Raw genomic sequence first — 56,810 nt, 5'->3', positions numbered from 1 at the left:
GGCGCCAGATAGCGGATCGCGCCTTCGTCGATTTCAACCAGACCGGGGGCGTTGACGGCGCGGCGAAACCGCATCTGGCGCCGCGCATTGACCAGCCAGACCGCGCCCAGGGACAGAACCGCAAGCCCTATGAATTGAAAGAAATATCCGCCGCGCAGAAACAGCCAGACGGCAAAGCCGACGGTGGCCGCGGCGGCTGCGACCTCGCGCCAGGGGCGGAATTTCTCGACCAGTTCGGGACGGATGAGGGGGCGGTTCATGGCAGGGCACGGGGCAGCGGGCGGGGCAGGGCGCGCGCCATGTCGCGATGCGGAATGCCCGCATCGTCATAGACCGGGCCAAAGGCGGCAAAGCCCAGCTTTTCGTAAAAACCGATGGCATGGGTCTGGGCGCCCAGTTTCGCACGGGTCAGGCCGGGGTGGCGGGCGGCCTCGTCCAGCGCGGCGCGGATCAGCGCGGCGCCAAGACCGGTGCGACGTGCGGATTGCAGAACTGCGACACGGCCGATCTTGGCGGTGTCGCCGTCGATCAGGATCCGCGCGGTCGCGACGGCTTCGCCACCCTGCCGGGCCAGCAGATGGATCGCGCCATCGTCCAGCCCGTCCCATTCCAGTGCCTCGGGGACGTTTTGTTCGATGACGAACACCTGATGGCGGATGGCGCGGCAGGCGTTCAGGTCGCGCGTAATCTCGATCATGCGAAATACCGCTCAAGAATGGTGGTGTAGATGCGGGCAAGCTGGCGGACCTCGTCTGCCGGCACGCGCTCGTCGATTTCATGCATGAAGCGGCCGACCAGACCGAATTCCAGCACCGGGCAGTGATCCTTGACGAAACGCGCGTCCGAGGTGCCGCCGGTCGTGGACAGGACGGGCTGGACGCCGGTTTCATCGGTCACGACGGCGCGGACCAGATCGACGAAGGGGCCGGGTTCGGTCAGGAAGGATTCGCCCGAGATGCTGATATCTACCGCCAGTTCGACGCCTGTTTCCGCAGCGATGCGGGCGGCGCGGGCCTGAATGTCGCGGCTCAGGCTGTCGCCCGTATGCAGGTCGTTGAACCGGATGTTCAGGGTTGCGCTGGCCCGTTCCGGCACGACATTCGTCGCCGGATTGCCGCAGTCGATGGTCGTGACCTGCACGCCCGAAGGGTCGAAATGCGCGGTCCCCTGATCCAGCGGCGTCGCGGTCAGGTCGTTCAGCAGGCGGATCAGCGCATGCAGCGGGTTTCTGACCTTGTGCGGATAGGCGACATGACCCTGCACGCCCTTGGCCGCGATGCGGATGTTCATGGAACCGCGCCGCCCGATCTTCATCATCTCGCCCATCGTCGTGGGGTTCGATGGCTCGCCGACGATGCAGACATCCATATGTTCGCCATTTTCCGCCATCCAGTCCAGAATGGCGCGGGTGCCGTCGCGGCTTGGCCCTTCCTCATCGCCGGTGATCGCCATGACGATGGCGCCGTCCGGGGGCAGGCGGTCGGCCATTTCGATCGCGGCGGCGGTAAAGGCCGCGACGCCCGATTTCATGTCGGTCGCGCCGCGCCCCCAGATCACGCCATCCACCTCGACCCCGGAAAATGGCGGGTGGGTCCAACTGGCCGGTTCGCCGGTCGGCACGACATCGGTATGCCCGTTGAAGCCAAAGCTGCGGCCCGCATCCTTTGGCCCGCGCCGGGCAAACAGGTTGGGCGTGCCGTTGCGGTCGGTGCGGTGCAGTTCGAACCCCGCATCAGAAAGCAGCCCGGCCAGCAGTTCCAGCGCGCCGCCTTCCTCGGGGGTGACCGAGGGGCAGCGGATCAGGCGGGCGGTCAGGTCGGCGGCGTCGATTTTCATCAGGTTCCTCGGGGCATCATGGCCCGGTTCGGGGCCGTGTCATCGGGCGGTTCGTCATCAGGCGGTTGGGGCAACAGATAATGCGGCTTTGCGCCGATTCCCATCAAAGCTGACCGAATGCCCGGCGAACAGGCAAGCCGCATAATGGTGGCGACATATTCATGCGTTGGAATGGTTGTCTGCGCATTATAGTTGCGCTGCACCTGCGAAGGCGCTAGGAGTCGCTGCGTTGCCGCAAAGGATGAGCGCCATGACCGCCGTGATCGACAAACCCGCACAGACGCCCGCACAGACCTCCGCTGAAACCCTTGCCGCGACCCGGGCGGTGCTGCCCGAGTTGAACGGGTTGCAGCAGCGCGCGACCGAGGCCCTGCGTGCGCTGGTCGCACCGGCGGGCAAGCCCGAGGCTGCCCTGCTCGAGGAATATCAGCATGCCGCACATGCGCTGTCTTGGCTGGTGACCTATGTCGAATCGCTGCGCCAACTGTCGGCCTGGGCCGCGCGTTTGCAGGAATCGGGCCAGTTAGGCCGGATCGAGACGCTGATCCTGCAGATCGGTTTCGCCGAATATCTGACCCAGATCGCCGGCGGCATCCCGATGAGCCAGACCGAATTCGCCCGACTGTCGGATCTGGGCGTCGACTGGCAGCCCTCGGACGCTGCGCGCGAGTTGATGCGCGGCAACACGCCCGCCGCCCGCCGCGAACTGGTCGCGCTGATGCAGGACAACCACGGCCGCGCGACCTTTGGCGCCAGCGGGCTGGACGAGGATCTGGAAATGATCTGCGACCAGTTCCACCGCTATGCCGAGGATCGCGTCATCCCGAACGCCCATGAATGGCACCTGAAAGACCAGTTGATCCCGATGGAAATCATCGAGGAACTGGCCGAACTGGGCGTTTTCGGCCTGACCATCCCCGAGGAATTCGGCGGGCTTGGCCTATCCAAGGCATCCATGGTCGTCGTGACCGAGGAACTTTCGCGCGGCTATATCGGTGTCGGCTCGCTTGGCACGCGGTCCGAAATCGCCGCCGAACTGATCCTGTGCGGCGGGACCGAGGAACAGAAGGCCAAATGGCTGCCCGGCCTTGCCTCGGGTGAAATCCTGTCGACGGCGGTGTTCACCGAACCGAATACCGGGTCCGATCTGGGCAGCCTGCGCACCCGCGCGGTGCGCGAGGGCGACGATTGGGTCGTGACCGGCAACAAGACCTCGATCACCCATGCGCAGCGCACCCATGTCATGACGCTTCTGGCCCGCACCGATCCCGCGACCAGTGATTACAAGGGCTTGTCGATGTTCCTGGCCGAAAAGACGCCGGGCACCGACGATGATCCCTTCCCGACCCCCGGCATGACCGGCGGCGAGATCGAGGTGCTGGGCTATCGCGGCATGAAGGAATACGAACTGGGCTTTGACGGCTTCCGCGTGCGTGGTGAAAACCTGCTCGGGGGCGAGCCGGGCAAGGGCTTCAAGCAGCTGATGGAGACCTTCGAATCCGCCCGCATCCAGACCGCCGCCCGCGCCGTCGGCGTGGCGCAATCGGCCTGCGAGATCGGCATGAAATACGCCATCGACCGCAAGCAGTTCGGCAAGTCGCTGATCGAGTTCCCCCGCGTCGCCGACAAGCTGGCGATGATGGCCGTCGAGATCATGATCGCCCGTCAGCTGACCTACTTCAGCGCATGGGAAAAGGACCACGGTCGCCGCTGCGATGTCGAGGCGGGCATGGCCAAGTTGTTGGGCGCGCGAGTCGCCTGGTCCTCGGCCGACAATGCCTTGCAAATTCACGGCGGAAACGGCTTTGCGCTGGAATATGCGATCAGCCGGGTGTTGTGCGATGCACGCATTCTGAATATTTTTGAGGGTGCAGCAGAGATTCAGGCCCAGGTTATTGCCAGAAGGCTGTTGGGCTGACTGGATTTTTCCCCGCCACAATGGGATTGTGCAGCCCAACCGGCCCCGGCCGGACCAGAATTAACCAATGGAGCTGTTCATGAAACGCATTCTCGCTTTGACGGTCGCGGCGGTCGCGACCCTTGGCCTGACGGCCTGCGGCGAGCCGAAGACCCCCGCCGACGCCCTGTCCGAGGGTGGCATTCCGATGGGCGATTACGTCCTGGTCGGGATTGGACAGGACGCGGCGCCGGGCCGCAACATCCTGCTGACGCTGCGCCCCGGCAACGTCTCGGGGTCGGGGCCTTGCAACAGCTATCGCGGCACGCTGTCGACGAAGTTCCCCCAGATGCGCATCCAGGAGATGACCCGGACGGACATGGGCTGCAAGCTCAGCCTGGAAACCCGTCTGGAGCAGCGCTATTTCGAGGCGCTGACGCAGGCGAATACCGCGGTCTGGGAAGGCGGCGTGCTGAAGCTGGTCGGTTCGACCTATCTGACCTTGAACCGGGCCGTCCCGCGACACTTGGCGCCAGCGCGCGCCAGCCCGAGATGGTGGCGCAGCCCGTCAACGCGATGGTTCCTGACGCCCCGCTGTAAGACCTGTCAGCCGCGCGACCAGCCTTTCCCTGGCCGGGGGCAGGGGGCGCGCGGCATGAACCTCGGCGATCTGGGCGCGCAGGAAATGGCCGGTGATGGCCAATGCGTCGGTCAGCCCGCCGTTGCCCGTTCCGCCCAGAACGGAAGGCAGGGGCAACAGGCGCGCGGCCCATTCCCCCGCGCCTTCGGCACTGACCGCGCGGCCCGTGCGCGGGCTGACATAGGCCAGCCCGTGACGCTGGCCGGTGACGGCACAGCTGGACAGATCAAGGCCGAATCCCAATTCGTCCAGCAGCGCGATTTCCCACAACAGATAGGACATGGCCCAGCCTTCACCCTGCCAGCCATCAGACTGATCGGGGCCGTGGTCCATCAGGTCCAGCAGCGCCTCGGTCGCGTCGGACAGGCGCGGATGCGGGTCGCGTTCGGGCAGGGAAAAGCCAAGCAGCGCCGTCACCGCATTCAGCCCGATCAGCGCCAGACCATCGGACAGCAGGCCGGGACGGGCGCGGGCGGGTTCGGCCTGAAAGGTGCCAAGCTGGTCCTCCAGCCGGGCACGCCAGCGCAGGGAAATGCGGTTGCCGGGTTGCAGCATGGCCGCGCGCCGGGCGCTGGCGCCGCCCGGAACGATGCCGGAAATCAGCCCGATGTCCCGCGTCATCACCGTCAGGATGACGGCGTTTTCGCCGTGTTTGCGCCCTGACAGGACGGTGGCCTCACCCGTCCATTCCATCGCTTTGCTCGGGCAGGGTGGCGCCGCCGGTCGCGTCCAGCGGCAGGAAGGGATTCGAGGCGATTTCCCAGACATGGCCGTCGGGATCGGCGAAATAGCCCGAATAGCCGCCCCAGAAAACCTCCTCGGGGCGTTTCAGCGAGGCGGCGCCGGCGGTCAATGCGGCGTCGAAAACGGCATCGACCTGCGCCTTGTCGGGGCAGTTCTGGGCCAGCGTCATTGCCCCGGTGCCCAGTTCCGCGCCCGCGCGCCCCTGATCCCCGGCCAGCGCATCGCGTCCGAACAGCGCCAGAATCGCGCCGTTCATCTGGTAAAAGCTGATCTCGGGCGTCGAGCTGCCATGCGGCTGCCAGCCCCAATCGCGGTAAAAGGCGCGGGCGCGGTCCAGATCCGTGACGCCCGGGGTGATCAGGGTGACACGTTGGCGGGGCAGATGCGCGGGCGGATCCGGGGGCAGGGTCATGGCTGGTCCCTTTCATGGGCGGTCGAACTGTCGCCCGCGCGCGTGATCTGCAGATAGCGGGCGCGGGGGCCGAAGCTGTCGAACAATTCAGGCCCGGTCCCGGTCAGGAATGATTGTGCGGGCAGGGCGATGATTTCATCATAAAGCGCCGCCCGCCGGTCAGAGTCCAGATGGGCCGCGACCTCGTCCAGCAGCAGGACCGGGTTTTCGGCGGACAGCGCGCGGGCATTGGCAAGGATCAGCGAAATCAGCAGCGCCTTTTGCTCCCCGGTCGAGGACAGCGCGGCAGGCATGTCCTGCGGCCCCCAATGCGCCCCCAGATCGGCGCGATGCGGCCCCGACAGGCTGCGCCCCGCCGCCATGTCGCGCCCGCGCGTCGCGGCCAGACGGTCGGCGATGCTGGCCGGGTCGGCATCATCGGCGAACCCCTCGCCGGGCAGCAGGGTCAGGGTCGCTGCGGGAAAGGCCGTGGTCGCGCCCTGTTGCGATTGCGTGATGCGGGCGATGGCGTCCAGCCGGTTGCGGGTCAGCGCCGCGCCCGATGCGGCCATCTGGCTTTCCAGCGCGCGATACCAACCCGCGTCCCCGACCTGATCGCGCAGCAGGCGGTTCCTTTCGCGCATCGCCTTTTCATAGGTCAGCGCGTCTTCGGCATGGCCGGGGGCAAAGCTCAGCGTGATGCGGTCCAGAAAGCGGCGGCGGATTTCGGGCGCGTCGGTCCACAGCCGGTCCATCGCGGGCACCAGCCAGATCACCCGCATCATCCGGCCAAGGGCGACCTGCGGGCCGGGCTTGTCGTCGATCAGGACCTCGCGCGGGGTGCCGGGCGCGGCGCCGGTCTGGACCTGATGTTCGCCGATCTGCGCGCGGATGCGCCAGCCCGCGCCCGGACCCTGCCGGGCCTGATCGCCGGGCGGGGCCTGACGCAACCCGCGACCGGGCGACAGCATCGAGACGGCTTCCAGAATATTCGTCTTGCCCGCACCATTCGCGCCGTAAATGGCAAGCGGGCGCGAATCGGGATCAAGATCCAGTCGCGCCCAACTGCGGAATTGTGCCAGAATCAGCCGGGAAAGCGTCACACGCGCATCGGCATGACGACATAGACGGCGGTGGTGTCGCCACCTTCGCGGATCAGCGCCGCATCGCCCGAACCGTTGAACAGAAAGACCGCGTTTTCGCGTTCGATCTGGTTGGCGATTTCATGCAGGTATTTGGCGTTGAAGCCGATTTCCAGCGGCTCGTCGGCATAGGCCACGGCCAGTTCCTCGTCTGCGGCGCCCGCGTCGGGGGCGTTGACGGACAGGACCAGCCGGTCCTCGTCCAAGGCCAGTTTCACGGCACGCGAGCGTTCGCTGCTGACGGTCGCGACACGGTCCACCGCCTTGGCGAAATCGCCCGCGTCCACTTCCAGCTTGCGGCTGTTGCCCGAGGGGATGACGCGCGAATAATCGGGGAAGGTGCCGTCAATGACCTTGGATGTCAGGGTGATCGTCGGCGTGGCGAACCGCACCTTGGTTTCGCTGACGGAAACCGCGATCTGTGCCTCGTCATCGTCCAGCAGTTTGCGCAATTCGTTCACCGTCTTGCGCGGCACGATCACGCCCGGCATGTCGGCCGCCGCGTCGGGCAGGGGGGCGTCGATGCGGGCCAGACGGTGGCCGTCGGTCGCGACGCAACGCAGCGCCAGCCCGTCTTCGGTCTGGGCGACATGCATATAGACGCCGTTCAGATAGTAACGGGTTTCTTCGTTGGATATCGCGAATTTCGACTTGTCGAACAGCCGGCGCAGCGCGGGCGCGGGGGCCGAGAAATTCGCGGAATATTCGGTCGTCGACATGATCGGGAAATCTTCGCGCGGCAGGGTCGCCAGGCTGAAGTTCGACCGTCCCGCCTGCACCGTCAGCCGTTCCGAGGCCGCTTCGGTGCTGATCTGGACCAGCGCGCCATCGGGCAGCTTGCGGGCGATATCGTTCAGCATCGAGGCCGAAACCGTCGTGGCGCCGGGACGTTCGACCTGCGCGGGGGCGCGGTCCACGACCTCGGTGTCCAGATCGGTGGCGCGAAAGCTGACGCCCTCGGGTGTGGCCTCGATCAACACATTGGCCAGAATCGGGATGGTGTTGCGCCGTTCGACCACCGATTGCGCCTGCGCGACGGCTTTGACCAGAACGGCACGCTCGATCGAGAATTTCATGGTCGGTCCCCTGTCCCTTTGCCCCGGATCGCGGGGTATTTCAGTGGAGGGCAATTTCAATGGAATCGGGGCGCCGGTCAAGGCGCCCCGGTGATTGAATTCTCAGGCTTCCAGCAGGCGGCGCAGCATGTCGAGATCTTCGGCGATGCTGCGGTCGGTGCCGCGCAGCTCCTCGATCTTGCGGACGCCGTGCATGATCGTGGTGTGATCGCGCCCGCCAAAGCGGCGCCCGATTTCCGGCAGGCTGCGCGAGGTCATCTGTTTGGACAGATACATCGCGATCTGGCGCGGGCGGGCGACGGTGCGCACGCGTTTCGGGCCGATCATGTCCGACAGGCGGATGTTGTAATGTTCGGCGACCTTGCGCTGGATTTCCTCGATCGTCAGCTTGCGGTCGGATGAGCGCAGGATATCGGCCAGACATTCCTGGGTCATGTCCAGCGAAATTTCGCGGCCCATCAGGCTGGCAAAGGCGAACAGCCGTTGCAGCGCGCCTTCCAGAACGCGCACGTTCGAGGTGATGCGCGCGGCCAGAAACTCCAGCACGCCCGGCGCCATGACCAGATCGGGATGGGTGGCGCGGAACTGTTCGGTCTTGGATTGCAGGATCGACAGGCGCAATTCGTAATCCGTGGGGTGCAGATCGACGATCAGCCCGCAGGACAGGCGCGAACGGATGCGTTCCTCCATATCCTTGATTTCGCCCGGCGCGCGGTCGGCGGAAATCACGATCTGCTTGCCCTGATCGACCAAGGCATTGAAGGTATGAAAGAATTCTTCCTGCGTCGAATCCTTGCCGGCGATGAACTGGACGTCATCGACCATCAGGGTCGATACGGTGCGGAACATTTCCTTGAAATCCATGATGGTGCGTTCGCGCAGCGCCTGAACGAAACGATACATGAACTGTTCGGCCGACAGATACAGCACCCGCGCCTCGGGCTGGCGGATCTGTATTTCGCGGGCGATGGCATGCATCAGGTGGGTCTTGCCCAGACCGACGCCGCCATACAGGAACAGCGGGTTGAAGGTCACGGGGCCGCCTTCGGCGACGCGACGGGCGGCGGCATGGGCCAGCTCGTTCGGTTTGCCGACGACAAAATTGTCAAAGGTAAAGCGGCTGTCCAGCGGCGCGGCCAGATCATCGTCGCCGCGGCCGGTCATGCGCAGGGTCACCGGCACGGGCTGGTGGCGGGGCGCGGGGGCGGTGCGGATGCGCGCGGTCTTTTGCGTGGTCAGATCAAAACTGACGCGCTGCGCGGGATGGCCCACGATATCCAGCGCCTTCAGGATGTCGTTGCTGTAATGGCGTGACACCCAATCCGACAGGAATCGCGTCGGGCAGGCGATGACCGCCGTGCCGTCGTCGATGCCCGTCAGGTCGAGGGGGGCAATCCAGGTTGCGAAATTGTCCGCCCCGACGATCCGCTCAAGTTCCTCACGCGCCTGCCCCCAGATTTTTTTCATCTATATTCTCTATAAGTCTGATCGCTTCCCCAACCCGCCGGGCAAACCGGCGGTGCGATGCAACCTCGCGTTTTGGGCAGATGTCACATGCCGAAATCGGCCCAGCACCTTCCGCAGGGGGAAGGATGTCAGGGCCGCAAGCGGCCGTGTGTCAAACTACAGACAGGAAGCACGGACCAATGGCAGTCGGTCAAATCAGCTTCACGACCGGGTTCGCTGTTTGGCGAATCCCGGCCTGTCCCGCTGGACCGGCTGGCAGAGCCGGTGTGGCCGGACGATGTCCCCCAGGTGCGAAGGTGAATCGCAGGGATGAAGCTACCCCCAACGCCAAGGGCGGGGCAACCGATCTTCACGCTTGACATGAATTTGGCGCCGCGAATCTGACAGTGACGTGGCATTTTGCCGACAGCCTGAATTTTTCTGCGGAAAACAGGCGCTTGCCTCTTGTCAACTTCCCCTTGCGTCTAGCGATGGGTCGCAGATGCGACCAAAAAGGGCGCATCCGAAAGATGCACTCTGCGGGCCGTTTCCGGCCGATTCATGAAAATTGCGACGGTTTTCCGACAGCGTCAGGTGACGTTGCGGCACCGCCTGCAAAAGTCGCGCTCAGGCGTTGCCGACGGCTTTCACGCGGGCCGACAGGCGCGAGATCTTGCGGGCGACGGTGTTCTTGTGAACGACGCCTTTGGTGACGCCGCGCATCAGTTCGGGCTGAGCGGCTTTCAGCGCATCGCGGGCGGCATCGGCATTGCCCGAGGCGATCGCTTCTTCGACCTTGCGCAGGAAGGTGCGGATGCGCGAACGGCGTGCCTTGTTGACGGCGGTCTTGCGCTCGATCTGGCGGGCGCGTTTCTGGGACTGGGGCGAGTTGGCCATGGGTGCGGTCCTGTTCAATCTTAAAAAACGAACAGCGCAAACCCAATGGCGCCGTCCAGATCAGGACGGTTCTTTTCACGCCTTAAGCGGGCCCACGCGCATGTCAGGCCCGGCCTATACAGGGGACCGGGCGCAAAGCCAAGCGGGATCTATTTGTCGCGGAATTGCGGTTCGCGTTTTTCCAGAAAGGCGTTCATGCCTTCCTTCTGGTCGGCGGTGGCGAACAGCCCGGCAAAGGAGCGGCGTTCGAACAGGATGCCTTCGCGCAGCGTCGTGTCATAGGCGCGGTTGACGCATTCCTTGCCGACCATCACGGAAATCAGCGATTTTTCCGCGATCTTGCGGGCGGCGGCCAGCGCCTCGGGCAGCAGCTTGGCGGCGGGCACGACGCGGCTGACAAGGCCCGCGCGCTCGGCCTCGGCCGCGTCCATGAAGCGGCCGGTCAGGATCATGTCCATCGCCTTGGCCTTGCCCACGGCATTGGGCAGGCGCTGCGTGCCGCCGATGCCGGGGATCACGCCCAGGTTGATTTCGGGCTGGCCGAATTTCGCGCTGTCCGAACAGATGATGAAATCGCAGGCCAGCGCCAGCTCGCAGCCGCCGCCAAGCGCATAGCCCGATACGGCGGCGATGATCGGCTTGCGGGTGTTGGTGATCGGCTCGATTTCCGTGCCGAACATATTCGACACCAGCACGTCGTCATAGTTCATCGCCGCCATTTCCGTGATGTCGGCACCTGCGGCAAAGGCCTTTTCGCTGCCGGTCAGGACGATGCAGCGGACCTTGTCGTTCTGGTCGGCCTCTTGCAGGGCCTGACCCAGTTCCGACAGCAACTGCTGGTTCAGCGCATTCAGCGCCTCGGGGCGGTTCAGGCGGATCAGGGCGACGTAATCGTCAATCTCAACGATCAGGGTCTGGTATGCCATTGCGACATTGCCTTTCCAGGTGTCTGCCGCAGGGCTGCGGCGGGATAAATCGCGGCTCTCCTATCAAATCCCGGCGCGGCTGGCCAGTGCGCTGCGGTGCAGCGGGATCAGTGCTGGCAGGTCGCGCAGAAATAGCTGGAGCGGCCCGATTGCGTGATCCGCCGGATGCTGCCGGTGCAGCCCGGCGTCGGGCAGGGGGCGCCGTCGCGGTCATAGACGCGGAAAGCGTGCTGGAAATAGCCCAGTTCCCCGGTCGCCTGCCGGTGGTCGCGCAGGGACGACCCGCCCGCGGCAATCGCCTCGGTCAGCACGTCGCGGATATGGGCGGTCAGCGATTCGATCTGCGCGCGCCCGATCCGCCCCCGGCCCGGCGCGGGTCGATGCCCGCGCGGTGCAGCGCCTCTGACACATAGATATTGCCCAGCCCCGCGACGGTGCGCTGGTCCAGCAGCAAGGCCTTGATCGGGGCGGCGCGGTCTTTCAGCGCATGGGCCAGCCGGTCGGCGTCGAAATCATCGGACAGGGGTTCCGGCCCCAGACCGGCGAACAGCGCGGCTTCGGCCCCCGGCGCGATCAGATCGACCATGCCGAATCGCCGCGCGTCATTATAGGTGATGGTCGTGCCCTGATCGTTCACCAGCACGACATGGTCGTGGCGCGGCAGGATCGCGGGGTCGCGGTGATGATCGGCCGTTGCCGCGCCTTCGATCAGGATGCGGCCCGACATGCCCAGATGGATCAGCAGGGTGCCGCGATCATGCAGGTCGGCCAGCAGATATTTCGACCGCCGGCGCAGCGCCGTGATCTGCGCGCCGGTCAGCACCTGCACCAGATCGGGCGGCAGCGGGCGGCGCAGATCGGGGCGGCGGGCCTCGGCCCGCGCGATGCCGCGCCCTTCCAGATGCGGCAACAGGCCACGGCGGACGGTTTCGACCTCTGGCAGTTCTGGCATTTTCCCCTCATCCGTCGCATGGTGCGCCCGCGCCGACATAACTGGGCGCGAAACAGGCGAACGGCAAGCATATGAACGACTCGAACCGCAAGGAAACCCATTTCGGCTTTCAGACCGTCGCCGAGGAAGACAAGGCCGGACTGGTCCATGGCGTCTTTTCCCGCGTCGCCTCGCGCTATGACGTGATGAACGATCTGATGAGCGTGGGTGTCCATCGGCTGTGGAAAAATGCGCTGATGGACTGGCTGGTGCCGCAGAACGGCCAGCGCCTGCTGGATGTGGCGGGGGGCACGGGCGACATCGCGTTTCGTTTCCTGAACCGCGCGCCGGGGGCCAGTGTCACGGTCTGCGACATGACCGAATCGATGCTGGTCGAGGGCCGCGAGAGGGCCGAGGCCGGAACCTTCGCCGACCGCCTGTCATGGGTCACGGGCGATGCGATGGCACTGCCCTTTCCCGATCATTCGTTCGACCGCTACACGATCAGCTTCGGCATCCGCAACGTCACCCGCATCCCGGCGGCGCTGGCCGAGGCGTATCGCGTTCTGCGTCCCGGCGGGCGGCTGATGGTGCTGGAATTCAGCCAGATCCCGGTGCCCATGATGCAATGGCTGTATGACCGCTATTCCTTCAACGTCATTCCGGTGATGGGGCAGGTCGTGGCGAATGACCGCGACAGCTATCAGTATCTGGTCGAATCGATCCGCAAATTCCCCGATCAGGAAACATTCGCCCAGATGATCCGCGATGCCGGTTTCGAACGGGTGCAATGGCGCAACCTCTCGATGGGGATTGCCGCGCTGCATTCGGGCTGGAAACTGTAGATGCGCGGGCCGCACAACATCTGGCGCCTGATCCGCACCGGCGCGACATTCGAACGCACGGGCGCCATGGGTGTCGCGCTGGACGCGGTCGAGGCGCCGCCGCGCCTGCGCATCGCTGCCCGCGTGCTGGGCTGGCCGTTTCGCTGGCTGGGCTACAAGGGCGATCCCGCCCTGCCGCCGGTGACGCGCGCCATCACCGCGCTTGGGCCGGCCTATATCAAATTCGGCCAGATCCTGTCGACGCGGCCCGATGTCGTCGGCACCGAACTGGCCGATCAGCTGCGCATGCTGCAAGACCGCCTGCCGCCGTTTCCGACCGATATCGCCGCCCGCACCATCGAGGCCGAAACCGGCCAGCCTGTCGCTGCGCTGTTCAGCGAGTTTTCCGAACCCGTCGCGGCCGCGTCCATCGCGCAGGTCCATCGCGCGCGCCGCGCCGACAACGGGCGCGAGGTTGCGGTCAAGGTCCTGCGCCCGAATATCGAAAGCGCCTTTCGCCGCGATATCGACGCGTTCCACTTTGCCGCCTCGATGATCGAAACGCTGGTGCCGGGCACCCGCCGCCTGCGGCCGCGCGATGTCGTGGCGCATTTCGAATCGGTGGTGAATGGCGAACTGGACCTGCGCCTAGAGGCGGCGTCGGCATCGCAATTCGCGGAAAACACCGTGGGCGACGATGGCATGGACGTGCCTCGCCCGGCGTGGGGCATGACCGGCCGCCGCGTCCTGACCTGTGACTGGGCCGAGGGGTTGCCGATGGGCGATGTCGCGGGCCTGAAGGCAGCGGGGCTGGACACGGACGAACTGGGGCGCCGCGTCCTGCAGCTTTTCCTGCAGCATGCCCTGCGCGACGGCTATTTTCACGGCGACATGCATCAGGGCAACCTGAAGGTCGCGCCGAACGGCAATGTCATCATCTATGATTTCGGCATCATGGGCGAAATCGACGCCTATACCCGCCGGATCTATGCCGAAATCCTGATGGGCTTCATCCGCCGCGATTACGATCAGGTCGCCCGCGTTCATTTCGAGGCGGGCTATGTCCCCGCCGACCGCGACCGCGCCGAATTCGCCCGCGCGCTGCGTGCCGTGGGCGAGCCGATCTTTGGCGCCGATGCCAGCCAGATTTCCATGGCGAACCTGCTGGCCTATCTGTTCGAGGTGACAGAGCGTTTCGGCATGGCGACAAGGACCGAACTGATCCTGCTGCAGCGCACGATGGTCGTGGTCGAGGGCGTGGCCCGGTCGCTGAATCCCCAGATCAACATGTGGGAGGTCGCGCGCCCTGTCGTCGAAAGCTATATCCGCGACAATCTGGGGCCGAAATCGCTGGCGCGCGACGGTTTGCGGGTGGTGCAGACCATCGGCCGCTATGCGCCCCTGATGCCCGATGCGGTCGAACGGATGCTGGGCCAGCTTCTGCGCGAGGATCAGGACAAGCCCGCCGATCCCGTCGATGGCCGGGGCTGGCTGGTCCCGATGCTGGCGGGGGGCGGGATCGCGGTCCTGGCCTTTGTGCTGGGGGCGTGGCTGTCCTGACGGTTTCCGGCTTTCACGGCCCGCTTTGTCGGGGTGGCGTCGGGGTGGGCGCTTTGTCACATCTGCAACGCTGCCGTCCGACAGGGCTTTGGGGGGTTGAGTGCATTATTCCTTTCCCCTAACGGTTCAGGGATGAAAATTCTCTACCTTGGCGATGTGATGGGGCGTGCCGGACGGCGCGCGATAATCGAAGGGCTGGCCGCGCTGAAACAGCGGCTGCGCGTCGATTTTACCATCGTGAACGGCGAAAATGCCAGCGGGGGCATGGGTTTGACCGGGCCTCATGCGAAACTGCTGCTGGATGCGGGGGCCGATTGCGTGACGCTTGGCGATCATGCTTTCGATCAGAAAGACATGCTGTCCTTTATCGAAACCGAACCGCGCATCATCCGCCCGCTGAATTTCTCGCGCGAGGCGCCGGGGCACGGGGCGCGGGTGTTTCAGGCGACGCAGGGCCGCAAGGTGCTGGTCGCGCAGGTGCTGGGTCAGGTGTTCATGAAACGGCCCTTTGACGATCCGTTTTCCGCCATCGACACGGTGCTGCGCGCCCATCCGCCCGGCGGCATGGTGCAGGCCGCCGTCGTCGATATCCATGCCGAGGCGACCAGCGAGAAAATGGCCATGGGCCATTATTGCGACGGCCGCGCCAGTCTGGTCGTCGGCACCCATACCCATGTGCCGACCGCCGATCACCAGATCCTGCCGCGCGGCACGGGCTATCTGACCGATGCCGGGATGTGCGGCGATTACGACAGCATCATCGGCATGGAAAAGGCCGAACCCATGCGGCGTTTCCTGACCGGGATGAGCCGCGACCGCTTTACCCCGGCCGAGGGCGAGGCGACGCTTTCGGGCGTGCTGGTCACCACCAATGACCGCACCGGCTTTGCCACGGCGATCCAGCCGGTCCGGCAGGGCGGGCGGCTGTCGCAGGCCCCGGCCGATGCGGGTGCGGGCTGAGAGCCCCGGTGGTGACAAGGCGGGCGCCCTCCGCCGGAACAAGGGGCGGCTTGGCGAGGCAACCGGGATAAGCTCAGCATGTTCGGAATCGAACTGACAGGCATGACGGCGACCATTGCGGCGCTGCTCATCATGACGATCACCTTCATCATGTTCGTGCTGGAAAAATACCCGCCCGAGGTGGTGGCGATCATTTCGGCGGCGATCATGCTGGCGCTTGGGCTGATGCCGTTCGACGGTGCGCTGAATGCCCTGTCGAATTCCGCGCCCTGGACCATCGCCTTCATGTTCGTGATCATGGGCGGGCTGATGCGCACGGGTGCGCTGGAACTGATGTCGCAACTGGTGTCCGCCCATGCCGACACACATCCAAAGGCGACGATCATCGCGATGTTCGGTTTCATCATCGTCGTCGCCTCGATCATGAACAACACGCCGGTCGTGGCGGTGATGATCCCCATCGTCATCCAGGTCGCGGTCAAGGCCAGGATCGCGCCGTCCAAGCTGTTGATGCCGCTGAGCTATTTCACCATCATGGGCGGCATGCTGTCGCTGATCGGGACCTCGACCAACCTGCTGGTCGATGGCGTGGTGCGCAATACCGGGATGCAGCCCTTCGGCATTTTCGAAATCTTTCCGGTGGGCGTCGCGGTTCTGGCGGCGGGGATCGGCTTCTTTGCGCTGGTCGGCGGCCGGCTGCTGCCGGATCGCACCTCGATGGCGGGGTTTCTGGGCACCCGCCGCGAGATGAAATATTTCACCGAGGTCGCCATTCCCGAAGACAGCGGGCTGATCGGCAAGCCGGTGAACGAGGTGCCGCAGTTCAAGCGCGACGCCATCCGGGTGATCGACGTGCTGCGCGGCGATGCGTCGCTGCGGCGCAATATGGCCGAGGTCGTGCTGGAGGCAGGCGACCGCGTCGTCCTGCGCACCGAAATGGCCGACCTGCTGGAGATGCAGGGCAACAAGAACCTGCGTCTGGTCGACAAACTGAGTTCGGTCGAGACGGAAACGGTCGAGGTGCTGATTTCGCCGGGCGCGCGTCTGGTCGGGCGCAGGCTGGGCGACATGCGCCTGCGCCGCCGCTATGGGGTCTATGTTCTGGCCGCGCATCGCCGCAGCCAGAACATCGGTCGCCAGCTGGATGATCTGGTGGTGCGCGTCGGCGATACGCTGTTGCTGGAGGGTGCGCCCGAAGACATCCAGCGTCTGGCCGTCGACATGGATCTGGTCGATGTCTCGCGCCCGACGGCCAAGGCATTCCGCCGCAACAAGGCGCCGATTGCCATTGCCTCGCTGCTGGCGGTCGTGCTGCTGGCCGCGCTGGATGTGGCGCCGATCATGGCGCTGGCCTTTATGGCGGTCGCGGTCCTGCTGGTCACGCGCTGCGTCGATGCCGAAGAGGCATTCACCTTTGTCGATGCGCGGCTTCTGGCGATGATCTTTGCCATGCTGGCCATCGGCGAGGCGCTGGACCATACCGGCACGGTCAAGTTCATCGTCGATGGTATCTCGCCCTTTTTGCAGGGGCTGCCGCCGGTGGTGACGCTGGTCTGTGTCTATTTCCTTGGGCTGGCGCTGACCGAGGTTCTGTCGAACAATGCCGTTGCCGTCATCCTGACCCCCATCGCCATCGCCACGGCCCATCAACTGGGCCATGACCCGCGCGCCTATTGCGTGGCGGTGATGTTTTCGGCCTCGGTCGCCTTTGCGACGCCGATCGGCTATCAGACGCATATGATGGTCTACGGGCCGGGCGGCTATAAATTCAGCGACTTCGTCAAGGTCGGCGTGCCGCTGGATATCGTGACCGGGCTGGCGGCCTGTCTGGCGATCCCGATCTTTTTCCCGCTGTGATGCCTTGCGGATCCGACCGCAGGCGGTCGGTTCCGGTTGCGTCCCGCGATGGTTGGGTCATGGGGGGCGGGCCACGCTGGCGTCGTCGCCTTGCGACGCGGCGCGGGTTGTGCCGGGCTGATGCCTTTGGCGCCGCCTGACCGCCGTTGCATGCTGACTGCCGTTGCATGCTGCCGTCGTCGTGGGATTTCGGTCAGTCCTGAAAACCCGATCTGACGGCGGCTTCGGCCAGGACCGCAAGTTCCTTGCGGTTGCGTCCCGCGGTGGTGATCGGCGGGTGCAGCGTCACGGTGACGCAGCCCTGGCGGGCTTGGGCGAGGATGGCGAGCAGATGCGGGCCCAGTGCCATGTCGCCCACCAGCCGTAAAGCGCGGGTCGCGTCCCTGGGGGCGTGATAGCGCACCGAAACCGGCTGGATCGCCAGCGCATCGGGCAGGGCGGGATCGAGGAAGCCCTGAAACAGCGTCGCCTTGAAGGGCAGGACGCGGGTGCCGTCGCTGCTGGTGCCTTCGGGAAAGAACAGCAGGCGGTGCCCGGCGCGGGTCCGTTCGGCGAATTCGGCGGCCTGCTGGCGGGCGAGTTTCGGGTCGCGGGTCACGAAATGCGTATCGGTCACGCGGGTCAGGATATTGATGCCCGGCCAGCCCGCGACCTCGGCCTTGGACACGAAGAACACCGGCATGGCCGCGTTCAGGACGAAGATGTCGAGGCCGGTCGAGTGGTTCGCGACGGCGGCCCCGGCGCCGCGCAAGGGCTGGCCGATGCGGCGCCAGCGCAGCCCCATGATCCACAGGCAGATGCGGCAGACGCCTTGCACCCAGGGGCCGGTGACGGGGCGGCGGGGGCCTGCGAACAGCCGCTCGATCAGGCGCAGGGGCAGGATCAGCAGGACGCCCGCCAGCAGGACCGCGATGATCGCCCCGCCGCGCAGCAGGACCAGCAGCCAGCCGGTCGGGGTCGGGCGCGGCGGTTCGGGCTGATCGTCGCTGCGCCAGGTCGGACCGGAATTGCGAGGGCCGGGCTGGGTCATCTGGCGCGGCGGCGGTCTTCGTAAAAGCTGCGGTGCTTGGCCGACATGCGTGCCGTGTCGATCATGACCAGCACATCGGTCGTGTTGAAGGCATGGTCCAGAAACGCGCCTTCGCCGATCGTGCAGCCAAGGCGCAGATAGGCCTTGATCAGCGGCGGCATGGCCAGCATGGCCTGCCTGCGGTCCAGCGCATCGGCGGGCAGCAGGTTCATGTCCTGATAGCCCGAGGGCAGGGCGCAGGGCCGCATATCCGCCGGGGCAAGGTGGTTGTGGTGCAGCCAGCCGAGGGGCTGGGCCAGCGCCTGCGCATCCGTGCCATGAAACGAGGCGACGCCGAACAGGATTTCCGCGCCCGTATCCAGCACATAATCAGCCAGCGCGTTCCAGATCAGAAAGACGCCCGAGCCGCCGCGATATTCGGCATCGACGCAGGACCGGCCCAGTTCCAGCAGCTTGCGCCCCGACTGGCGCAGCCGCGTCAGGTCATATTCGCTGTCGGAATAGAACCGGCCAAAGCCTTCGGCCCGATCCTGCGGCAGCAGGCGATAGACGCCCACGACGTGATCCAGATCGCCGTCCGAGCGGCGGCGGTCGATCAGGACCAGATGGTCGGCGACCGGGTCCATTTCATCGCGTTCCAGCCGCTTGCCGTGATCGACCAGCCCGCCGTCACCGCCCAGCTCCTCGACAAAGACGCGATAGCGCAGCCTTTGCGCGGCCAGCAGATCCGCCTCGGAGAGGGCGATGCGGGTTTCGAAATATGAGGTGTCGGGAGTCATCGGTTCTTCGCGCAGCCTTCTGCTCGGGTCGCTTCGTCAATAGGTAGGCGGTCGCGGATTTGCAACCATGCCACTTGGCACGTCAGGGTTCGTTAATGGTTATTGACTAAACCAAAGGTTGAATTACCCTAAGTTGGTCAAGATCAGGAATTGATATCGACAAGGATGAGCGCAACCGATTTGCCATCGATCACCTGTTTGCCCGCATTGGCAAAATTCACGGTGAACCGGTCGCCGATCCGCGACTGGACCTGACCCACGCCCCAATCCGGGGCGGTGGGGTGACGGACCAGCATGCCGGGGGCAAGGATCTCATTCATGACGTGTCTCTTTCCTGCAAACGAAGGGCAGTGTTAGTGATGGATGATGTGACAATGACAACCGGACTGGATTGGCTCCGCGCGGGACAGACAGCCTCGCAGCGGCTTTCCGCGCTGGTCGGCTCGCGCCTGTGCCATGATCTGATCTCGCCATTGGGGGCCATCGGCAACGGGGTCGAGTTGCTGCAGATCTCGGGCCAGTTCGGCGGTATTGCCAGCAGCCCCGAACTGCAGCTGATCAGCGAAAGCGTCGAGGCGGCGCGCAGCCGGATCAGCTGGTTCCGCGTGGCCTTTGGCCATGCGGCGGCGGATCAGCGTTTCGCGGCCTCGGCGCTGGCGGATCTGTTGAAGGGGGCGGACCGCAGCGGGCGCATCCGCATCCATCTGGACGCCGGCGGCGACCTGCCCCGGACCGAGGTGCGGCTGATCCTGCTGGCCCTGATGTGTCTGGAAACCGCGCTGCCCTCGGGGTGGCCGCGTGCTGGTCTGCCGGGGCGTCACCGGCTGGCGGCTGGTGGCCGAGGCCGAACGCGTCGAGGTCGATCCCGCCCTGTGGTCGCGGCTTGATGGCCGTCAGGCGGATGGCTTGCCCGACCCTGCGCCATCCGAGGTGCATTTCGCCCTGCTGGCGCTGTGCGCACAGGAACAGCAACGCCCCCTGACATGGGAAATGGACGAAAAAGGCGGAGAAATTTCGTTCTGAAGGAACGGGTTGCGCGACATTCCTGATGTGATGCCGCAACAGGGCTTGCCAACGTTCCGGTGGGGGATGCCACAATGTCATCTGCGGCATCCCCGATTGCCCGGCCCCTGCCAGTCGTCCCGCCTTGGCCAGTCGCTTGGCCCCTGCCAATCGCCTAGTCTCTGACCGTGCCGTCGCCGGTAACCAGATATTTGAAGCTGGTCAGTTGTTCGGCGCCGACCGGGCCGCGGGCATGCATCCTGCCGGTGGCGATGCCGATTTCCGCGCCCATGCCGAATTCCCCGCCATCCGCGAACTGGGTCGAGGCGTTGCGCATCAGGATCGCGCTGTCCAGACGGTTGAAGAACCGCGCGGCAGTGGCGTCGTTTTCGGTCAGGATCGCCTCGGTATGGCCCGAGCCATGGGTGCGGATATGGTCGATCGCGCCATCGACGCCATCGACCAGCCGGGCGGCGATGATGCTGTCCAGAAACTCCTGCCCGAAATCTTCCGGCGTCGCGGGGACGGTACCGGGGATATCGGCCAGCTTGCCCTCGGCCCGGACCTCGACCCCCGCATCCAGCAGGTCCTGCACCAGCACCGCGCCGTGTCTGGCGTAAAAGGCGCGGTCGATCAGCAGGCATTCGGCGGCGCCGCAGATGCCGGTGCGCCGGGTTTTCGCGTTCACGACGACGCGCCGCGCCTTGTCCAGATCGGCGTCGGCATCGGCATAGACATGGCAGATGCCTTCCAGATGGGCAAAGACCGGGACGCGCGCCTCGGCCTGAACGCGGCCGACCAGACCCTTGCCGCCGCGCGGAATGATGACGTCGATCAGCCCCTGCGCGCGCAGCGTCGCGCCCACCGCCTCGCGGTCGCGGGTCGGGATCATCTGCACCGCGGTTTCGGGCAGGCCCGCCTGACGCAGGCCCTGCACCAGACATTCATGGATCGCGGCCGAGGAGTGCAGGCTTTCCGAACCGCCCTGCAGGATCACCGCATTTCCCGATTTCAGCGCCAGCGCGGCGGCATCGGCGGTGACGTTCGGGCGGCTTTCATAGATCACGCCGATCACGCCCAAGGGCGTCGCGACGCGCTGGATATGCAAGCCGTTCGGGCGGTCCCATTCGGCCAGAACCCGGCCCACGGGATCGGGCTGTTCGGCGACGGCGCGCAGCCCATCCTCGATGGCGCGGATGCGGTCGGGGTCCAGCACCAACCGGTCGATCATCGCTGGCGACAGGCCCTTTTCCTGCGCAAAGGCCACGTCCTTGGCATTGGCGTCCAGGATCCGGTCCTGGGCCGCCACAAGGGCATGGGCCGCGCCGATCAGCGCGGCATGTTTGCGTTCCGCACTGGCCTCGGCCAGTGCGGCGGCGGCCAGACGGGCGTCCTGACCAAGCCGGGCGATCAGCGCATCGGCGTCCTGAAGGTCCTTCATCGCCATTCCTGTCGTTGCGAATGTCCTGTGCATCCAGATAGACAGTTTTGCGCCCGAGCGTTAGGGGGCATGGCGATAAATCCCCTGCAACGCCCCCCAGGAAACACCCCGCCCGTCAGGCCACGGGATAGGGACGGCGCGACACCATGCGGTGATACAGGCAGGCCGTCAGGCACAGCAGGACCGCCCCGGCCAGAATGGGCATGGCCAGAAAGCTCCAGCCCGCGCCGGTCAGGATGACGACAATCGGATTGGCGCCTGCGGGGGGATGCACCGTTGCGGTGAACTGCATCACCGCGATGGCCAGACCGACGCCGACCGCCAGAGCCAGCACCCCGGTTCCCAGGGTGTTCAGCACGATCAGCCCGACCAGCGCCGACAGGAAATGCCCGCCGATGACATTGCGCGGCCGCGCCAGCAGGCTGGCGGGCAGGGCGAACAGCAGCACGCAGCTTGACCCGAAAGGCGCGATCAGCAGCGCCAGCTGCATCGCATCGGTCACTGCGGCCATGATGCCGATCGCAATGAATCCCCCCACGCCCGAAATCAGCGCAGGCAGGGCATTGCGGAGCGTGTGATCCTTGAATGCGGCCAGAGGTGCTGCGGCCCGCGTGGTGTCTGTCGTGGTATTCATGGCGAAATGCCCTTTCATCACCGTGCAAGGGGGCGGTCGGCGCCAGCATCAGGCTGGCGACATGCGGAAGGGCCCGCGCCGGCGTGGCGCGGACCCGGTTTCAGCACCTGAGATCAGGCGTCGAGCTTTTCGTACTTCGCGGCCTCTTCCGAACCGCCGGTGGCATTGCCCTTGGAATAGGAATGGGCGCCGACACCGGCCAGACCACCGCCCTGCACGATCAGATATTCGTCGCGGATCGGACGGCCCTCGAAATGGCATTCGAGGATTTCGCGCGTGCCCGCCGCATAGCGCGTCTGCGCCGACAGCGAGGTGCCCGAGATATGCGGGGTCATGCCGTTATGCGGCATCGTCCGCCACGGGTGGTCATTCGGCGCGGGCTGCGGAAACCAGACATCGCCCGCGTAACCGGCCAGACGACCCGATTCCAGCGCGCGCACGATGGCGTCGCGGTCGCACAGCTTGCCGCGCGCGGTATTGACCAGATAGGCGCCGCGCTTGAACAGCTTCAGCGTCTCGTCATTGATCATATGTTCGGTTTCGGGATGCAGCGGGCAGTTCAGCGTGACCACGTCGCAGGCGCCATACATGTCTTCGCGCGTGGCGTGCCAGGTCAGGTTCAGTTCCTTTTCCACGGCTTCGGGCAGGCGGTGGCGGTCGGTGTAATGCAGGTGCATATCGAACGGCGCCAGCAGGCGCAGCACGCGCAGGCCGATGCGGCCGGCGGCGACAGTGCCGACATGCATGCCTTCGACGTCATAGGACCGCGCCACGCAATCGGCGATGTTCCAGCCGCCGTTCCGCGCCCAGTCATGCGAGGGGATGTAGTTGCGCACAAGCCCCAGCACCATCATCACGACATGTTCGGCGACCGAGTTCGAGTTGCAATAGGTCACCTCGGCCACGGTGATGTTGTTGTCGATGGCGGCTTGCAGGTCGACGTGGTCCGAACCGATCCCGGCGGTCAGCGCCAGTTTCAGCTTGGGCGCCTTGGCGATACGTTCGGCGGTCAGATAGGCGGGCCAGAAGGGTTGCGAGATGATGACCTCGGCGTCATGCGGATGCTTTTCCAGCTCGCTGTCGGGGCCGTCCTTGGACGAGGTCACGACCAGCTCATGCCCCTGGCTTTCCAGATATTTGCGCAGGCCCAATTCGCCCGAAACGGAACCCAGCAGGGCGCCGGGGGTGAAGTCGATGGCCATCGGCGAGGGCAGGGTCTGGCCGTCGGGGTATTTGTCGATCTCGGGCAGATCGTCGCGCGCGTAAGAGGTCGGGTAACCGTCGATCGGATCGTCGTAGAGAACGCAAACAACCTTGGCCATGGTCTTCCTTTCGGGTTCATGAGGCATGGAGGGGCCGCCCCCGCAGACCGCCCTTGGCGCGCAGGTCGCAAATGCCGCAGCCCCGGTTTGCCGCCCCTTGGGACAGACGCCGGATGGTCCGGGCGATATGCTGCTTTCCTCCCGATGCCTCGTGGTTTCACGAGGTGTCTTGTGACAAGTGACAGCCTGCATGCCGTCGCACACGCTGGCAAATCGGAGTTTTTCACCAATCCATGCAGGTTTTCGATCATGCCGCGATGCAGAGCGGGCAAGCGGCTGTTTTGGGGCGCTTTGTCCCGGATTTCACCATGCCGGTGCCGCGCCGCGACAGGCGGTTTTCTGTTCGTGGGGGGATGATCCGGTGGTTCCGGCGGTGCGAATCCTGCGTCAGCCGACCAGACGCGGGGCTTCGTTGCCCGACAGGATCTTGTCGAAGATGCTGTCCCGGGTGACCCGTTCGGCGCAATCCTGCAAGGCGCGGGCCATGGGCGCCTGCGGCATGCGTTCGGCCAGCACCAGCCCGATTTCATGGCTGTGGCGGGGATGGGCCAGCGGGATCAGCCGCAGGTCGCGCGACGGGCCAAAGACCAGCGCAAAGGTGTTCGGCACGATCGCGCACCACCTGCCTTTGCGCAGATGCGAGGCGACGCCCAGAAAGGAATTGGTCACGATCCTGGGCGTCAGCGTGACGCCTGCCTCGGCAGCGATGGCGTTCAGGATGCGGCGGTTCTGCATGTCGCCCGACAGCAGGCACAGGGGCCGCGTCACGGCCTCTGACCAGGCGACTTCGGGACGGTTTGCAAACTCGTCGTCATGGCTGCAGGCAAAGACGTAATGTTCGGCATAAAGCGGAAAGCAGCGGACATTCTGCAGCGGCTCATTGTCCAGATAGGTGATGCCGCCGTCGATCTCGAACCCGTCCAGCGCCTTCTGGATCGCGCGCGACGACATCGAACGCACCTCGATTTCGACCAGCGGATGGCTGGTTTCGAACTGGTCGGTCAGGACCGAGACCGACGGCATGGCCGCCGGGATCACCCCAAGCCGCAGGCAGCCGGTCAGGCCGCGTTCCTTGCCCTTCAGGTCGTCATGCAGGCTGTCGTAATCGGAAATGATCTGGCGCCCCCAACGCAGCACCTTTTCGCCTTCGGGCGTCAGTGCCAGAAAGCGGTGGCCGCGGATGATCAGGGTCAGGTTCAGGTCGTCTTCGAACTTGCGGATCGCATGGGACAGGGTCGGTTGGGTGACGTGGCAGCGTTCCGCCGCGCGCCCGAAATGCTGCTCCTCGGCCAGGGTGATGAAGAATTTCAGATGGCGAATAAGCATGTCAGGCGGCCCCCTCCCGCATGGATCGGCAATCTATCGTTATATTTGAAAATACATAACGGCAACATGGATCACGTCATTTTCATGGCTTTGCGCCGCAAACAGGGCGCAGATGCAGGCGAAAACCGCGCCGGGTGGCTGGCGCAGGGGTGGGTGACCGGGCAGATTATGCTGGGGAAGGTGCAGGATTCTGTTGCCAGGCTCCTGCGGGCCCCGCCTTACGCTGCTAGGCGCAAGGGCTTAAGTTTCGATGCCTCGAACTGCTTACGCAGCCAGAGCCACCGGAGCACGGTTGTCGTTGGCAACTGTACATTTTGCACCGATAACGGTGGTAGCTCACCGAGGCAAAGCCAACATCTTTAGACGTTCGTCGATCCTGTTTCGACCCCATGTGCCCCCAACGAAGGTGGTTTGGTGGAGTCGCCGGGTACCGCCCCCGGGTCCGATCCGCTTATTACATGCGCGTTTATGCCCATAGCCCGGACGAGTCCGGACAGGGTGAATATAGGGGCGGGGCCGGGGCGTGGCAAGTGGGGCGTCTAGTCACGGGCCAGATTGCGGCTTTCGAGCAGGGGCGGGGGCAGGGGCGGGGCGCTGCTGCGGCCCAGTTCCCGGTCGAAAAACGCAAGCGTGCGGTCCAGCGCCTGTTGCAGGGCGCGGCGGGTGCCCCTGCGGTCCGGGGCGCTGAGGTTGTGGCCGGTGCCGGCCATGACCAGCAATTCATGGGGAATTTTCTGCGCCGCCAGCGCCTCGGCGAATTGCATGGACTGCGCAGGGGGCACCACCTTGTCCCTGTCGCCGGTGACCAGCAAGACCGGGGGCGTATCATCGTCCAGCGTCAGAACCGCGCTGGCGCTGGTCAGCTTTTCGGTCGTGCAATCGTCGGGCCGGCAGCCCAGCAACCGCCATTCCGGCGCGCCATCGACCTTGCGCGACATGGCGCCCGCCTGCTCGGCCTGATGGGTCAGGGTGGTCATGTCATAGACGCCGAACCATGCGGCGGCGGCCTGAACGCAATCGCCATTGCCGGGGGCGGCGCCTTTCAATCCGGGCAGGACCTGACCGTCGGGCTGCAACGCCGGCAGCCCGCAGGTCGTCGCGGCGACGGCCGACAGCTGGCCCCCGGCAGAGATGCCCCAGACACCGACCCGCTGCGGATCGACGTCCAGATCTGCCGCATTGGCGCGCAGCCAGCGGATCGCGGCCTTGACGTCCTGGCCCTGTGCGGGCCAGCGCGCCTCGCGGCTGAAACGGTAATCCAGCGAGGCCACGACATAGCCCCGCGCGGCAATCCCCGCGAGGATCGAGGGGAAATTGCCGATCGGGGAAAAGCTGCGCAGATCCCCGGCGATCCAGCCGCCGCCGTGGATGAACAGGATCACGGGCAGGGGCTGGTTCCGGGCGGTAGGCGGCGGCTGGTAGATATCCATGCGTAGGGGACGATAGCCGCGCGGCGACCAGTAGATCACATCGGGGCGCATCCGCACGCCCTGCGCGAAATCCACCCGGTAATCCGGCAGGCCCTGATCGGCGTCCGGTGGGCCGATGGCGATGGGCGGGATTGCGGTATCGGGATCGGCGCTGGCAGGATCGGCGGCGGCAGGTTCGGCTGCGGCGGTCTGCACGCTCAGCAGGATGGCTGCCGCTGCGGCGGCAAGGCAGGCGGGGCAATAACGGGTCCTTGCAGTCATCCCCAAAGGCTGTGCCGGCAGCGCGGCAAGATCAATGCTGCGGATGCGAAAGCGGGCGGCAATCCGCCGCCCCTTTGCCATCCTGCCGGCTTTTTCGCGCCGGTTTTTCGAACCCGTCGGATCAGAAACCGGCCTTGATCTTTTCGAATTCGGCCAGTTGCTTTTCGCGCTGCGCGGGGTCGTTCGGGGTCTGGGCCAGAACCGGCACCTCCAGTTCGGACAGGCCCGATTGTACCGCCGGGTCGTCCTTGATCGTTTCCATCGCCGCGTTCGAGGTATGGCCGTAACCGATCGCATCCAGCAGGCCACGCGCCGCGCGCGGCTCCAGCCAGGCGTTGATGTAATCATAGGCCTTGTCTTCGCTGCCCGGCCCGTTCTTGACGTTCACATAGCCGCAGAAGAAGGTCGAGGAACCTTCCTTGGGCGAACGCTGGAAGCCGACCGGGTAGTTGTCGTTTTGCAGATAGACGACGCCATCGTTCCACGACCATGCGATATCGACCGCGCCCGAGGCCATCAGCTGCGCCTGTTCCGACGGATCGGCCCAATAGGCGGCGACATTCTGATGGGCCTGGCGCAGCCAGTCGGCAGCGGCCTGAAACTGTTCGTCGGTGACGTCTTCCCAATCGGTCGTGCCGGTCGCCAGATAGGCCAGCGCCCAGACATCATCCGCCGAATCGGGCAGCGAGGTGCGGCCCTGATATTTCGGGTCAAGGAAGACCTGCAACGTCGAGACATCCTCGACCGGGACGGTTTCGGTGTTATAGGCGATGGCGGTCGCGCCCCAATCGGTCGGGATATACCAGACGCCTTCGTCATCCTTGAACACCTCGGAATCCAGAAAACGCGGGTCGATGCTGTCGAAGGCCGGGATGCGCGAGGTGTCCCAGGGTTCGATCAGACCGGCGTCGCGGTATTTCGACACCATCTGGCTGCAGGGGTGGACGACATCGGCCTTGAACCCGGATGCGAGTTTCTGAAAGGCCTCGTCGTCATCGCCGTAAAAGGCATAGGTCGGATTGCTGCCGTATTTTTCGACATAGCCCGCAAAGATCGCCGGTTCCTCGAACCCGGCCCAGTCAAAGACGGTCAGTTCGGGATCGGCGGCAAAGGCCGGGGCGGAGATGGCCAGAAGAATGGCGGTAGAGCGCAGAAGGGTCATCAAGGGGCCTTTCGGTTCGGGGCATTTCGGGGCATTCGGTGCGGGGCGTTGCGCGCCGCTTTCGGGGCGGCATCGAATGAACGCTAGCGGCCCGCAGGCGGGCTATCAAGGATTTTGCTCAGCGCATCCGCAACCCGCCATCCAGACGGATCACTTCGCCGTTGAGATAGCCCGATTCGATGATGAAGGCGGCAAGGCGTGCATATTCGCGCGGCTCTCCGACGCGGCGGGGATAGGGGACATCGGCCAGATCGTCGTGGTCCTGCGCCGTCAGCCGCTGCATCATCGGCGATCCGAAAATCCCCGGCGCAATCGCGCAGACGCGGATGCCAAGCGGCGCCATTTCGCGGGCAAGGGGCAGGGTCATCCCGGCGACGGCGGCCTTGGACGCGGCATAGGCGACCTGACCGCCCTGACCGTCAAAGGCCGCGACGGATGCAGTGTTGATGATCACGCCGCGATCCCCGCAGGCCAGCGGCTGCGGCGTTTTCGCCATTTCGGCAGCGACCAGGCGCAGGACGTTGAAGGTGCCGATCAGATTGATTTCAACCGTGCGGCGAAAGGGTTCCAGCGGCAGGGCGCCGTCGGGACCGACGGTCTTGCCCAGGCTGACCGTGCCCGCGCAGTTGATGCAGACATTGACCCGGCCCATCACATTGCGCGCATGGGCGACCGCCGCCGCAACGCTGTCTTCGTCCCGGACCTCGGTCTTTGCGAAATCGGCGCCGATGATTTCGGCGAAATCAGCGCCGCGCGGGTCGCGGTCCAGAATGGTCACGGCCGCGCCCTTCTGGCGCAGGTATTCCGCCGTGGCCGCACCAAGGCCCGAGGCCCCGCCGGTCACGATCGCACAGGCTGCCGAAAGCTCCATCTTGTTTCTCTTGCCCCCTCCGAATTCCGTGCAGCTTTCGACAAAATCGGGGGAGACGCAAGGCTACCAGCGACCCGAGGCGCCGCCGCCGCGGGATGATCCGCCGCCAAAACCCGAACCGCCGCGCGAGACCCGCGCCGCCTTGGGGTTCTGGTTGCGCGAACGCATCTGCCCATCCGGCCCATACAGCGTGACAAAGGGCGCGGCGACCAGTGTCGCGGCCTGCCAGCCGCAGGCCGGGCAACGGCGGATCTGATTGCTTTCAGAGGTTCGCCAGCCGCCGTCGGGCAGGTTCTGGCGCACGGGTTCGTGCTGTTTCTGCAGATCCCATTTGCCGCATTGCGGGCAACGCTTGCGCCGCCGGATGCCGCGCAGGATGTTGACGCCCGCGAAGGTCAGGATCAGCACGGCGATGGCGCCGCCCGCCATGTCGCGCCAGCCTCGGCCCGTGGCCGAACGCGGGATCTGCCGGCCGCTGGCATAGGGTTCGGCGATGATCTGGATGATCGCCTCGGTGCCCTTGCGGATCGCGGCGGATGGCGTGCCCTCGCGCATGTCGGGCAGGATCACGTTGCGCATGATGTCCTGCGCCGGGATGTCGGCATCGCCGGGATAGGCCGAGCCAAGCTCGATCCGGGCCTCGCGGTCGTCGCGCAGGACCAGCACCATGAAGCCGTTGTTGCGCGCCACATCGCCGACGCCCCAATGGTTGAACAGCCGCGTCGCAAAGGGCTGCAGCCCATCGGTGCCGCCATAGGTCGCGCGGTCGGGCAGGGTGACGACCGTGCCCTCGATCCCGGTTTCCTGCTGCAGGCGGGTCAGTTCGCCGTCCAGCGCGCGGGCATCGTCGGGGGTCAGCAGGCCCGCGAAATCATTGACCGTCGTGCTGGTCCATTGCGGCAGCGGCTGAATGTCGGGGCGGGTGGTTTCGACGGTGCGGGGGATGGCCGCAGGCGCGGGGCCGTCCGCCTGCTGGGCCGCCGCCGGGCCGGAACCCGACAGGGCCAGCGGCAGCGCCGCAGCCATCCAGACCGTCACCGACAGCGCGGCGCGCAGCGGCATCGCGGGGCGCAGGGGGTGGGGGGCGCGCGGCGGCATGGTCCGGTCCTAGTCCAGCAGGATGCCGGGGCCGCCGACGATCTGGTGGTCGATCTCTCCGATGGCCTTGCTGTCCTTGTGCTTGTAATCGACGGCGTTCAGGATGGTCTGGATCGCCGCGATCCGGGCGCGGCGCTTGTCATCGGAACGGATCACCGTCCAGGGCGCATATAGCGTATGGCTGCGCGCCAGCGTGTCGCGGATCGCATCGGTGTAATCGTCCCATTTCGCCAGACCGTCGATGTCGATCGGGCTGAGCTTCCATTGTTTCAGGGGATCGCCCTCGCGCTCCAGAAAGCGGCGCAACTGTTCGGCGCGGCTGACGTTCAGCCACAGCTTGACCAGAATGATCCCGTCATCGACCAGCGATTGTTCGAAACCCGGCAACTGGCGGAAGAACGTTTCGCGCTGGTCTTCGGTCGCAAAGCCGAAGACGCGCTCGACCACGCCGCGGTTATACCAGCTGCGGTCGAACAGCGCGATTTCACCGCCCGCAGGCAGCCAGTCGGTATAGCGCTGGAAATACCATTGCGTGGATCTGCGTTCGGTCGGTTTGGGCAGGGCGACGATATAGGCGGAACGCGGATTCAGGTTCATCCGCACCCGTTCGATGGTGCCGCCCTTGCCCGCCGCATCGCGCCCCTCGAACACGACGACCAGCCGTTTTCCGGTGCGGATCACGTCATACATCATATGGACAAGCTGGATCTGCAGGGCATCCATATGCGCGTCATATTCGCCCGATTTCATCAGCTTGTCATAGGGGAAGTTCAGGTCAAGGATCTTGTCCTTGCCGTCCCGGATCGCCTGGCGCACATGTTTGGGCGCCTTTTCTTCCAGAAACTCGGTGATCTTGCCGACAAAGGGCAGTTTTTCCGGATTGGCGGGTTTTGCCATTCTGCGTTGCCTTTTCCCTGTTAGCTTCAGCGGTCCGCCGCAGGGACCTGCACTCCTGCGGCGGACCGATCCTTGCCAAACGCGATGCGTCCGGTCATCGTTCCGCCCGTCATGCGGGTTCGCCGATGCGGGTCATGTCGAACCAGGTGGTCTGATACAATTCGTTGATCCAGTTGCCGTAAAGCAGATGGGCATGGCTGCGCCAGCGGTTCGTGGGGGCCAGCGCGGGGTTGTCGTCGGGGTAGTAGTTCACGGGAACCGCTATCGTCTTGCCCGCCGCCACGTCGCGGTCATATTCGTCTTTCAGCGTGGTGCTGTCATATTCGAAATGGTTGAAGACATACAAAGCGCGATGGGCCGCGTCCTCGACCAGACAGGGCCCGACCTCGCGCGAGGCGATCAGGGTCTTCAGCCCCGGTTTCGTGTCAATGTCGGACTGGCGCACCTCGGTCCAGCGGCTGACGGGCACCAGCACATCATCCGAAAACCCCCGCAGATAGTGGCTGGAGGGCGCAAGGTTGTCGTGCCGGTAACAGCCGAATGCCTTGTCGTTCAGCGTGTGTTTCCGCAGGCCGTTGAAATACCACGCCATCGCCATGCCGCCCCAGCAGACGCCGAAGGTGGAATGAACATGGCTTTGCGTCCAGTCGAAGACCCGCGTCAGCTCGTCCCAATAGGTGACCTCTTCAAAGGGCAGATGTTCGATCGGGGCGCCGGTGATGATCAGCCCGTCGAATTTCTCGCCCGTTGCCTCGACCTCGCAAAAGCGGCGATAGAAGCTTTGCATGTGGTCGGCGGCCGTATTGCGGCTTTCGTGATCCGACATGCGGATCAGTTGAAAGTCGATCTGCAACGGCGTCGCGCCGATCAGACGGGCGAACTGGTTTTCCGTCTGGATCTTTTTCGGCATCAGGTTCAGCAACCCGATGCGGATCGGCCGGATATCCTGTTGCGCAGCCCGGCCCGGCGACATGACCATGACGCCCTCGTTCGAGAGGATATCATAGGCGGGCAGGTCGTTCGGCAGGGTGATGGGCATCAGGGGTCCTTTCTGTCTATGGCCCGGGCAATCAGTTCGATCATGTCGTCGGGGCTGCGCACTTGTGCAACCTCTTCGGCCAGCACGGTGACGCCACGTCGCGCCATCGCCTGATAGCGCGGCTGGCGATGGGCAAGGGCGCGGGCGTAGGTCCAGCGGATGAAATCGTCGGGGTTGACCTCTTGTTCGGTCAGGCCCTTTTCGACGCGATATCCGGTCCAGGCGCGGTCCAGGAATTCCGGCTGGTAATACATTGGCTTGGGCGCGCGGTCAAAGCGGCGGACCAGTTCGGCGGTATGGGCGTCCGAACCCTTGATCCAGACCAGCAGCAGGTCCTGTTCCAGCGCGTCCAGCACCGGGTCGCTGTCGGCCCAGGGGTCCACGACCTCGCAGATCGAGCCGCCGGAATCGCAGACGAAGTTGCCGCAGCCATACAGATCCTGCGCGCGGCCGATGAAATGGCGGGTATCCAGCAGCGCCGCGATTTCGGCCCGGCGGTGCTGGTCCTGACGGCGCATGTATTCCTCGAAGGGCAGGCCGCCGCGCGTCTCGCTGCCGGGCTTGCCCAGATAGGTGGACAGGGGCGCCAGGTTTTCAAAGGTGATGTTGCTGGCGATATAGACCGAATCCGACAGCAGCAATTCGCGCAGAAAGGGGACCTTCATCGCCTCGCGCTTGAAGTTGTCGGCGATCAGCTCGCCCATGTAGCGGGTGCCGATGCGGTAGTCGATGGAATAGTGGAACCATTCGCCCGAGCCGCGCAGCAGCGTCGCGACATGGGTTTTCCCAAGGCCCGACATGCCAAAGAACAGCACGCGCCGTTTCGGGGCGGCCAGCCAGTCGGCTCTGGTCTTGTAAAGCATGGACACCTTCCTGCCGCAGAACTGCCGCGCCGGATCGGGCGGGGCAGGGGTTAGTTAGTCCTTGGCGGGGAAATAGGAAAGGGGCGGGGCGCAGGCCATGGCTCCGGCCATCTGTCCACTTGCATGTTTCCTTTCCGGGGCCGGGGCGCCGCGCGGGCGGTTCGCATGATCCTTGTTCGCCGCAATGCCCCTGCGGCCCGTGCCCCTGCGGCCAATACGGAAATGGTCGGCCCGCTGCATCGGCCCAACGTCACGTTAACGAATAGATGGTAGCGCGGCCCCATCAATCGCGCTATGATCTGCCTCAGACCCGGCAAACGGGCAATGTTTTCGAGGCAGTGACGGCGGTATTCCATGACCGAGATGGTCTTTGGGGCCACGCCCGCAAGGGTTGGTGACCCGATTCTTCCACGTTGGTGGCGCACGATCGACCGATGGTCGCTGGCCTGCGTTCTGGGCCTGTTCGCGATCGGTCTGCTTCTGGGGCTGGCCGCATCGGTGCCGCTTGCGGAAAAGAACAGCCTGCCGCAATTCTACTATGTTTCGCGTCAGGCGCTTTTCGGCGGCGTGGCGCTGGTCGTCATGCTGCTCTTTTCGATGCTGTCGCCCAAGCAGGTGCGTCGCCTTGGCGTTACCGGCTTTGCGGTGGCGCTGCTGCTGTTGCTGGCCTTGCCATTCGTCGGCGACGACCATGGCAAGGGCGCGATCCGCTGGCTGAGCATCGGGGGCCTGTCGCTGCAGCCGTCCGAGTTCCTGAAACCCGGTTTCGTCGCGATCTGCGCATGGTTCATGGCCTCGGCGCAAGAGGTCGGCGGCCCTCCGGGGCGGGCCTATTCGGCGGTTCTGGCGGTGGTGGTGGTCGTCATGCTGGCCCTGCAGCCGGATTTCGGACAGGCCTCGCTGGTGCTGTTTTCGTGGATCGTGATGTATTTCATCGCGGGCGCGCCGATGCTGCTGCTGATCTGCATGGTCGTGATGGCGGTCTTTGGCGGCATCTTCGCCTATGGCGCATCCGACCACGTCGCGCGCCGCATCGACGGCTTTCTGGCCTCCGAGGTCGACCCCCGCACCCAGTTGGGCTATGCCACCAATGCCATTCAAGAGGGCGGGTTTTTCGGCGTCGGCGTCGGTGAAGGCTCGGTCAAATGGTCGCTGCCCGATGCCCATACCGATTTCATCATCGCCGTCGCGGCCGAAGAATACGGCTTTATCATGGTGATGGTGATCATCGCGCTGTATTCGACCATCGTCATCCGTTCGCTGTCGCGCCTGCTGCGCGAACGCGACCCGTTCACCCGCATCGCGGGCACCGGCCTTGCCTGCGCCTTTGGCGTGCAGGCGCTGATCAATATGGGCGTCGCCGTGCGCCTGCTGCCGGCCAAGGGGATGACGCTGCCCTTCATCAGCTATGGCGGCTCGTCGCTGGTCGCATCGGGGATCGCGCTTGGCATGTTGCTGGCCCTGACCCGATCGCGCCCGCAGGGGGAAATCGCCGACGTTTTGGGGCGTAACCGCTGATGGCCGCACCTGAAACAACCGCCCCCCTGTGCATGATCGCCGCCGGAGGAACCGGCGGCCATATGTTTCCCGCTCAGGCCCTGGCCGAGGAATTGCTGTCGCGCGGCTGGCGCGTCAAGCTGTCGACCGATGAACGCGGCGCGCGCTATGCCGGGGCCTTTCCGGCCGAGGTCGCACGCGAGGTCGTCAGTTCCGCCACAACCGCGCGCGGTGGTGCCTTGGCCAGACTGGCCGTGCCCTTTCGCATTGCCGGGGGGGTGCTGGCCGCGTGCCGCAGGATGAAGGCCGACCGCCCCGCCGTTGTCGTGGGATTCGGCGGCTATCCGACGATCCCGGCCATGTCTGCGGCGCTGACGCTTGGCATTCCGCGCATGATCCACGAACAAAATGGCGTGATGGGCCGCGTGAACCGCGCCTTTGCCCGCCGTGTCGATGTCGTGGCCTGCGGTATCTGGCCGACCGCGCTGCCTGCGGGCGTTCAGGGCACCTTCACCGGCAATCCGATCCGTGGCGCCGTTCGCGAACTGGCGGGCACGCCCTATGCGCCGCCCCTGCCGGATGCGGACCTGAACGTCCTTGTCATCGGCGGCAGTCAGGGCGCGCGCATCCTGTCCGATATCGTGCCCGCGGCGATTGCGGGCCTGCCTGAATCCAAACGCTTGGCCCTGAAAATCAGCCATCAGGCCCGCGCCGAGGATCAGGCCCGCGTGACCGAAGCCTATGCCGATGCGGGCATCACGGCCGAGGTTCGGCCCTTTTTCGACGATGTGCCCGAACGGCTGGCCGCCTGCCAGATGGTGATCAGCCGGGCGGGGGCCTCGTCCATCGCCGATATCACCGCGATCGGCCGCCCGGCGATCCTGATCCCCTATGCGGCGGCGACGGGCGATCACCAGACCGCCAATGCCCGCGCGCTGGAAAATGCCGAGGCGGCCATCGTGCTGACCGAATCCATACTTGACGCCGAAACGCTCAGGCGCGACATCCGCGCCATCCTGTCCGATGAGAGCCGCGCCACCGAAATGGCCGCACAGGCTCTGTCACTGGGTCGTCCCGATGCGGCGGCCAGCCTTGCAGATCTAGTAACGGAACTGACCCGATGAATGCAGCGACGAAATTGCCCGGCGAACTGGGCCCCATCCATTTTGTCGGTATCGGCGGCATCGGCATGTCAGGCATCGCCGAGGTCCTGATGACGCTTGGCTATGACGTGCAGGGGTCGGACGCGAAACGGTCGAAGATTACCGACCGTCTGGAAAGCCTGGGCGCCCGCATCTTTGAAGGCCAGCGGGCCGAAAACATCGGCGAGGCGGGCGTGGTGGTGATCTCGACCGCGATCAAAAAGGGCAACCCCGAACTGGAGGAAGCCCGCCGCCGTGGCCTGCCCGTCGTCCGCCGCGCCGAGATGCTGGCCGAGCTGATGCGCTTGAAATCCAACGTCGCGATTGCCGGGACGCATGGCAAGACGACCACGACGACGATGGTCGCGACCCTGCTGGATGCGGGCGGTCTGGACCCCACCGTCATCAACGGCGGCGTGATCCACGCTTACGGTTCAAATGCCCGCGCCGGTGCCGGTGAATGGATGGTGGTCGAGGCGGATGAAAGCGACGGTTCCTTTAACCGCCTGCCCGCGACGATTGCCATCGTGACGAATATCGACCCCGAACATATGGAGCATTGGGGTTCCTTTGACGCGCTGCGCAAGGGGTTCCATGATTTCGTGTCCAACATCCCGTTTTACGGTCTGGCGGTTCTGTGCACCGACCACCCCGAGGTTCAGGCGCTGATGGGCAAGCTGACCGACCGCCGCGTCGTGACATTCGGCTTCAACGCCCAAGCCGGTGTCCGGGCGATCAACCTGCGCTATGAAAACGGCATCGCGCATTTCGACATCGCCCTGCAGGCCGAAGCCGAGTTGAACGACGGCGAGGTTCCCGTGATCGAGGGCTGCACCCTGCCCATGCCCGGCGACCACAACGTCTCGAACGCGCTCTCCGCCGTGGCCGTGGCCCGCCATCTGGGCATGAAGCGCAGCGAAATCCGCGAGGCGCTGGCGAAATTCGGCGGTGTCGGCCGTCGCTTTACCCGCGTCGGCGAGGTGAACGGCGTCACCATCATCGACGATTACGGCCACCACCCGGTCGAAATCGCCGCCGTGCTGAAGGCCGCGCGGCAGGCGACCGGGGGCCGCGTCATTGCGGTTCACCAGCCGCACCGCTATTCGCGCCTGTCCAGCCTGTTCGACGATTTCTGCACCTGTTTCAACGAGGCCGATGTCGTCGGCATCGCCGAGGTCTATTCGGCGGGCGAAGACCCGATCCCCGGCGTCTCGCGCGATGATCTGGTCGCGGGGCTGATCGCCCACGGCCACCGCCACGCCCGCGCCGTCATCGACGAATCCGATCTGGCCCGGCTGGTGCGCGAACAGGCGCGTCCGGGCGATATGGTCGTCTGCCTTGGTGCGGGGACGATTTCGGCATGGGCCAACAACCTGCCCGAACTGCTGACGGAGAAGGCGGCGTGACCCAGTTCGCAGCCTCTGCCCATCACGCCTGGCTGGCGCTTGGGGCAGTCGTGGTCTGGGGTGTGCTGAGCTTCCTGTCCGGCTATGTCCGGCTGCGCTGGCGCCCGACCTGCCAATGGTGTCTGGTCGCCCTGGGCGTCCCGGTGCTGGGCTGGGTCACCTATGCGCTTGGCCCGGTGGTCGGCATGGCGGTGTTCGGGCTGGGCCTGTGCCTGCTGATCTGGCACCCCCGCGCCGCGCCGCGCCGTTCGCTGGCACAGCGCGGCTCTCGTCCCGCGGCCGAGTGATCCATGCAGGACGTCCTGATCGTTGCCGTGCCCCTGATCGCCGCCCTGACCGGCGCGATCTATGGCTATCGCCGTTGCGGCGCGCGGCAATGGGGCTGGCTGGCCGGCGGGATCGCGGGGGTGCTGCTGGCCGCAGGCATCTGCTATGTGACCGGGCAGGGCAAGACCGGCGGCTATCTGGCCGGAATCGTCGGCACCGTCATGGCGATGGTCGCGCTGATCATGGCCGCAGCCATCCTTGCGGGCGCGATGATACGCGGCACCCACGAACTGATCGCCCGCCCCCCGCGCCTGACCCCGTCCGGCCCCGCAGGTGCGGCTGTGCTGGGCCTGCTGTCGATTGCGATGATACTGATCAGCGCGGCGGAATAGGGCCACCATGGTTTCCGGACGGGCACTTTAGGGGCTGGCACGGATTCTTGGCCGGAACGGGCATCGTGATCCGCAACGCCTTGCATTGACGCCCGCCACGGCTCTGATTAGGACCGCTGGCATGACCCAGACCCTTCCCGAACCCCGTGGCGCGCTGACCGCCGATCGTCCCCTGGCTGACCTGACATGGCTGCGCGTCGGCGGGCCTGCCGACTGGCTGTTTCAGCCTGCGGATGCCGATGATCTGGCGGATTTTCTGCGTGATCTGGACCCGGCTGTCGCGGTTTTCCCGATGGGGGTCGGATCGAACCTGATCGTGCGCGACGGGGGCATCCGGGGCGTCGTCATTCGGCTTGGACGGGGCTTCAACGCCATTGAATTTGCAGGTGAAACCGTGACCGCAGGGGCGGCGGCGCTGGATGCGCATGTCGCGCGCAAGGCTGCGGATCAGGGGCTGGACCTGACATTCCTGCGCACCATTCCGGGCGCCATCGGCGGGGCGGTGCGGATGAACGCGGGCTGCTATGGCACCTATGTCGCCGATCACCTGATCGAGGTGCAGGCGGTGACCCGCGACGGCCGCCACGTCACGCTGAGCGCCGATGACCTGCGCCTTGCCTATCGCCATTCGGAACTGCCCGATGGCTGGGTGCTGACCCGCGCGACCTTTCGCGCCGAACGCGGCGATCCGGCCGCGCTGATCGCGAAAATGGACGACCAGCTTGCGCGCCGCGACGCGAGCCAGCCGACGCGGGAACGCACGGCGGGCTCGACCTTCCGCAATCCGGCGGGGTTTTCCTCGACCGGGCGGGCCGATGACACGCATGAGCTGAAGGCCTGGTCGCTGATCGACGCGGCGGGGCTGCGCGGCCATCGTTTGGGCGGTGCGCAGATGTCGGAAAAGCACCCGAATTTCCTGTTGAACGCGGGCGGCGCGACGGCGGCCGATCTGGAACGGCTTGGCGAATATGTCCGCGAAAAGGTGCGCGAATCCAGCGGCCACCTCCTGCAATGGGAGGTCATCCGCATCGGTGATTCCCTTTCCGATCAGGCCGCGCCGCGTTAACCCTTTTTTCGCAATTAGGCCTTCCTTGGCTGGCCGTTTGCGGCTAGACTTTGCGAACCGGTGCAGGATTGCGGATCGAACCGCGACAGGTCGCCGGGCATAACATTCAAGACCCCGGCAAACGGGGGCGAAAGGCGAAACGTGGCGGGCAGGTCGAGCAGGACAGCCCCGAAAGTCGCAGTCTTGATGGGAGGGATCTCGGCCGAGCGCGAGGTATCCCTGTCGTCCGGGCGCGAATGCGCGAACGCGCTGCGGCAGGCGGGCTATGAGGTCGTGGAAGTCGATGCGGGCAGGGATCTGCCGGCGCGTCTGGCCGAGGTGCGGCCCGATGTCTGTTTCAACGCGCTGCATGGCCGCTTTGGCGAAGACGGGCGCGTGCAGGGCCTGCTGGAATGGCTGGATCTGCCCTATACCCATTCGGGCGTGCTGGCTTCGGCCATGGCGATGGACAAGACCTGCGCCAAGCAGGTCTATCGCGACGCGGGCCTGCCGGTTGTCGAAAGTCTCGTGATGGCGCGCGACGATGTGCGCGCGGGCCATCCGCTGCCGCCGCCCTATGTGGTCAAGCCGAATGACGAAGGGTCTTCGGTCGGGGTCTATATCGTGCTGGACGGCGCCAATGGTCCGGCGCAGCTGTCGCCCGACATGCCCGCGCAGGTCATGGTCGAAACCTATGTGCCGGGGCGCGAGCTGACGGTCGCGGTGATGGGCGACCGCGCGCTTGGCGTGACCGAAATCGTGACCGAGGGCTGGTAGGACTACCATGCCAGACATTCGACGGGCGGATCGCGCCATGTCCTGCCCGCCGATATCCCGGCCGATATCACGGCGGCCTGTCTGGATTACGCCGTCCGCGCCCATCGCGCGCTTGGCTGCAAGGGGCTGTCGCGCACGGATTTCCGTTGGGATGACACGCGCGGTCTGGCGGGGCTGTTCCTGCTGGAAACCAATACGCAGCCCGGCATGACGCCGACCTCGCTGGCGCCCGAACAGGCGGCGGCGCAGGGGATCGGCTTTCCCGATCTGTGCCGCTGGATCGTCGAGGAGGCGCTATGTCCGGCCTGACCCCCGATCTGCGCGAACAGGCGGCCTATGGCCAGCGGCCCGTGCCGGCGCGCAACCCCGCCGCGCGTCCCGCGCCGCCGCAGGCGCGCCTGCAACCGCGCGACCCCGCGCCGTCGCGGCTGGCCTATCGCCTGCATCGGCTGTGGTTGACCCCGATCATCCGCAAGCTGACCCGTGTCGGCCTGCCTGCCTTTGTCGCGGCGCTGGTCGTCGGCGTCTGGCTGTCGGATGAAACGCGGCGCGCCCAGATTTCCGGCGGGCTGACGGGCATCGTCGAAAGCATCCAGAACCGCGACGAATTCATGGTCACCATGATGACGATCGAGGGCGCCTCGCCTGTCGTCGACCGGGGGCTGCGCAGCATGTTGCCGGTGACGCTGCCCTCGTCCAGCTTTGACATCGACCTGGTCGATCTGCGCGCCCGCGTGATGAAGCTGGACGCGGTCGAATCCGTCGAATTGCGGATCAAGCCGGGCGGCGTGCTGTCGGCTGTCGTGACCGAACGCGTGCCGGTCGTGCTGTGGCGCCATGCGCGCGGGATCGAACTGCTGGACAAGACCGGGCACCGCGTCGCCTCGGCCACCTCGCGCGATGTGCGTCCCGATCTGCCGATCATCGCGGGCGAGGGCGCCGACCGCGCCACGGCCGAGGCGATGTTGCTGGTCGATGCCGCCGGCCCGATCCTGCCGCGCCTGCGCGGGCTGGTCCGGGTGGGTGAGCGGCGTTGGGATCTGGTGCTGGATCACGGCCAGCGCATCATGCTGCCCGCCGAAGATCCGCTGCCCGCGCTGGAGCGCATCATCGCTATCGACCGCGCCCAGGATGTGCTGGGCCGCGATCTGGGCAGCATCGACCTGCGGGCCGAAGGCCGTCCGACGGTGCGCCTTGGGCTGGATGCGCAGAATGCGATCCGCCGCGCGCGCGGGCAGGTCGAACTGGGCGAGGACGGCAAGCCGCTGGATCCCGCCGCGCAAAAGGCAAAGCTGGCCGGCGAGGCCAGAAAGACGAACGGTTAGAAAAGGGTCGGGGGCAGGGATGAGGGATCTCTATTCAGGGCAGCGCGCGATGCGCAACATGCGCCGGCAGGCGATGCAGCGCGGCGTGATTGCCGTTCTGGACATCGGCACGACCAAGATCGCCTGCCTGATCCTGCAATTCGACGGCCCCGGCGTGTTTCGCGAAACCGATGGCGTGGGACCGATGGCGGGGCAGTCGAATTTCCGGGTGATCGGGGCCGCGACGACCCGCTCGCGCGGGGTGCGGTTCGGCGAAATCGAGACGATGGCCGAAACCGAACGCGCCATCCGCACGGTCGTCCAATCCGCTCAAAAGATCGCGGGCGTCCGTGTCGATCACGTCATCGCCTGCCTGTCCGGGGCGCGGCCCGCATCCTACGGGCTGGCCGGCGACATCGCGATCGATGCGGGCAAGGTCAGCGAACAGGATGTGGCCCGCGTGCTGGCGTCTTGCGAGGTGCCCGATTTCGGCCGTGGCCGCGAGGTGCTGCATGCGCAGCCGGTGAATTTCGCGGTGGACAGCCGGTCCGGCCTGCTGGACCCGCGCGAGCATTCGGGCAACCGGCTGGCCTGCGACATGCATGTGCTGACCATCGACGGCGATGCGGCGGGCAATCTGGTCAGTTGCATCCAGCGTTGCGATCTGGAACTGGCGGGGGTCGCCTCGGCCTCCTATGTCAGCGGGCTGGCGTCGCTGGTGGAAGACGAACAGGAACTGGGCGGGGCCTGCATCGATCTGGGCGGCGGGGTGACGGGGGTCTCTGTCTTTATCCGCAAGCACATGATCTTTGCCGATGCGGCGCGGATCGGGGGCGACCTGATCACCATGGATATCGCCAAGGGCCTGCGCACCAGCCATGCCACCGCCGAACGCATCAAGACCCTGCATGGCGGGCTGGAGGCCACCGGCCGCGACGACCGCGAGATGATCGAACTGGGCGGCGATACCGGCGATTGGGAAACCGACCGCCGTTCTGTCAGCCGCGCCGATCTGATCGGCATCATGCGCCCGCGGGTCGAGGAAATTCTGGAACAGGTCCGCGACATCCTGGACGCGGCCGGTTTCGATTACCTGCCAAGCCGCCAGATCGTGCTGACCGGCGGCGGCAGCCAGATCCCCGGCCTTGATGCGCTGGCGGCGCGGATGCTGGGGCAGAACGTGCGGATCGGCAGGCCCCTGCGCATTCAAGGGCTGGCCCATTCGGCGACGGCGCCCGGTTTTGCCTCGGCCATCGGGCTGGCCTTGCTGACCGCCCATCCGCAGGACGAATGGTGGGATTTCGAAATGCCCGCCGAGAAATATCCCGCGCGCAGCCTGCGCCGCGCGTATCGCTGGTTCCGCAACAACTGGTAGTTGCATTTTCCAGCCGGAATGCGGTGTGGCGAAGTTATCCACACCAGATGATGGGGTGTGCGCGATATACCGCCTAAACAGGGGCGTTCCTACGCCAGATTTTGTGGGATAACTGTGTTTTTCGGGTGACGCTTGGCCGTAATATCGGTAGGCTTCAGGCAATACGGGGGATTCGCCCGGGCGATCGCGCGCCCGGCGCAACAGACAAGGGCAACGAGCAATGAACCTCAATCTGATGCTGAACGAAGATCAGGAACTGAAGCCGCGCATCACCGTTTTCGGTGTCGGCGGGGCAGGCGGCAACGCGGTCAACAACATGATCGAAAAGCAGCTGGATGGGGTCGAATTCGTCGTCGCCAACACCGACGCGCAGGCCCTGGCCCAATCGCGTTCGGAAAACCGCGTGCAACTGGGCCCCAAGGTCACCGAAGGTCTGGGCGCGGGCGCGAAACCCTCGATCGGCGCGAAAGCGGCCGAGGAAACCATCGAGGATATCGTCGACCACCTGATGGGCGCGCATATGTGTTTCATCACAGCTGGCATGGGCGGCGGCACCGGCACCGGCGCGGCCCCGATCATCGCTCAGGCCGCGCGCGAAATGGGCATCCTGACCGTCGGCGTCGTGACCAAGCCCTTCCAGTTCGAAGGCAGCAAGCGCATGCGTCAGGCCGATGAGGGCCTTGAGGCGCTGCAAAAGGTCGTCGATACGCTGATCATCATCCCCAACCAGAACCTGTTCCGTCTGGCCAACGAAAAAACCACCTTCACCGAGGCCTTCGCGATGGCCGATGACGTGCTGTATCAGGGCGTCAAGGGCGTCACCGACCTGATGGTCCGCCCCGGCCTGATCAACCTCGACTTTGCCGATGTCCGCGCCGTGATGGACGAAATGGGCAAGGCGATGATGGGCACCGGCGAAGCCTCGGGCGAGAACCGCGCGGTGCAGGCCGCCGAGAAGGCGATTGCCAACCCGCTGCTGGACGAAATCAGCCTGCACGGCGCCAAGGGCGTGCTGATCAACATCACCGGCGGCTACGACCTGACCCTGTTCGAAATGGACGAGGCGGCCGAAAAGATCCGCGAAAAGGTCGATGCCGATGCCAATATCATCGTCGGTTCGACCCTCGACCCCGATCTGGAAGGCGCGGTCCGCGTCTCGGTCGTGGCGACGGGCATCGACGCGGCGATTGCCGCCGGCGCAGAACCGAACCTGCCGCGCCGCGGCATGCGCGAACCGCTGACCCAGACCCCTTCGGTCGCGCAGAAAGCGGCGCCGGTCGTGGATGAGGTGGACAATGTGCCGCCGCGTCGCAACCATTCCGTTGCAAGCACCCCGGCCGCCGGCGAACGTCATGTGCCTTCGGCCCCCGAAGCGGCGGATGACATGCCCAAACCGGCCTATAGCCCCGAAGAACATCGCCGCCCTGCCGCCGATCCACTGATCGCCGATGCCGGCGAATTCACGGCGCCGCAGCCTCGGGCGCGTCCGATGGGCCAGCCCTCGCAGCAGGTGCTGGACCGGCTGAACCGCGCCGTGACCAGCGATCCCGCCGAACAGCAGGCCCGCGCGGCCGCGCAGCGTTCCGCAGGCCTCGGCCAGCAGCAACGCCCCGCCGCCGATCCCCAGCAGGATGCGCAGCGCGGTGCCCTTGGCGGTCGCATGGCCGGTCTGGGCCGCATGATCGAACGCATGGCCGGTGGCCGGGGCGACCAGCCTGCCGCCCCGAAACCCAATGCCGCCTCGATCTCCGAGCGGGTCAGCGAGCGCATGGCCAGCCGTCAGCGCAGCGGTTTCGACAACGGTTTCGAAGATCTTGCCAGCCCCGACAATGGTGAAGATCACGTCGAAATCCCGGCCTTCCTGCGTCGTCAGGCGAACTGACCGCGTTCACAAAATCGAGACATATATGTCATCAAGAGGGTCCCAAGGGGCCCTCTTTTCGTTTGTGATATCAAATCGTTGCCTGCTGCCGCCGAAATCCTGCCGGAATCCTGCGGCGAATGTTACAGACCGACACAATTCGTTAATTGAGCGCGGCGGGGACCGTGCCTAACTGAAATCATGCAGCGATGGACTGATTCCAGATCCGCGCTGCAAGGATGGAATAAGCCGGTCGGATGGGACCGGGACAGAAACGGAAAAGACGGTCTGACATGCAATATACACTTGCACGCAAAGCGCAGTTTCGCGGGGTTGGCCTGCATTCCGGTGCGGCCGTTCGCCTGACGATCCTGCCTGCGCCCGCAGATTTCGGCATTGTCTTTTCGCGCAGTGATCTGGGCGGCGCGCGGATCCCGGCCCTTTGGGATCATGTCACGCCTTCGCAGCTCTGCACGCTTCTGGAAAACGAAGATGGCGCCAGCGTCTCGACCATCGAACATGTCATGGCCGCGCTGGCCGGGCTTGGCGTGAACAACGCGCTGGTCGAGGTGAACGGTCCCGAAGTGCCGATCCTCGATGGATCCTCGGCCCCCTTCGTCAAGGGCATTTTCGAGGCGGGCCTGCGCGCGCAGCCCGATTCCCCCCTGCGCGCCATCCGGGTGCTGAAACCGGTCGAGATCCGTCAGGGAGAGGCCTTTGCCCGCCTGACCCCGGCCGACCATCTGGAAATCCATTTCGACATCGACTTTGCCGATGCCGCGATCGGTCATCAGGAAAAGCGGCTGGACATGGCCAATGGCGCCTTCGTCCGCGAGCTGATGGACAGCCGCACCTTCTGTCGCCTGTCGGATGTCGAAATGATGCAGAAATCCGGGCTGGCCCTTGGCGGCACCTTCCTGAACGCGGTCGTCATCGACGGCGACAAGGTGCTGTCGCCGGGCGGCCTGCGCCACGAGGACGAGGCCGTGCGCCACAAGATGCTGGACGCGATGGGCGATCTGGCGCTGGCGGGCGGGCCGCTGCTGGCACGCTACACCGGCCACCGCGCCGGGCACGCGATGACCAACAAGCTGCTGCGCGCGCTGTTCGCCGATGCCGATGCCTGGGAATGGGTGAGCTGTTCCCCCCGGCTGGAAGACCGGATGCCGGGCGCGGGGATCTTTCACAAGATCGCGCAACCGGGCCAGCTTGCCGTCGCCTGACGGGCGCTTTAGACAGGATTGCGGGCGCGCGGTTGCGCGCCCTTTTCATCTGCGGAAACATCTTTCGGCATGGCCTGGAATTCACGATCTCCTGAATGTTTTGGCATTTTGCGCCCCGGATTTTTCTGTGATAGGACGGCGGGGTTGTGCCCTTGCGGGCATGGCGATTTGAATGGATTCGGACAGGCAGGTTAAGTGATGAGAACAGCGGGTCCCCTCGTGGCTTTGGCGCTTACGCTTGGTCTGCTTACCGGATGCGGCAACCGCGACCGCGTCAACAGCAACGAATCGCTTGAGAATTTCACGGCCGAGGAAATCTACAAGCGCGGCGAATACGAACTGGAAAACAACACGCGCCCCAAGGATGCCGTCCGCTATTTCAGCGAGATCGAGCGCCTGTATCCCTATTCCGAATGGGCCAAGCGCGCGCTGATCATGCAGGCCTACAGCTACCACAAATCGCGCGACTACGAAGAGGCGCGGGGCGCTGCGCAGCGTTTCATCGACACCTATCCGGGTGATGAGGATGCGGCCTATGCGCGCTATCTGCTGGCCCTGTCCTATTACGACCAGATCGACGACATCGGCCGCGATCAGGGCCTGACCTTCCAGGCGCTGCAATCGCTGCGCGAGGTGATCGAGGAATATCCCGACACCGAATATGCCCGTTCGGCGATCCTGAAATTCGATCTGGCCTTTGACCACCTTGCCGCCAAGGAAATGGAAATCGGCCGCTACTATCTGAAGCGCAAGCATTATTCCGCGTCGATCAACCGTTTCCGCGTGGTGGTCGAGGATTATCAGACCACGACCCACACCCCCGAGGCGCTGATGCGTCTGGTCGAGGCCTATCTGGCGCTTGGCCTGAACGACGAGGCGCAAACCGCAGGCGCGATTCTGGGCCATAACTTCCAGTCCTCGCCCTTCTATCAGGACGCCTATCAGCAGTTGCGCGGCCACGGTCTGTCGCCGCAGGCCCGTGGCGACAGCTGGCTGACCCGGATCCACCGCCAGGTCATTCAGGGCAAGTGGCTGTAGACGCGGATGCTTCGGCATCTCGATATCCGCGATGTGCTGCTGATTGATCGCATTCAGCTCGAATTTCATTCGGGGCTGAATGTGCTGACGGGCGAAACCGGCGCGGGGAAATCCATCCTGCTGGATTGTCTGGGCTTTGTGCTGGGCTGGCGCGGTCGCGCCGATCTGGTGCGGCAGGGCGCCACGCAGGCCGAGGTCACGGCGGAATTCGACCTGCCCTCCGACCACCCCGCCCGCACCCTTCTGGCCGAGGCGGGTTTCCCGGTCGAGGATGAATTGATCCTGCGTCGCGTCAACAATTCCGACGGGCGCAAGACCGGCTGGATCAACGACCGCCGCGCCTCGGGCGAGGTCTTGCGGGCGCTGTCGGAAACGCTGGTCGAACTGCATGGCCAGCATGATGATCGCGGGCTGCTGAACCCGCGCGGACATCGTCTGCTGCTGGATGCTTTCGGTGGGCTGGACCTTTCGGACGCGCGCGCCGCATGGGCCGCACGCTGCGCCTCCGCTGCGGCCTTGCACGCCGCCGAAGACCGCTTGCGCGCCGCCGAGGGCGAAGAGGAATTTTTGCGCCACGCTGTCGCCGAACTGGACAAGCTCGACCCCCAACCCGGCGAAGAGGCTGATCTGGACACCCGCCGCCGCGCCATGCAGGGCGCCGAACGTATCCGCAGCGATGTCGCCCGTGCCCTGCAGGCGCTCGGCACCGGCGGCGCCGAAGGCGCGATGCTGGACGCCGTGCGCTGGCTGGAAACCGCCGCCGATCAGGCCGATGGTGCGCTCGAAGCTTCGACCGCCGCGCTGCAACGCGCCCTGATCGAACTGGGCGAGGCATCTTCGGGTATCGAAGCCGCGCTGGATGCCATGGATTTCGACCCCCGCGATCTGGAAACGACCGAAGAACGCCTGTTTGCCCTGCGCGCGCTGGCCCGCAAACATGACGTGCTGCCCGATGATCTGGCGACGCTCGCGGGTGACCTGCGCGACAGGCTGGCCGATCTTGACGCGGGTGAGGGCGAAATCGCCGGGCTTGTGCAATCCCTGTCCGAGGCCGAAGCCCGCTATGACCTTGCCGCCAGCGCCTTGACCGCCCAAAGGGCGGCGGCCGCCAAGCGGCTCGATGCCGCGATGGCGGCCGAGCTTGCCCCGCTCAAGATGGAACGCGCCGTTTTCGAAACCCGCGTGACGGCGGGCGATCCCGGCCCTGAAGGCCGCGACGCGGTGGCCTTCACTGTTGCCACCAACCCCGGCGCACCCGCCGGACCGCTGGACCGCATTGCCTCTGGCGGCGAGTTGTCGCGCTTTCTGCTGGCGCTCAAGGTCTGCCTTGCGCGGGGCAATGATGCGCTGGTGCTGATCTTCGACGAAATCGACCGTGGCGTCGGGGGCGCGACCGCCGATGCCGTCGGGCGCAGGCTGGCGCGGCTTGCCGAACAGGCGCAGGTGCTGGTCGTCACCCATTCACCCCAGGTCGCGGCGCTGGCCAGCCAGCATTTCCGCGTGTCGAAATCGGTGACGGGTCATGTCACGACCTCGACGGTCGAGGCGCTGGACCAGACCGAACGGGTCGATGAAATCGCCCGCATGCTGGCCGGCGAACAGGTCACCCCCGCCGCCAGAGAGGCCGCCCGGTCGTTGCTGGCCCAATAGGTTGAACTGGCCCAATAGGCTGACGACCCGTTCAATCCAGAATCTGGTCGACGTCGCGGATCACCGACAGCAGCTGCATCGTATCCGGGTCGAAACGGATCAACCGGCCATTGACGACACCATAGCTGTTGCCACGCGGCGGATGGCCCATGCCATACAGGCCGGGGCGGGTCACGACATGCAGCTCTTGCGGATCGACACGCGCGCCGATCTTGAACGCCCCCCCAGATTGCGCAGTGCCATTGCCAGTATTCAGGCGCGCCGGATCATCCCCCAGATTTCGCGCCCCCAGACTTCGTGCCGCGCAGCCCGCCCCGCAAGAATCGTCGGCGCCGGCAGCGGGTTTAGAGGGGGAAGGGGCCGCCGATGCCGATTGTGGCTCTGCCGGGCTGCTCGCGGCAGCAACGGGTTCATTGGCCACCGCATGGCGCCCCAGGCTTCCACCCAGGGATAATGCGATACATGTGCAGGCCAGCGCGCTGGCCCTGATTGTTGCTGGAACGCCCGTCATGATCCGATCGTCGTCTTGCCTGTGTGAACCTCTTCGCAGGTTTCAATCGCGAACCGATACCGCCGGCTGACGGTTCCCGGATCATCAGAAATGACCGTCGTCTGTTGCAAAAATCACACGAAACAATGTGCGGCCAAGTGCGACGGCACGGCCCAAAAATCGTCCCTTTGCCATGCTTGTGATCGACAGAGGCGCGCAATCGCCAGGGACGCGCATCGGGCGCCTGGCCGGGCGAAGATGATACGGCCCGCGTCACGGTCTTTGCTGATCGCAAGATCGCCCGTTCCAGCCGCAGGCCCATTTCCTGCGATGGCACCGACAAGGCTGCCGATACCATCTGTTCTTCACCCTTTCATGGGTATTTAGGTGATGAAGAAATCGCTTTCTCTATCATCCAAATACCCATGTCGCGGCTTGGCAATCAGTCCAGCGCCTTGAAGTTGAGGCTGGCGCCATCCTTGATCCCCGAGAACCAGCGCGCCGTGACGGTTTTGGTTTTCGTATAGAAGCGGAGCGCGTCGGGACCGTATTGGTTCAGGTCGCCGAAGGCCGATTTTTTCCAGCCGCCAAAGGAATAATAGCTCAGCGGGACCGGGATCGGGAAGTTCACGCCGACCATGCCGACATTGACACGGCTGGCGAAGTCGCGGGCCGTGTCGCCATCGGCGGTGAAGATCGCGGTGCCGTTGCCATAGTCGTTATCCATGACCAGATCCAGCGCGTCCTGATAGCTGTCGGTGCGGACGGTGGTCAGGACCGGGCCAAAGATTTCCTCTTTGTAGATGTCCATGTCGCGGGTGACGTGGTCGAACAGCGACGGGCCGGTGAAGAAGCCGTTTTCATAGCCCTGGATATTCAGGCCGCGGCCGTCGATCAGCAGTTTCGCGCCCTGTTCGACGCCGGAGGCGATCAGCCCCTCGATCCGGGTTTTCGACGCGGCGGTGATGACCGGGCCGAAATCGACATCGTCGCCGGCGGTATAGGGGCCGACCTTGAGTTTCTCGATCTGCGGGATCAGGCGTTCGATCAGCGCATCGGCGGTTTTCTGGCCGACCGGGACCGCGACCGAAATCGCCATGCAGCGTTCGCCCGCTGCGCCGAAGCCTGCGCCGATCAGCGCATCGGCGGCCTTGTCCAGATCCGCGTCGGGCATGATCAGCATGTGGTTTTTCGCGCCGCCGAAGCATTGGGCGCGTTTGCCGTTGGTCGCGGCGCGGCCATAGATATATTGCGCGATCGGGGTCGATCCGACAAAGCCCACCGCCTGGATCGTCGGGTGGTCGAGCAGCGCATCGACCGCGTCCTTGTCGCCGTTCACGACCTGCAGCACGCCATCGGGCAGGCCCGCCTCTTGCGCGAGTTTCGCCAGCAGCAGCGAGGTCGAGGGCACGCGCTCGGACGGTTTCAGGATCATGGCGTTGCCCGATGCCAGCGCCGGGCCCATTTTCCACAGCGGGATCATCGCCGGGAAGTTGAAGGGCGTGATGCCCGCGACCACGCCAAGCGGCTGGCGCATCGAATAGATGTCGATGCCGGGGCCGGCGTTGTCGGTGAATTCGCCCTTGAGCATGGCGGGGGCGCCCATGCAGACCTCGATCACCTCAAGCCCGCGCTGCACGTCGCCGCGTGCATCGGGCAGGGTCTTGCCATGTTCGCGGCTGACCAGTTCGGCCAGCTTGTCCATATTGTCCTGGATCAACTGGCCAAAGCGCATCATCACGCGGGCGCGGCGCTGCGGGTTGGTTGCGGCCCAACCGATCTGGGCCTTTTCGGCGCTGGCGATGGCCGCATCCAGTTCGGCGGCGCTGGCCAGCGGGACGCGGGCGATGATTTCGCCGGTCGCGGGATTGTAGACATCGCTGAAGCGGCCCGAGCTGCCCTGAACTTCGCGGCCATCAATCCAATGGTAAAGATCTTGCATCGAATCCTCCTGATTGCACCGGCCTGTGCCGGGTGGTCGGGGGCAGCTTAGCCTTGCATCCTTGCCGTAGAAAGACAAATGGTGGCAAAATCGTTTTGCGTTTTTGCAAAGGTTGGTCAGGATGGACTGGGACGATCTGCGGATTTTTCTGGCGGTGGCGCGCAGCGAAAGCCTGTCATCGGCGGGGCGGCGGCTTGGCGTCGATGCCTCGACCGTGGGGCGGCGGGTGGCGCGGCTGGAACTGGCGCTTGGCGCGCAGCTGTTCGTCAAGACGCCGCAGGGTTACGCCCTTGCCGCCGAGGGCGAACGCCTGCTGCCCCATGCCGAAGCCGCCGAAGCCGCGCTGAAAGGCGGGGCCGAGGCATTGACCGGGCAGGGCGAACTGACCGGGCAGTTCCGCATCGGCGCGCCGGATGGTTGCGCGAATTACCTGCTGCCGCAGATCTGCGCCGGGATTTGCGCCGACAATCCGGGGCTGGAAATCCAGATCGTCGCCCAGCCCCGCGTCTTCAACCTGACCCGGCGCGAGGCGGATATGGCGGTGGCCGTGTCGCCGCCGCGGACCGGGCGCCAGACGGTTCAGAAGCTGACCGACTATCATCTGCATCTGGCCGCGCATGAGGACTATCTGCGCGACCATCCCCCGATCCGCGATCTGGCCGATCTGCGCCAGCACCGAATGATTGGCTATATCGCCGATATGATCCATGACCCGGAACTGGATTATCTGACGGAAACCGGGGTCGAGACGGCGGCGCTGACCTCGAATTCCGTTTCGGTGCAGATGCAGGCGATCCGGATGGCGGCGGGGCTGGGGATCGTCCATGATTTCGCGATCCCCTTTGCCCCCGGTGTGCGCCGGATCCTGACCGACAGGATATCGCTGACGCGCAGTTTCTGGCTGATCCGCCATGCCGATGACCGGCAGTCGGCGCGCATGAACCGGCTGGCGGAGGCACTGGCCGGCGGGTTGCGGGCCGAGGTGGCGCGGCTTCAAACCCTGGTCGCAGGGCAGGAGAAACGATCTTGACGCGCCGTCCGCTTGCGGCAACGCTGAATGTCAGGGACGCGCCGTCAGCAACCAAGAAGGAGGGCAAGCATGCTCGTCAACCAGATCCTGTCCATGAAGACCAGTGTCGATATCGTGACGATCCGGCCCGATGCCAGCGTTGCGGATGCGGCACGGCTTCTGGCTGAAAAGCGTATCGGTGCCGTGGTCGTCAGTCAGGACGGATTGACGGCGGAGGGCATCCTGTCCGAGCGCGACATCGTCCGAGCCCTGGGCCGGGGCGGGGCCGAGATCCTGTCCGGGCCGGTGTCGGATCTGATGACCCGCAAATTGTCGACCTGCACCAGCGGAGAAGATGCGCTGACCGTGCTGGAGCGCATGACCGACGGGCGATTCCGCCACCTGCCGGTCGTCGATGAGGACGGCCGGATGATCGGTTTCATCTCGATCGGGGATGCGGTTTCGGCGCGGCTGAAGGAACTTCATGCCGAGCGCGAGGCGTTGACCGGCATGATCATGGGTGTCTGACCGACCACCCGCATGAAAATTCCTGCGGCAACCTGTCGGCCGGGGCTTGCGCCTCGCGATCAAATCCGGTTCCAACCACCTGTGGCGAGCCGAAAGGACATCTGATGCGCATTGGCCTTTATCCTGGCACCTATGACCCGATCACTCTGGGGCATGTCGATATCATCGAACGCGCGATGGCGCTGGTTGACCGGCTGGTCATCGGCGTGGCGATCAACCGTGACAAGCAGCCCCTGTTCAGCCTGGAGGAACGGGTCGAGATGGTGCGTGCGGAATGCGACCAGATCGCCCGGCGAACGGGTGGCGAACTGGTCGTCCATCCGTTTGAAAACCTGCTGATAGACTGCGCCCGCGATGTCGGTGCCACGGTCATCGTGCGCGGGCTGCGTGCCGTCGCCGATTTCGAATATGAATTCCAGATGGTCGGCATGAACCGGGCGCTGGATGCACGGATCGAAACGGTGTTTCTGATGGCGGATGCGCGCAGGCAGGCGATTGCATCGAAACTGGTCAAGGAAATCGCGCGGCTTGGGGGCGATGTGTCGAAATTCGTGACGCCCGCCGTCAACACCGCGCTGCGCGAGAAATACGCCTGATCCCTGCGATTTGATCCCTGCGGCCGCGCCGCCCGCGCGCCGCACCGACGGTTTGCCGCCTTTCTCATTTCAGGAGGCAGGATGTCCTTGATGCAAAACGAACCACCCGGTGCGCTGCCTGATGAGCCGCTGGATCCGGTGATCGTCGATGCGGGGGTGATTCCGCGCGCGCTTGCGGCGGGCTGGCGCGATTTTCGCCGCGCCCTCGCCTTTGGCCTGTTCTTCGCGGGTTTTTATGTCGCGGGCGGCTTGATGCTGGCGGCGGTCGCCTTTCTGTCGGGGCAGGAATGGTGGCTGATGCCCTTTATCCTGGGCTTTCCGCTGCTGGCCCCCTTTGCCGCCGTCGGGCTGTATGAGGTCAGCCGCCGGCTGGAAATGGGCCAGGTGCTGATCTGGCGCGATGTCCTGCGCACCGTCGTCGCGCAAAAGGACCGGCAAGTCCCTTCGATGGCCATGCTGATCATGCTGATGTTCATGTTCTGGGTCTTTGTCGCGCATACCGTCTTTGCGCTGTTCATGGGGCTGTCGGCGCTGACCAATATCACCTCCTCGCCCGAGGTCTTGTTTCAGGGGCGCGGGCTGGTGATGCTGCTGATCGGGACGCTGGTCGGGGCGGGCTTTGCCGCCGTGCTGTTTGCGATCACCGTGGTCGGGCTGCCCATGATCCTTGACCGCGAGGTTGATCTGGTCACGGCGATGATTACCAGCGTCCGGGCGGTGATGCTGAACAAGGGCGTCATGCTGGGCTGGGCCGTCCTGATCGCCGCGCTGATGTTTCTGGCCTTTCTGCCGCTGTTTCTGGGGCTGTTCGTCGTCCTGCCCGTGCTGGGACATGCCAGTTGGCACATGTATCGCGAATTGATGCCCGACGACGAATAGCGCGATGAAAAAGGGCGGCCCGTGGCCGCCCTTTGTTCAGTGTCGGGAATGGTCCCGGATCATTCGTCGCCAGCGGCGCGGGCCGCCGGGGGGGCCAGTTTCGGGGTGATGCCGTTTTGCAGCGGATCTTCCTGACGCTGGACCGAGCCTTCGAAATGGGCGCCGGATTCGATGGCGATGGTCTTGTGGACGATGTCGCCCTCGACCCGGGCCGAGGCGCTCAGCCGGACCTTCAGGCCACGGACGCGGCCGACGACGCGGCCATTGACGACGATTTCGTCCGCGACGATTTCGCCCTTGATGGTTGCGGTTTCGCCGACGATCAGCTGATGGGCACGGATGTCGCCTTCGACGTTACCTTCGATCTGAACGTCGCCTGCCGTCTTGATATTACCGGTGACGGTCAGGTCCGCCGACAGGACAGAGGGGGTCGAACGCGCACGCGGTGCCGACGCGGTCGCCGGGATATCGTAGCTTTGTTCCGGACGCGGAGCTTCCGACTCTGCTGCCGGTTGCTGACGGGGGCCGGGTTCGGTGACACGGGTCTTAGAAAACATTTTGGGCTGCCTTGATGAAGCTCATGGGATCCACTGACTGACCATTCACGCGGATTTCATAGTGAAGATGCGATCCGGTCGATCTGCCGGTATTGCCCATATCACCGATCAGCGCGCCGCGCGATACCTTTTGCCCCACCTTGACGCGAATCCGCGACAGATGACCGTAACGTGTTTCGACGCCCAGCTCGTGACGGATCTTGATGAGGTTGCCGTAGCCGCGCTGCCAGCCGGCAAAGATGACCTCGCCTTCGCCCGGCGCAAAGATCGGCGTGCCGACCGGCGCGGCCAGGTCGATGCCTTCGTGACGGCGGCCCCAACGCTGCCCATAGGGCGAGGTGAAGCGGAAGGCCGATTTCACCGGCATCGCCAGCGGCATCTTGTCGATGGCGATGCGATAGGTGTTGATCCTGTCCAGAGAGATCATGATTTCCTGGGTGCGGGCCTCGTCCTGCGTGATATCGGCATTGCCGCGCGTCGAAACAGAGGCCGTGTTCAGCGGCCCGCCGGTGCCCGAATAACCGCTGCGGATCGAGCGCAGCAACTGGTCGGAATCGACCCCGGCCTTGCGGAACATCGCATCCAGCGGCTCGAACGAAATGCTGACGGCGTTTTCGATTTCGGTGAACAGCGCGTCATTGCGGGCCAGATGCGGTCGCGGTCCTGCGCGATTTCGTCGGTGCGGGCCTGAACGGCGGCCATTTCGCGATTGGCGTCGTCGCGGTCGGTGACGGCCTGTTTCAGCTCATCCGACAGGATATCCAGCGCGACGGAAAATTCCTCGACCCGGTCGGCAGCCTGATGGGCGGCCTCGCTTTCGCCCTGGGGGTCGGCAGCCAGCAGATTGCGCGCGATCACCGCATCATGCAGCGAGGCCTGAACGACGCCGATGCCGGTCTCCAGCTCTCGGTTGCGGCTTTCCGATGCCAGCAGTTGCGTCTGCATCCGCGACACCTGATCCAGCGCGCTGGCGAAACGGTCCTGCGCGGCCAGCGCCTCGGCGGCGCGGGCGTCGCGTTCCGCGGACAGTGCCGCCAGACGGTTTTCGAAAGAGGCCTGCGACCGCGCCACCTGATCGCGCGACGATCCGTCGCTGGCGGCGTCGATGACCAGGATCGAACTGGCGATGATGGTCCAGCCAAAGACGATGGCCGTGCCCCCCATCAGGGCGACCTGGGTCAGCGGGCGCAGCCTCACGAAACGGGCGCTGCTATCCGATTTCAGAAACAGGCGTTGTTCGGGCAGCCAGCGTTCCAAAACCGCATTCAGGTGATGAGTGAGACGCAATGTCACTGTCCAATCCGAAATGGGTCGCAACCTGTTTCCGAAAGCAGGGGCCGGTTGCGTATGGGGATTGGATAAATCCGAGCCGTGCCCTGCTTGCAACAGGCCTGGCCGATCTTTGTCGTGATGTGGCGAAATCTCGCCCAAGCCGTGCCGGAGGGGCCAAGGATCTCGCCCAGAAAGGTCACGCGGAACGGCCTGAAAAACGAAAAATGTGACACTGCTGAAAATGATGCGCGGCCTGCATGACCGATAGCGCCGCGCGCGGCAACTGCGCGTGATTGCCTATCCCCGACGCGGAACGCACGCAGGGCGGACGATCTGCCCCGTGATTGGTCGCCCCGTGATTGGTCGCCCCCGCGCTCAGTCGAAGGTATAGGGCAGGGGGCCCGAACGGTCGCGCGGGATCAGGATCGGGCGGTCGACAGGCGGGACCGAACGCTGATGACAGTTCTGTCGCGGGCAGATCCGGCAGGAAATCCCGATCGGCTCGAATTGCAGCGGGTTCGCCAGATCCAGCCCGTCGGCATAGACCATGTCGCGGGCATGTTCGATCTCGCAGCCCAGACAGATCGCGAAACGCCGCATCGGCGCGCCAGAGGCCCCGCCCGGTTTCGACACGTCCCGCGACCAGGCACAGATAGCGTTTGCCATCCGGAGTCTGAGCCAGTTGGCGCAGAAAACGCGTCGGTGTTTCAAAGGCCTGATGCACGGTCCACAGGGGGCGGGCGCCGCCGAAACGCGCGAATTGCAGCCTTGTGGCGGAATGGCGTTTGGTGATCGTGCCCGCCTGATCGACGCGGACGAAAGAACGGCACGCCCTTGCTGCCGGCGCGCTGCATGGTCGACAGGCGATGCGCGACCTGTTCCAGCGAGGCGTGGAACAGATGCGCCAGCCGCTCCAGATCGTGCCGTTCGGCCTGTGCTGTCGCCAGAAAGCGCGAATAGGGCATCATCGCCGCCCCCGCGAAGTAATTCGCAAGGCCAAGGCGGCAGATGTCGCGGGCGACATCGCTGCGGAAACGCGCCAGTTCCAGCGTCGCCTCGAGCAGGTCGCCATAGGCTTCCAGCGCAAGCAGGTGGTTCAGTTGAAAGGCCAGCGTCTCGCGGCTGGCCGAGGCATTGGCGGTGATGCGCCGCCCGTCGCGCAGATAGACCGGGCCGCCGCCCAGTTCGGCGGTTTCGACGATCAGGCCAAGATCGTTCAGCGCCGAAATCGCGCGTTCCAGCGGCGGGATCTGCGGCGGTGTGGTGGCGAACCGTTCCGCCGCGCGGTCGATCGCGTCGATGTAATTGTCGCAATGAGTGAAAGAAATCCCGGACCTCCTCCCAGGGCGAGGCGGCGGCGTTCTGGGCGCCCGCGCCGAGCGCCTCGTCCAGCGCGGCCAGCCGTTCCTGCCCATCGCGATGGGCGCGATACAGGTCCAGAAAGGCGCGGGCAAAGGCCGGGGCGTTGGTCGTGGCCAGCCGCAGATCGTTCATGTCGGGCGTCGTGTCGAACAGCGGATCGGCCAGCGCCTCGGCCAGATCGACGGCCATGCGCTCGGCATCGCCGACCGCCATGCGGCCAAGGTCGATGGAATATTCCGAGGCCAGCCGCAGCAGCACCCCCGCCGACACCGGGCGATGATTGTTTTCCATCTGCGACAGATAGGGCAGCGACACCCCCAGACTTTGCGCGAATGCCCGCTGCGTCAGGCGGGCGCGCGCCCTGGTTTCGCGCAGGGTGATGCCTGCATAGATCTTTTGCGTGGCCATCTGTCGCTCCGCCGGGTTTGCAAATATCTGGATAGGCTTTGCAAACCCGGCAAGGCAAGGGGGGAACTGGGGGTCAGCCGGTCTGATCCAGCCGTTTCTGCCGCTTTATCACCAGACGGATCGTGACAAGGGCACCGACAGCCGACAGCAGCATGATCCACAGCAGGGGCGCGGCGCCGCTGGTCGGGCTGAGCAAGGCGCCCGCAAGCGTCGCCATGACCGCGCCGCCCGCCACCATCATCGCGCCGCCAAAGCCGCTGGCGGTGCCCGCGAGTTCGGGGCGCACGCTCATCATCCCGGCATTGGCGCTTGGCAGAACCAGCCCGTTGCCCAGCCCGACCATCGTCACCCCGCCAAAGAAGACCAGCGGCTGATGCCAGCCCAGGATATCGGCCAGCAGCACCACCGCCAGAGGCAGGACCGATGCCAATGTGCCCAGCAGGATCAGGCGGTTCATCCCGATCCTGACCGCATAACGCCCCGAGATGTAATTGCCCAGGGCATAGCC

At 65.2% G+C, this 56,810-nt stretch carries 51 protein-coding genes, 1 other RNA gene and 4 pseudogenes (2 of these 56 only partly in view); 24 read left to right on the top strand and 32 right to left on the bottom strand.

Annotation, left to right across the window (positions count from 1 at the left end; translation table 11 throughout):
* The 3 genes in view from PE067_RS05435 to dapE are tightly spaced (each overlapping or abutting the next) and all read right to left on the bottom strand, a layout consistent with a single transcriptional unit that may run on beyond the window.
* Window positions 1-260, bottom strand: the start of a protein-coding gene (locus PE067_RS05435; RefSeq protein WP_276188174.1) for a hypothetical protein. 265 nt of this gene lie to the left of the window's left edge; the window shows 260 of its 525 coding nt (coding positions 1-260); its start codon is at window positions 258-260; its stop codon lies off the left edge, out of view.
* Window positions 257-697 (bottom strand): GNAT family N-acetyltransferase, encoded by a 441-nt coding sequence (locus tag PE067_RS05430; protein ID WP_276188173.1) that lies wholly within the window; start codon window positions 695-697, stop codon window positions 257-259. The genes PE067_RS05435 and PE067_RS05430 overlap by 4 nt, the downstream gene beginning before the upstream one ends.
* Window positions 694-1,836, bottom strand: a complete 1,143-nt coding sequence (gene dapE, locus PE067_RS05425) for a succinyl-diaminopimelate desuccinylase (protein WP_276188172.1) — start codon at window positions 1,834-1,836, stop codon at window positions 694-696. Before dapE ends, PE067_RS05430 begins: the two co-directional genes overlap by 4 nt.
* Before the next feature lie 259 nt (window positions 1,837-2,095).
* Between dapE and PE067_RS05420 the strand changes: the two genes are divergently transcribed.
* The gene (locus PE067_RS05420) at window positions 2,096-3,754 is read left to right on the top strand and encodes an acyl-CoA/acyl-ACP dehydrogenase (protein WP_276188307.1); all 1,659 of its coding nucleotides are present in this window, start codon (window positions 2,096-2,098) and stop codon (window positions 3,752-3,754) included.
* A gap of 547 nt (window positions 3,755-4,301) precedes the next feature.
* On the opposite strand, the gene recO is transcribed toward PE067_RS05420, so the two are convergent.
* From recO to mutM, 8 genes and pseudogenes are all read right to left on the bottom strand, one after another.
* Complete coding sequence (recO, locus tag PE067_RS05415; RefSeq protein ID WP_276188171.1) at window positions 4,302-5,066, bottom strand: DNA repair protein RecO; 765 nt, start codon at window positions 5,064-5,066, stop codon at window positions 4,302-4,304.
* Entirely contained in the window at window positions 5,050-5,499 is a 450-nt protein-coding gene (locus PE067_RS05410; RefSeq protein WP_276188305.1) for a VOC family protein, read from the bottom strand. The genes recO and PE067_RS05410 overlap by 17 nt, the downstream gene beginning before the upstream one ends.
* Before the next feature lie 26 nt (window positions 5,500-5,525).
* Window positions 5,526-6,611 (bottom strand): DNA replication/repair protein RecF, encoded by a 1,086-nt coding sequence (gene recF, locus PE067_RS05405; protein ID WP_276188170.1) that lies wholly within the window; start codon window positions 6,609-6,611, stop codon window positions 5,526-5,528.
* Complete coding sequence (gene dnaN / locus PE067_RS05400; RefSeq protein WP_276188169.1) at window positions 6,608-7,726, bottom strand: DNA polymerase III subunit beta; 1,119 nt, start codon at window positions 7,724-7,726, stop codon at window positions 6,608-6,610. Before dnaN ends, recF begins: the two co-directional genes overlap by 4 nt.
* A 102-nt stretch (window positions 7,727-7,828) precedes the next feature.
* Complete coding sequence (gene dnaA, locus PE067_RS05395) at window positions 7,829-9,193, bottom strand: chromosomal replication initiator protein DnaA (protein WP_276188168.1); 1,365 nt, start codon at window positions 9,191-9,193, stop codon at window positions 7,829-7,831.
* 606 nt (window positions 9,194-9,799) lie between these two features.
* A complete protein-coding gene (rpsT, locus tag PE067_RS05390) occupies window positions 9,800-10,069 on the bottom strand; it encodes a 30S ribosomal protein S20 (RefSeq protein WP_276188167.1) in 270 nt (89 codons plus the stop codon).
* 149 nt (window positions 10,070-10,218) lie between these two features.
* Window positions 10,219-10,995, bottom strand: coding sequence for an enoyl-CoA hydratase (locus PE067_RS05385; RefSeq protein WP_276188166.1), 777 nt, complete (start codon window positions 10,993-10,995; stop codon window positions 10,219-10,221).
* Window positions 10,996-11,102: 107 nt separating this feature from the next.
* Window positions 11,103-11,947 (bottom strand): annotated as a pseudogene (mutM, locus tag PE067_RS05380) (bifunctional DNA-formamidopyrimidine glycosylase/DNA-(apurinic or apyrimidinic site) lyase).
* Window positions 11,948-12,018: 71 nt separating this feature from the next.
* On the opposite strand from mutM, the gene ubiE reads away from it, so the two are divergent.
* The 4 genes from ubiE (at window position 12,019) to PE067_RS05360 (ending at window position 17,127) form a co-directional block, all read left to right on the top strand.
* On the top strand, window positions 12,019-12,771 hold the full coding sequence (gene ubiE, locus PE067_RS05375; protein WP_276188165.1) for a bifunctional demethylmenaquinone methyltransferase/2-methoxy-6-polyprenyl-1,4-benzoquinol methylase UbiE: 753 nt from the start codon (window positions 12,019-12,021) through the stop codon (window positions 12,769-12,771).
* Window positions 12,772-14,310 (top strand): 2-polyprenylphenol 6-hydroxylase, encoded by a 1,539-nt coding sequence (ubiB, locus tag PE067_RS05370; RefSeq protein WP_276188164.1) that lies wholly within the window; start codon window positions 12,772-12,774, stop codon window positions 14,308-14,310.
* Between the two features lie 132 nt (window positions 14,311-14,442).
* Window positions 14,443-15,270, top strand: coding sequence for a TIGR00282 family metallophosphoesterase (locus PE067_RS05365; RefSeq protein WP_276188163.1), 828 nt, complete (start codon window positions 14,443-14,445; stop codon window positions 15,268-15,270).
* Window positions 15,271-15,348: 78 nt separating this feature from the next.
* Window positions 15,349-17,127, top strand: coding sequence for an SLC13 family permease (locus PE067_RS05360; protein WP_276188162.1), 1,779 nt, complete (start codon window positions 15,349-15,351; stop codon window positions 17,125-17,127).
* 193 nt (window positions 17,128-17,320) lie between these two features.
* Here PE067_RS05360 and PE067_RS05355 read toward each other — a convergent pair whose 3' ends face one another.
* The 3 genes from PE067_RS05355 to PE067_RS05345 all read right to left on the bottom strand — a co-directional run bounded on the left by PE067_RS05355 (window position 17,321) and on the right by PE067_RS05345 (window position 19,256).
* Window positions 17,321-18,157, bottom strand: coding sequence for a lysophospholipid acyltransferase family protein (locus tag PE067_RS05355; protein WP_276188161.1), 837 nt, complete (start codon window positions 18,155-18,157; stop codon window positions 17,321-17,323).
* A complete protein-coding gene (locus tag PE067_RS05350) occupies window positions 18,154-18,936 on the bottom strand; it encodes a GNAT family N-acyltransferase (RefSeq protein WP_276188160.1) in 783 nt (260 codons plus the stop codon). Before PE067_RS05350 ends, PE067_RS05355 begins: the two co-directional genes overlap by 4 nt.
* A gap of 143 nt (window positions 18,937-19,079) precedes the next feature.
* The gene (locus PE067_RS05345) at window positions 19,080-19,256 is read right to left on the bottom strand and encodes a DUF3553 domain-containing protein (RefSeq protein ID WP_276188159.1); all 177 of its coding nucleotides are present in this window, start codon (window positions 19,254-19,256) and stop codon (window positions 19,080-19,082) included.
* 54 nt (window positions 19,257-19,310) lie between these two features.
* Here PE067_RS05345 and PE067_RS05340 point away from each other — a divergent pair, with 54 nt between their 5' ends.
* Complete coding sequence (locus PE067_RS05340) at window positions 19,311-19,823, top strand: histidine phosphotransferase family protein (RefSeq protein WP_276188158.1); 513 nt, start codon at window positions 19,311-19,313, stop codon at window positions 19,821-19,823.
* Window positions 19,771-19,959 carry a histidine phosphotransferase family protein gene (locus tag PE067_RS05335; protein ID WP_276188157.1) on the top strand — a complete coding sequence of 63 codons (189 nt, stop codon included), beginning with the start codon at window positions 19,771-19,773 and terminating at the stop codon, window positions 19,957-19,959. Before PE067_RS05340 ends, PE067_RS05335 begins: the two co-directional genes overlap by 53 nt.
* Window positions 19,960-20,113: 154 nt before the next feature.
* On the opposite strand, the gene PE067_RS05330 is transcribed toward PE067_RS05335, so the two are convergent.
* From PE067_RS05330 to PE067_RS05275, 12 genes are all read right to left on the bottom strand, one after another.
* Window positions 20,114-21,379: a glutamate-5-semialdehyde dehydrogenase gene (locus PE067_RS05330; protein WP_276188156.1), complete on the bottom strand. Its 1,266-nt coding sequence runs from the start codon at window positions 21,377-21,379 to the stop codon at window positions 20,114-20,116.
* 115 nt (window positions 21,380-21,494) lie between these two features.
* A complete protein-coding gene (locus PE067_RS05325; protein ID WP_276188155.1) occupies window positions 21,495-22,013 on the bottom strand; it encodes an HPP family protein in 519 nt (172 codons plus the stop codon).
* A 113-nt stretch (window positions 22,014-22,126) separates the two neighbouring features.
* The gene (locus PE067_RS05320) at window positions 22,127-23,335 is read right to left on the bottom strand and encodes an NAD-dependent formate dehydrogenase (protein ID WP_276188154.1); all 1,209 of its coding nucleotides are present in this window, start codon (window positions 23,333-23,335) and stop codon (window positions 22,127-22,129) included.
* A gap of 387 nt (window positions 23,336-23,722) precedes the next feature.
* A complete protein-coding gene (locus tag PE067_RS05315) occupies window positions 23,723-24,661 on the bottom strand; it encodes a LysR family transcriptional regulator (RefSeq protein WP_276188153.1) in 939 nt (312 codons plus the stop codon).
* 179 nt (window positions 24,662-24,840) lie between these two features.
* Window positions 24,841-25,195: a transfer-messenger RNA gene (ssrA, locus tag PE067_RS05310) on the bottom strand.
* Between the two features lie 5 nt (window positions 25,196-25,200).
* Window positions 25,201-26,433, bottom strand: coding sequence for an alpha/beta hydrolase (locus tag PE067_RS05305; RefSeq protein ID WP_276188152.1), 1,233 nt, complete (start codon window positions 26,431-26,433; stop codon window positions 25,201-25,203).
* Between the two features lie 40 nt (window positions 26,434-26,473).
* The gene (locus PE067_RS05300) at window positions 26,474-27,514 is read right to left on the bottom strand and encodes an ABC transporter substrate-binding protein (RefSeq protein ID WP_276188151.1); all 1,041 of its coding nucleotides are present in this window, start codon (window positions 27,512-27,514) and stop codon (window positions 26,474-26,476) included.
* Window positions 27,515-27,632: 118 nt separating this feature from the next.
* On the bottom strand, window positions 27,633-28,385 hold the full coding sequence (locus tag PE067_RS05295; RefSeq protein WP_276188150.1) for an SDR family NAD(P)-dependent oxidoreductase: 753 nt from the start codon (window positions 28,383-28,385) through the stop codon (window positions 27,633-27,635).
* A gap of 63 nt (window positions 28,386-28,448) precedes the next feature.
* Window positions 28,449-29,483: a TPM domain-containing protein gene (locus PE067_RS05290; protein WP_276188149.1), complete on the bottom strand. Its 1,035-nt coding sequence runs from the start codon at window positions 29,481-29,483 to the stop codon at window positions 28,449-28,451.
* Between the two features lie 9 nt (window positions 29,484-29,492).
* Window positions 29,493-30,380 carry a polyphosphate kinase 2 gene (gene ppk2, locus PE067_RS05285; protein WP_276188148.1) on the bottom strand — a complete coding sequence of 296 codons (888 nt, stop codon included), beginning with the start codon at window positions 30,378-30,380 and terminating at the stop codon, window positions 29,493-29,495.
* A 109-nt stretch (window positions 30,381-30,489) separates the two neighbouring features.
* Window positions 30,490-31,419, bottom strand: a complete 930-nt coding sequence (gene metA, locus PE067_RS05280; protein WP_276188147.1) for a homoserine O-succinyltransferase — start codon at window positions 31,417-31,419, stop codon at window positions 30,490-30,492.
* Complete coding sequence (locus PE067_RS05275; protein WP_276188146.1) at window positions 31,419-32,282, bottom strand: ATPase; 864 nt, start codon at window positions 32,280-32,282, stop codon at window positions 31,419-31,421. Before PE067_RS05275 ends, metA begins: the two co-directional genes overlap by 1 nt.
* Before the next feature lie 354 nt (window positions 32,283-32,636).
* On the opposite strand from PE067_RS05275, the gene ftsW reads away from it, so the two are divergent.
* The 13 genes and pseudogenes from ftsW to recN all read left to right on the top strand — a co-directional run bounded on the left by ftsW (window position 32,637) and on the right by recN (window position 47,259).
* Window positions 32,637-33,800, top strand: a complete 1,164-nt coding sequence (gene ftsW / locus PE067_RS05270) for a putative lipid II flippase FtsW (protein WP_276188145.1) — start codon at window positions 32,637-32,639, stop codon at window positions 33,798-33,800.
* Window positions 33,800-34,903: an undecaprenyldiphospho-muramoylpentapeptide beta-N-acetylglucosaminyltransferase gene (gene murG / locus PE067_RS05265; protein WP_276188144.1), complete on the top strand. Its 1,104-nt coding sequence runs from the start codon at window positions 33,800-33,802 to the stop codon at window positions 34,901-34,903. Before ftsW ends, murG begins: the two co-directional genes overlap by 1 nt.
* Window positions 34,900-36,327, top strand: coding sequence for a UDP-N-acetylmuramate--L-alanine ligase (murC, locus tag PE067_RS05260; RefSeq protein WP_276188143.1), 1,428 nt, complete (start codon window positions 34,900-34,902; stop codon window positions 36,325-36,327). The genes murG and murC overlap by 4 nt, the downstream gene beginning before the upstream one ends.
* Window positions 36,324-36,614, top strand: coding sequence for a DUF2484 family protein (locus tag PE067_RS05255; protein WP_276188142.1), 291 nt, complete (start codon window positions 36,324-36,326; stop codon window positions 36,612-36,614). Before murC ends, PE067_RS05255 begins: the two co-directional genes overlap by 4 nt.
* A 3-nt stretch (window positions 36,615-36,617) precedes the next feature.
* Window positions 36,618-36,986 carry a hypothetical protein gene (locus PE067_RS05250; RefSeq protein ID WP_276188141.1) on the top strand — a complete coding sequence of 123 codons (369 nt, stop codon included), beginning with the start codon at window positions 36,618-36,620 and terminating at the stop codon, window positions 36,984-36,986.
* Window positions 36,987-37,107: 121 nt separating this feature from the next.
* Window positions 37,108-38,052 carry a UDP-N-acetylmuramate dehydrogenase gene (murB, locus tag PE067_RS05245; protein ID WP_276188140.1) on the top strand — a complete coding sequence of 315 codons (945 nt, stop codon included), beginning with the start codon at window positions 37,108-37,110 and terminating at the stop codon, window positions 38,050-38,052.
* Window positions 38,053-38,193: 141 nt separating this feature from the next.
* A pseudogene (locus PE067_RS05240) lies at window positions 38,194-39,117 on the top strand (D-alanine--D-alanine ligase).
* Window positions 39,105-40,133 carry a cell division protein FtsQ/DivIB gene (locus tag PE067_RS05235; RefSeq protein WP_276188139.1) on the top strand — a complete coding sequence of 343 codons (1,029 nt, stop codon included), beginning with the start codon at window positions 39,105-39,107 and terminating at the stop codon, window positions 40,131-40,133. The pseudogene PE067_RS05240 and the gene PE067_RS05235 overlap by 13 nt, the downstream one beginning before the upstream one ends.
* 19 nt (window positions 40,134-40,152) lie before the next feature.
* Window positions 40,153-41,487, top strand: a complete 1,335-nt coding sequence (gene ftsA / locus PE067_RS05230; protein ID WP_276188138.1) for a cell division protein FtsA — start codon at window positions 40,153-40,155, stop codon at window positions 41,485-41,487.
* A 220-nt stretch (window positions 41,488-41,707) separates the two neighbouring features.
* Window positions 41,708-43,369 carry a cell division protein FtsZ gene (gene ftsZ / locus PE067_RS05225; RefSeq protein ID WP_276188137.1) on the top strand — a complete coding sequence of 554 codons (1,662 nt, stop codon included), beginning with the start codon at window positions 41,708-41,710 and terminating at the stop codon, window positions 43,367-43,369.
* A 272-nt stretch (window positions 43,370-43,641) separates the two neighbouring features.
* Window positions 43,642-44,571: a UDP-3-O-acyl-N-acetylglucosamine deacetylase gene (gene lpxC, locus PE067_RS05220; protein ID WP_276188136.1), complete on the top strand. Its 930-nt coding sequence runs from the start codon at window positions 43,642-43,644 to the stop codon at window positions 44,569-44,571.
* Between the two features lie 195 nt (window positions 44,572-44,766).
* Window positions 44,767-45,609 carry an outer membrane protein assembly factor BamD gene (locus tag PE067_RS05215; RefSeq protein ID WP_276188135.1) on the top strand — a complete coding sequence of 281 codons (843 nt, stop codon included), beginning with the start codon at window positions 44,767-44,769 and terminating at the stop codon, window positions 45,607-45,609.
* A gap of 6 nt (window positions 45,610-45,615) precedes the next feature.
* The gene (gene recN / locus PE067_RS05210; RefSeq protein ID WP_276188134.1) at window positions 45,616-47,259 is read left to right on the top strand and encodes a DNA repair protein RecN; all 1,644 of its coding nucleotides are present in this window, start codon (window positions 45,616-45,618) and stop codon (window positions 47,257-47,259) included.
* Between the two features lie 31 nt (window positions 47,260-47,290).
* Here the strand turns inward: recN and PE067_RS05205 are convergent, their stop codons facing one another.
* The gene (locus PE067_RS05205; protein WP_276188133.1) at window positions 47,291-47,680 is read right to left on the bottom strand and encodes a hypothetical protein; all 390 of its coding nucleotides are present in this window, start codon (window positions 47,678-47,680) and stop codon (window positions 47,291-47,293) included.
* 511 nt (window positions 47,681-48,191) lie between these two features.
* Entirely contained in the window at window positions 48,192-49,691 is a 1,500-nt protein-coding gene (locus tag PE067_RS05200) for a CoA-acylating methylmalonate-semialdehyde dehydrogenase (protein WP_276188132.1), read from the bottom strand.
* A 121-nt stretch (window positions 49,692-49,812) separates the two neighbouring features.
* On the opposite strand from PE067_RS05200, the gene PE067_RS05195 reads away from it, so the two are divergent.
* The 4 genes from PE067_RS05195 to PE067_RS05180 all read left to right on the top strand — a co-directional run bounded on the left by PE067_RS05195 (window position 49,813) and on the right by PE067_RS05180 (window position 52,703).
* Window positions 49,813-50,721: a LysR family transcriptional regulator gene (locus PE067_RS05195; RefSeq protein ID WP_276188131.1), complete on the top strand. Its 909-nt coding sequence runs from the start codon at window positions 49,813-49,815 to the stop codon at window positions 50,719-50,721.
* Between the two features lie 69 nt (window positions 50,722-50,790).
* Complete coding sequence (locus tag PE067_RS05190) at window positions 50,791-51,228, top strand: CBS domain-containing protein (RefSeq protein WP_276188130.1); 438 nt, start codon at window positions 50,791-50,793, stop codon at window positions 51,226-51,228.
* Between the two features lie 104 nt (window positions 51,229-51,332).
* Window positions 51,333-51,824, top strand: coding sequence for a pantetheine-phosphate adenylyltransferase (gene coaD / locus PE067_RS05185; RefSeq protein ID WP_276188129.1), 492 nt, complete (start codon window positions 51,333-51,335; stop codon window positions 51,822-51,824).
* A gap of 90 nt (window positions 51,825-51,914) precedes the next feature.
* Window positions 51,915-52,703: a DUF2189 domain-containing protein gene (locus PE067_RS05180; RefSeq protein WP_276188128.1), complete on the top strand. Its 789-nt coding sequence runs from the start codon at window positions 51,915-51,917 to the stop codon at window positions 52,701-52,703.
* 59 nt (window positions 52,704-52,762) lie between these two features.
* Here PE067_RS05180 and PE067_RS05175 read toward each other — a convergent pair whose 3' ends face one another.
* The 4 genes and pseudogenes from PE067_RS05175 to PE067_RS05160 form a co-directional block, all read right to left on the bottom strand.
* Window positions 52,763-53,260, bottom strand: coding sequence for a polymer-forming cytoskeletal protein (locus tag PE067_RS05175; protein WP_276188127.1), 498 nt, complete (start codon window positions 53,258-53,260; stop codon window positions 52,763-52,765).
* A pseudogene (locus tag PE067_RS05170) lies at window positions 53,250-54,553 on the bottom strand (DUF5930 domain-containing protein). The gene PE067_RS05175 and the pseudogene PE067_RS05170 overlap by 11 nt, the downstream one beginning before the upstream one ends.
* A gap of 354 nt (window positions 54,554-54,907) precedes the next feature.
* Window positions 54,908-56,302 (bottom strand): annotated as a pseudogene (locus PE067_RS05165) (short-chain fatty acyl-CoA regulator family protein).
* A 73-nt stretch (window positions 56,303-56,375) separates the two neighbouring features.
* On the bottom strand, window positions 56,376-56,810 hold the 3' end of the coding sequence (locus PE067_RS05160) for a multidrug effflux MFS transporter (RefSeq protein ID WP_276188126.1). It continues 771 nt past the right edge of the window; the window shows 435 of its 1,206 coding nt (coding positions 772-1,206); its start codon lies off the right edge, out of view; its stop codon occupies window positions 56,376-56,378.

Origin of the sequence: Paracoccus sp. DMF-8, from assembly GCF_029309835.1 — a bacterium.
Lineage (GTDB): Bacteria > Pseudomonadota > Alphaproteobacteria > Rhodobacterales > Rhodobacteraceae > Paracoccus.
This window is presented reverse-complemented; position numbering and strand designations above follow the sequence as displayed.

Coding starts and splice junctions, on each gene's coding strand:
- murC (WP_276188143.1), top strand. CDS start 34,900: ATGAATGCAGCGACGAAATTGCCCGGCGAACTGGGCCCCATCCATTTT.
- dapE (WP_276188172.1), bottom strand. CDS start 1,836: ATGAAAATCGACGCCGCCGACCTGACCGCCCGCCTGATCCGCTGCCCC.
- PE067_RS05360 (WP_276188162.1), top strand. CDS start 15,349: ATGTTCGGAATCGAACTGACAGGCATGACGGCGACCATTGCGGCGCTG.
- metA (WP_276188147.1), bottom strand. CDS start 31,419: ATGCCCATCACCCTGCCGAACGACCTGCCCGCCTATGATATCCTCTCG.
- PE067_RS05175 (WP_276188127.1), bottom strand. CDS start 53,260: ATGTTTTCTAAGACCCGTGTCACCGAACCCGGCCCCCGTCAGCAACCG.
- PE067_RS05295 (WP_276188150.1), bottom strand. CDS start 28,385: ATGGAGCTTTCGGCAGCCTGTGCGATCGTGACCGGCGGGGCCTCGGGC.
- PE067_RS05345 (WP_276188159.1), bottom strand. CDS start 19,256: ATGAATGAGATCCTTGCCCCCGGCATGCTGGTCCGTCACCCCACCGCC.
- PE067_RS05250 (WP_276188141.1), top strand. CDS start 36,618: ATGCAGGACGTCCTGATCGTTGCCGTGCCCCTGATCGCCGCCCTGACC.
- ubiE (WP_276188165.1), top strand. CDS start 12,019: ATGAACGACTCGAACCGCAAGGAAACCCATTTCGGCTTTCAGACCGTC.
- ppk2 (WP_276188148.1), bottom strand. CDS start 30,380: ATGGCAAAACCCGCCAATCCGGAAAAACTGCCCTTTGTCGGCAAGATC.
- dnaN (WP_276188169.1), bottom strand. CDS start 7,726: ATGAAATTCTCGATCGAGCGTGCCGTTCTGGTCAAAGCCGTCGCGCAG.
- PE067_RS05275 (WP_276188146.1), bottom strand. CDS start 32,282: ATGCTTTACAAGACCAGAGCCGACTGGCTGGCCGCCCCGAAACGGCGC.
- PE067_RS05200 (WP_276188132.1), bottom strand. CDS start 49,691: ATGCAAGATCTTTACCATTGGATTGATGGCCGCGAAGTTCAGGGCAGC.
- coaD (WP_276188129.1), top strand. CDS start 51,333: ATGCGCATTGGCCTTTATCCTGGCACCTATGACCCGATCACTCTGGGG.
- PE067_RS05430 (WP_276188173.1), bottom strand. CDS start 697: ATGATCGAGATTACGCGCGACCTGAACGCCTGCCGCGCCATCCGCCAT.
- ftsW (WP_276188145.1), top strand. CDS start 32,637: ATGACCGAGATGGTCTTTGGGGCCACGCCCGCAAGGGTTGGTGACCCG.
- recO (WP_276188171.1), bottom strand. CDS start 5,066: ATGGAATGGACGGGTGAGGCCACCGTCCTGTCAGGGCGCAAACACGGC.
- PE067_RS05190 (WP_276188130.1), top strand. CDS start 50,791: ATGCTCGTCAACCAGATCCTGTCCATGAAGACCAGTGTCGATATCGTG.
- PE067_RS05290 (WP_276188149.1), bottom strand. CDS start 29,483: ATGCCGCCGCGCGCCCCCCACCCCCTGCGCCCCGCGATGCCGCTGCGC.
- PE067_RS05320 (WP_276188154.1), bottom strand. CDS start 23,335: ATGGCCAAGGTTGTTTGCGTTCTCTACGACGATCCGATCGACGGTTAC.
- PE067_RS05330 (WP_276188156.1), bottom strand. CDS start 21,379: ATGAAGGACCTTCAGGACGCCGATGCGCTGATCGCCCGGCTTGGTCAG.
- dnaA (WP_276188168.1), bottom strand. CDS start 9,193: ATGAAAAAAATCTGGGGGCAGGCGCGTGAGGAACTTGAGCGGATCGTC.
- PE067_RS05355 (WP_276188161.1), bottom strand. CDS start 18,157: ATGACCCAGCCCGGCCCTCGCAATTCCGGTCCGACCTGGCGCAGCGAC.
- rpsT (WP_276188167.1), bottom strand. CDS start 10,069: ATGGCCAACTCGCCCCAGTCCCAGAAACGCGCCCGCCAGATCGAGCGC.
- PE067_RS05385 (WP_276188166.1), bottom strand. CDS start 10,995: ATGGCATACCAGACCCTGATCGTTGAGATTGACGATTACGTCGCCCTG.
- recN (WP_276188134.1), top strand. CDS start 45,616: ATGCTTCGGCATCTCGATATCCGCGATGTGCTGCTGATTGATCGCATT.
- PE067_RS05195 (WP_276188131.1), top strand. CDS start 49,813: ATGGACTGGGACGATCTGCGGATTTTTCTGGCGGTGGCGCGCAGCGAA.
- murG (WP_276188144.1), top strand. CDS start 33,800: ATGGCCGCACCTGAAACAACCGCCCCCCTGTGCATGATCGCCGCCGGA.
- ubiB (WP_276188164.1), top strand. CDS start 12,772: ATGCGCGGGCCGCACAACATCTGGCGCCTGATCCGCACCGGCGCGACA.
- ftsA (WP_276188138.1), top strand. CDS start 40,153: ATGAGGGATCTCTATTCAGGGCAGCGCGCGATGCGCAACATGCGCCGG.
- PE067_RS05315 (WP_276188153.1), bottom strand. CDS start 24,661: ATGCTTATTCGCCATCTGAAATTCTTCATCACCCTGGCCGAGGAGCAG.
- PE067_RS05305 (WP_276188152.1), bottom strand. CDS start 26,433: ATGGCAAAGGGGCGGCGGATTGCCGCCCGCTTTCGCATCCGCAGCATT.
- PE067_RS05325 (WP_276188155.1), bottom strand. CDS start 22,013: ATGAATACCACGACAGACACCACGCGGGCCGCAGCACCTCTGGCCGCA.
- PE067_RS05235 (WP_276188139.1), top strand. CDS start 39,105: ATGTCCGGCCTGACCCCCGATCTGCGCGAACAGGCGGCCTATGGCCAG.
- murB (WP_276188140.1), top strand. CDS start 37,108: ATGACCCAGACCCTTCCCGAACCCCGTGGCGCGCTGACCGCCGATCGT.
- PE067_RS05300 (WP_276188151.1), bottom strand. CDS start 27,514: ATGACCCTTCTGCGCTCTACCGCCATTCTTCTGGCCATCTCCGCCCCG.
- ftsZ (WP_276188137.1), top strand. CDS start 41,708: ATGAACCTCAATCTGATGCTGAACGAAGATCAGGAACTGAAGCCGCGC.
- PE067_RS05340 (WP_276188158.1), top strand. CDS start 19,311: ATGACAACCGGACTGGATTGGCTCCGCGCGGGACAGACAGCCTCGCAG.
- lpxC (WP_276188136.1), top strand. CDS start 43,642: ATGCAATATACACTTGCACGCAAAGCGCAGTTTCGCGGGGTTGGCCTG.
- PE067_RS05180 (WP_276188128.1), top strand. CDS start 51,915: ATGCAAAACGAACCACCCGGTGCGCTGCCTGATGAGCCGCTGGATCCG.
- PE067_RS05365 (WP_276188163.1), top strand. CDS start 14,443: ATGAAAATTCTCTACCTTGGCGATGTGATGGGGCGTGCCGGACGGCGC.
- PE067_RS05350 (WP_276188160.1), bottom strand. CDS start 18,936: ATGACTCCCGACACCTCATATTTCGAAACCCGCATCGCCCTCTCCGAG.